The following is a 48,408-nucleotide window of genomic DNA, read 5'->3' as shown; positions in this document are numbered from 1 at the left end:
TTAGTTTGTCTAGCATCTAAAATAAAAATTGACGTTTCACGTTGTTTGTTTCGTTCAGTTTTCAAAGAACTTGTCTGTCGCTCGGAAGCGACTTTATCAATATAACATTTCGTTATATTTTCGTCAACAACTTTTTTCAATAAGTTGTTTTTCGTTTGTTTTGCTTGTTACCTTTCGTGGCAACGAATATAAATATACCAGTTTGATTATTAAAATGCAATAGTTTTTCTAATAAAATTTTTAACTTAGTAAAAAAGTATAAAAACAGCACATTTCTTCTATATAAGTATAATTTCTCGCACCACCAAACTCCACTACTCGTACTTAAATAAAAAAAGCTTTGGAGAAATCTCCAAAGCTTAGTCTTGTTTATGACGCATAGCAGGGAATAATAGTACATCACGAATAGATGGTGCATTCGTTAATAACATAACAAGACGATCAATACCAATTCCTAGTCCACCTGTTGGAGGCATACCGTACTCAAGAGCTTCGATATAATCGTCATCCATCATGTGCGCTTCGTCATTACCTTGTTCACGTTCTTTTAATTGCGCTTCAAAACGTTCTTTTTGATCGATTGGATCATTTAACTCAGTGAACGCATTTGCATGCTCACGTGCAACGATAAATAATTCGAAACGATCTGTGAATCGTGGATCTTCGTCATTCTTTTTCGCAAGTGGCGAAATTTCTACAGGATGACCGTAAATGAATGTTGGTTGGATTAATTTATCTTCTACTTTTTGTTCGAAGAATTCATTTATAATATGACCAACTTCCATTGTATCCTTAATATCTACATTATGTTCTTTCGCAAGTTCACGCGCTTCTTCTACACTCATCGGATTCCAGAAATCCGCTCCAGAATGTTCTTTAATTGCATCTACCATATGAAGACGTGTCCATTCTGGTTCTAGATTAATTTCATAATCACCATATTGGATTGTCGTTGTACCTAGTACTTGCTTCGCGATATGAGCAACCATATTTTCTGTTAGTTTCATAATATCTTTATAATCAGCATACGCTTCATATAATTCAATCATCGTAAATTCAGGGTTATGACGAGTTGATACACCCTCATTACGGAATACACGGCCGATTTCATAAACTTTTTCTAACCCACCCACGATAAGGCGTTTTAAATGAAGTTCAATCGCGATACGCATATATAATTCCATATCTAACGCATTATGATGCGTAATGAAAGGACGCGCAGAAGCTCCACCTGCAATTGCATGCATCATAGGTGTTTCCACTTCAAGATAACCGTTGTCATCTAAGTATCTTCTCATTTCACGAATGATCTTACTACGAGTAACGAATGTTTCACGGCTTTCCATACTTGTAATTAAGTCTAAGTAACGTTGACGGTAGCGCTGTTCAACATCTTTTAATCCATGATATTTATCCGGTAATGGACGAAGGGATTTCGTTAATAGCGTAAAGCCAGTTGCTTTCACTGAAAGTTCTCCAACGTTCGTTTTGAACACTTTACCTTCAATACCTACTAAGTCACCTAAATCTGCTGTTTTAAATAATTCGTACTCTTCATCTCCAACAGCATCTTTACGAACATAAATTTGAACTTGTCCATGTAAATCTTGAATATGCGCAAATCCAGCTTTTCCTTTACCACGCTTTGTCATAATACGACCAGCGATAGAAACAGAGATTTCTTTCTCTTCTAATTCTTCTTTAGAGAACTCTCCATATAAGCTTAATAAGTCATTTGTTGCATTTGTACGTTCAAATCGTTTACCGAACGGATCGATTCCTTGCTCACGTAAGTTATGTAGCTTTTCACGACGAACAAGCAATTGGTCGTTTAATTCTTCGTGGTTCATGTTATCCATGGTATTGATATCACTCCAGCTCTATTAATTTTTACAATATATACAGTATAGCATTTTCTACTCAACTAGAAAAACTGCCAGCGACTAACTGGCAGTTCTTCTTTCTTTCACGTAATTATAGGAAGTGTATAGAAGAATGTCAATCTTCCCTATCTATTATTAACCAACGTGAATTGTTTGTTGTTTCGCTTCTACTTCTTCTACAAATACACCTAATACATTCGCAAGGTCTTCACGCGTATTACAAGCATTTATACCATTACGTACATTTGCATTACCACGAATACCTTTTAAATACCAAGCTGCATGCTTTCTCATCTCTCTTACAGCGACACTTTCGTTCTTTAAATCGATTAGACGATCTAGATGCAACATACATACGTCAATTTTCTCACGTACTGTCGGTTCCGGCATTAATTCACCTGTCTCTAAATACTTTACCGTACGATAAATCATCCAAGGATCTCCAAGGGCAGAGCGACCAATCATAACGCCATCTACACCAATTTCATCAATCATGCGTTTTGCATCTTGTGGAGTTGCGACATCACCATTTCCGATAACCGGGATATTTACAGCTTGCTTTACTTGTTTAATAATATCCCAATCCGCTTTCCCCTCATACATTTGTACTCGTGTACGTCCATGAACTGCTACCGCTTGTCCGCCAGCACGCTCAACAGCTTTTGCATTCTCGATTGCGAAAATATGATCCTCATCCCAACCAATACGCATTTTAACTGTAACTGGTTTTTTTACAGCATCTACAACTGCTGCTACCATTTCATATATTTTATTTGGGTCTAGTAGCCACTTTGCTCCTGCATCACACTTAACAATTTTCGGTACCGGGCACCCCATATTTATATCAATGATGTCTGCTGTCGTATATTGATCTACATATTTCGCAGCATCTACAAGAGTTTCTTTCTCTCCACCAAAAATCTGTAAACTTAATGGCTTTTCTCTCTCATCAATATATAACATATCTAATGTTCTTTTATTATTCAGTAGTATTGCCTTATCACTTACCATTTCGGCACAAACTAGACCTGCACCAAATTCTTTTACTGTCAAACGGAATGCAGAGTTACACACTCCCGCCATCGGTGCTAATACAACTGGATTTTTCATCTCAATATTTGCGATTTTTAACACTCGATTTACTCCTTCCTTCCTGGTCACTTTGGCATTAACTCATCTATCGAGACCTTTAATGCTTTAGCAACTTCCACTACAAAATCTTGGGAAGGCGATCGATTCCCTCTCTCAACTTCACCTAAAACAGATACAGATACCCCTAATTCTTTCGCAAAACCTTCTTGCGTATAACCTTTTAGCTTTCGAAAAGCACGAATGCGTCTTCCCCATTTTTCTGCTTCCATACCGTTACTCCCTCTCGCCTTTTCATTTCTTCTACTTGTGAACGTGAAATGTTTTGTTTTATATCTTGATTAATCTCTAACAACGGAACGATAACAAAAGCTCTTTCGAACATCCGCGGATGCGGAACAATAAGATTCTCTGTTTCAATATTTTCTTGATTATATAGTAAAATGTCAAGGTCGATAGTCCTCGGACCCCACCTGATTTCCCTTTTTCTTCCTAGGTCATTTTCTACTTTTTGCGTGATTTTCAATAATTCTTGCGGTGATAAATTGGTAGAAATTTTTATAACTAGATTTAAAAAGGAATTTTGGTCAGTATAGCCAACTGGTTCCGTTTCATATACAGATGAAACATCCTCAACTTGGATATAAGGATTTTTATTTAGAAACTGAATCGCTTCAGTTAAATACGTATAACGCTCTCCAATATTTGAGCCTAGTGCAATGTACGCTATATTATTCATGGACGTTCTCTCGTAATTTCCACTGCTACAGCACGATAATGTCCCGGTATCGGCGGATCCGGTTTAATCACCTTTATTGTACATCTTGAAATACTCTCATATTGTTTCAATATATCTGCAGCAATATTTTCAGCAATGCTCTCTACAAGCTTATACGTTCTATCTTCAACAACTTTTCTACATAACTCAAAAAGCTCCCCATAATTGACAGAATGCTCTAAGTCATCACTTTCTCCTGCCTGCTTCAAATCCAATTCTACCGTTAAGTCCACTTTAAATCTCTGGCCCAATTTATTTTCCTCTGGGAATACACCATGATAACCGTAAAACTCCATATCATGAATATAAATTTTATCCAATTACTTTACCCCCTTACCAATCATCGCATCCATCATCTTAGCCATACGCGCCATTTCCTTCACATCATGAACACGAACAAACTCACAGCCCTTTTCAATACCGAGGCAAACGGTAGCTCCCGTTCCCTCAAGACGTTCCTCTACCGGTAAATCTAGTACATGCCCAATAAAGGATTTTTTTGAAGTACCTAAGAGAACAGGATAACCTAGTACGTTTAACTGTTCTAAATTACGCATCGCTTCTAAATTTTGTTCAGGCGTTTTAGCAAAACCGATACCTGGGTCTAAAATGATATTCTCATCTCGCACGCCAGCATCTTTAGCAATTTTAATACTGTCATATAAATCAGCAATCATATCAGCCATTAAATTGCGGTAATTCATGTTATCGCGATTATGCATTAAAATAATAGGTACATCGTAATGAGCTGCAACTTCAGCAATTTTCGGTTCCGCCTTAGCTCCCCAAACGTCATTAATAATATGAGCACCCGCTTCGATTGCTTGTTTTGCAACCTCAGCTTTATACGTATCGATAGAAATAGGTAATTTTACTTCTTTTGAAACAGCCTGAATCATTGGAACAACTCGTTTTATTTCTTCTTCCACTGATACTTTAGCAAAACCCGGACGAGTAGATTCACCGCCGATATCAATAATATGAGCACCTTCATCTCGCATTTCTTTCGCATGGCGCACTGCAGCCTCTACCTCGTTGTAACTCCCGCCATCAGAAAACGAATCTGGCGTTACATTTAAAATCCCCATAATTAACGTTTTTTCATTTAAGTTCAATGTATATTCGCCGCAGCGCAAATCATAATCCCACTTCAAACTACACATCTCCTCTTCGCAATTCATTTCTGCTCCACAATTTCTCTCTCTGCATTTCATAATGATTCATAAATCTTTTTGTAACCATCCCTACTTTACCCGGGAAATCTTGCTCCTCTATACGATTAAGCGGAACAATTTCTTGAATCGAGTTTGTTACGAAGACTTCATCAGCTGAAAGCAATTCATCTTTTGTAAAGAAACCTTCCTTCACTTCTATGCCTAGTTCTTCAGCAATCTTTATTATAAACGCACGAGTGATGCCATTTAAAATCCCTGTTTCGAGCGAGGGTGTATATAAAATATCATCCTTCACAAAAAAGAGATTCGAAACAATACCCTCTGCAACATAACCTGTTTCAGTAAGGAAAATACCTTCTTTATTCGCAACATTTCCAATTTCACGTTTTCCTAAAATGTTATTTAAATAATGATGAGACTTCAAGCGAGATGCACCCTCTGGTGTATTACGCACTTGTTTTAAAATAACCCCTTCTTTTTCCACTACATCTCCCGGGGCTGCTAAAGATTTTATAAAAACAATAATAGACGGCTCTTCATACATTTCTGTTTGCAATCCAATTTCATCTATACCCGCTGATACATTAAAACGGACATACGCATTCTCTAATTTATTCTTAACGAGTAAATTCTGCAAAATAAGCATTACTTCATCTTTCGTCATCACCCATTTAATTTGCAATGTATCCAGCGCATGCACTAAACGGTCATAATGATCATCCAATAAGAAAGGATGACCATTATAAATACGAAACGTCTCAAAAACTCCAAGACCATATAAATAACCATGGTCATACGGCGAAATTCTCGCTTCATTCGCTTCTACATACTGACCATTTACGTAAATTAACATGATGTCACACTTGGGCTGTATTTCCGAATGAAATTCTGCAATAACTCTTTCCCGTGAGAAGTCATAATAGATTCCGGATGGAACTGTACACCTTCAATCGGCAATGTTGTATGACGGAGCGCCATAATTTCCCCTTCTTCTGTCCAAGATGTTACCTCTAAGCATTCCGGTAACGTCTCTTTCTTAACGATAAGGGAATGATAGCGCGTCGCAGTAAATGGATTAGGAATATCCGAAAAAATTGTTTTTCCATCATGATGCATAGGCGAAGTTTTCCCATGCATTAATCGCTCGGCACGAACAACCTCTCCACCAAACACTTGCGCAATAGATTGATGCCCTAGACAAACCCCAAAAATCGGAATCTTTCCAGCAAAGTATCGAATAACTTCCATACTAATTCCCGCTTCATTCGGACTACATGGACCTGGCGAAATCATTAAAAAGTCTGGTTTCATATTCTCAATATCTGAAATAGTCACTTCATCGTTACGTTTAACAACGAGCTCTTGTCCAAGTTCTCCAAGAAACTGCACTAAATTAAATGTAAAAGAATCATAATTATCAATCATTAATATCATTTCTCTCACCTAACCGTTTCTTCGCTACGTTCTTTTGCACGCCATAAAGCAATCGCCTTTTTCAGCGACTCTTTATATTCATTTTCCGGATTTGAATCAATTACAATACCCGCTCCTGCTTGTACATGCGCTTTTCCATCTTTAGCAAGAAGTGTTCTAATTACAATATTCAATTCTGTATCTCCAGAATAACCGATCCATCCAATTGAACCTGTATAAATCCCTCGGCGAACAGGTTCTAATTCTTCAATAATTTCCATCGTACGTATTTTCGGAGCACCAGTAATTGTCCCCCCAGGGAATACAGCCTTCACTAAATCAAAAGCATCTTTATCTTCTTCTACCTCACCACGCACATTAGAAACAATATGCATAACATGTGAGTATTTCTCAATTACCATAAATTCATCTACTTCTACGGTACCATATTTACAAACGCGCCCTAAATCATTTCGTTCTAAATCTACAAGCATGACGTGCTCTGCTCTTTCTTTTTCGTTCTCAATTAATTCCCTTGCTAACGCTTCATCTTCTTGCGCATTTGAACCTCTAGATCTCGTTCCAGCAATTGGTCTTGTACTTACTTCGGTTCCTTGTTTCTTAATTAACAACTCTGGCGACCCACTAACAATTTGGAAATCCCCAAGCTCCAAGTAACCCATATATGGAGATGGATTAATTTCACGAAGACTTGTATAAATTTCTAGCGGGTGTGTTTGTAACGTTCTTTCTTGTCTCGTCGACAAGTTTACTTGGAACACATCACCAGCACCAATATATTCTTGAATACATTCAACTGCCTTCATAAAGCTTTCTTCAGTAAAAGCAACTGCTTCACTTTTATTTTCAGGGCACGCAAATGGTATAGTCACTTCCGGCGCTTCTGTCGCCCAAAGAATCTTCCACTCATTTAGTCGCTCTTGTGCCTCTTCATACTTATCTACATAATGTGTAATAATCCATAATACTTTTTCTTCTTGATCATACACAAATACATCGTCAAATAATAAAAAGAATATATCAGGTATATTAATGTCATCCTCTGCAAGAGAAGGAAGTTTTTCAATATAACGGATGCAATCATAACTAAAGTAACCAATTGCACCACCTTGAAATGGCGGGTACTCCGGATTATAGTCCGTTTTCCATCGCTCCATATATTCCTGCATTAAATCTAATGGATTTCCTTGCTTTATTGTTTCCTTACCACTTTCACTTATATGTAACGTTTCACCCTTCCCACGGATTACCGCTACTGGGTTCAACCCCACAATGTTATAACGACCGCCACGTCCACTCTCTAACAAAATATGTTGCGGTTTATCCTTAGAAAGAAACTTATATTGCTTAAAGAAATCTAACTGATATGGAATAGAAAGCGCTAAAGATTTTCTTCGTTGCATATCAACACCCCGTCTTCTTTTATCCCACCCTCTTAAAGTAGCCACTTCAAACTACACTTATTATGTATGCAGAAGGGTTATACCCGAAGGCTAGTGAAAATAAATTAATTATACTACATCTTATTTTACATGAAGTTTTCTAGTCATTCACTCTTTTCCTATTTCCAATCCAAAAAGAAAAAGCATCCTTTTTCAAGGATGCTTTTTCAATCACATATAATTAAGACTCAAATTGATAAAGTGGTGTACTTAAATAACGTTCACCGTTACTTGGGATAATAACAAGTACCTTTTTCCCTTTACCTAACTTTTTCGCAATTTCTGTTGCTGCATAAATAACTGCTCCAGAAGAGATACCGACTAAAATACCTTCTTCTTTCGCCACTCTTCTCGCGTAATCAAACGCTTGTTCTGTTTTCACTTGAACAATTTCATCGTATACTTCTACATCCAACGTCTCTGGGACGAATCCCGCTCCAATTCCTTGGATTTTATGTGGACCTGGTTTCCCACCAGATAGTACTGGTGAATCCGCAGGTTCTACTGCATAAATTTTAATATCTTTATACGCTTCCTTCAGTACTTCACCAGCACCAGTAATCGTACCACCTGTACCAATACCTGCAATAAATGCATCTAATTGATCACCCATTTGTTCAACAATTTCTGGACCTGTTGTTAAACGATGAATTTCTGGATTCGATTGGTTTTTGAATTGTTGTGGTATAAAGTAGCCATGCTCTTTTGCTAATTCAGTCGCTTGACGAATTGCTCCACCCATTCCTTCTGGTCCTGGAGTCAATACTAATTCTGCACCATAAGCACGTAATAGATTACGACGCTCAATACTCATTGTTTCTGGCATTACTAAAATCGCCTTATATCCTTTAGCAGCTGCTACCATCGCTAAACCAATTCCTGTGTTACCACTTGTTGGCTCAATGATTGTATCGCCTTCTTTTAATAATCCCTTTTTTTCAGCATCTTCAATCATAGCTAATGCAATACGATCTTTAACGCTGCTTCCTGGATTCATAAATTCTAATTTTAAGTATATATCTGCGCTGTCTGATTCTACGATGCGGTTCAACTTAACGATCGGCGTTTTCCCGATTAATTCTGAAACTGATTGTGCCACTCGCATTCCTGTCACTCCTAACACCGAGTATTTTTATTGGTTTTATCTATATTTAGATTTTGTCAGAAAATTCCCTGTTTGTCAATCCATTTAGGGGGTAAAACCTCTTAATTTCCTTATTACAAATTCTCAATTAAATTTGTAATATCTTCTTTAGAGAACTTGTATCTCTCATTACAGAAATGACAATGAACTTCCGTCTCTTCCTCTTCTTCACGAACTTGCTCTAACTCTGTTTTACCTAAACTAATCAACACACTCTCAATACGTTCACGTGAGCATGTACAATTAAATTGAACATCCATTGTTTCTAATACTTTTACTTTATCTTCTCCAAGAACTGCATACAGTAACTCTTCTGGAGAAAGCCCTTGTTCAATCAACGTTGATACAGGAGGAATCTTCTGCAAACGATCTTCAATGAACGAAATTGTTTCTTCCTGTGCACCTGGCATAATTTGAAGGATAAATCCACCTGCCGCTAATATGCTGTCGTCTCCATTTACAAGTACACCAACACCTACAGACGAAGGAGTCTGCTCAGAAACCGCAAAATAATACGTGAAGTCTTCTCCTAATTCTCCTGAAACAATTGGAGATTGACCAATAAACGGCTCGCGCATACCAATATCTTTAATTACTGTTACAAATCCTTCATTACCTACTGCTTGATATACACGCAATTTCCCTTGTTCCGTTCCTTCAAAGTCAACATGCGGATTCGTTACATAACCACGTACATCCCCATTTGCATGAGCATCTACTAAGATAGGACCAATAGGGCCATTACCTTCTACCTTAATCGTCAGCTTTTGGTCACCTTTTAACATTGCGCCCATCATTGTACCTGCAGTTAAAGAACGACCAAGTGCTGCTGAAGCTGTTCTCCATGTATCATGACGTCTTTGTGCCTCACTTACCGTGTTTGTAGTACGTACACTATATGCACGCACTTCTCCGTCAAACGCTAACGCTTTTACTAAATAATCTTTCATACTCATTTATTCACCTTTCTCATGCTGTAAATTTGCATTACGTTCGTATAACATATGCAAGCCTTTTAATGTTAAGAATGGATCTACAACATCAATTACATTCGATTCTTCTGAAATTAATTTCGCCAATCCACCTGTTGCAATAACTTTCGGTTCTTGTTTAGCTTCCTCTTTCATACGCTTAACAATACCTTCCACTTGTCCCACATAGCCGTAAAGAATACCAGATTGCATCGCACTTACCGTATTCTTTCCAACAACACTACTTGGTTTTGTAATTTCAATACGTGGAAGTTTTGCCGCTCTACTATATAAAGCCTCTGCTGAAATCATAATTCCCGGCGTAATAACGCCACCCATATAATGCTTTTCTTCGTTAATATAACAATATGTAGTAGCCGTACCGAAATCGACAATAATAAGTGGACTTCCATATAAGTGGATTCCTGCTACTGCATTTACAATTCGGTCCGCGCCTACTTCACGTGGATTTTCATATTTAATATTTAGCCCCGTTTTTATTCCAGGACCTACTACAAGCGGTTTAATTTTAAAATATTTTTCACACATGCGCTCTAAAGCAAACATAATTGGTGGTACGACTGAAGACACGATAATCCCTTTCACATCTTCAAACGAAAGACCCTCATGCTCAAGCAACTGTTTTACAAGCATTCCATACTCATCTTCTGTCTTATGACGATCTGTTTCCATGCGCCAATGTTGACGAAGTTCCCCCTCTTCAAACACGCCTAGTACAGCATTTGTGTTCCCTACATCCAATACAAAAATCATATTCTCACCACTTATCTTATTTAATCTATATTTGTGCAGTATGTATAAAACTTATAAAAACATCATATCACACATACTTATATAATCAGCTTTTCTATCCTCATCATTTTACAAAAAGATTACGCACTATTTCAATTTTTAATACCAGAATTATTTAATTTCTTTTTCTTCTTCATTTCGTTCCACAAATAAAAAAAGGAGTGACTATCGTCACTCCTTCATCTCTTACTTATCTTCTGATTCTTCATCGTCCTTCTTCATGTTAATGTTTACTTTCACATCAGCTGAAGATGTTGGACGTTCTGGCAATCTGCCGTAATCACATAAGTGATTGATTTGCTCTGCATCTAACGTTTCTACTTCAAGTAACGTTTTTGCAATAAGATCTAGTTTATCACGATTTTCAGTAAGAATGTCTTTTGCACGAGCATAACATTCTTTCATAATCGTTTGCATTTCCACATCGATTTCGTGTGCAATTGCATCACTGTAGTTTTGTTCTGAGTGGAAGTCTCTTCCTAAGAACACTTGACCACCTTGTGAACTACCAAATTGCATTGGTCCAAGCTTATCACTCATACCGAATTCCGTAACCATACGTCTTGCAATGCCAGTCGCACGTTGGAAGTCATTGTGAGCACCTGTACTCACTTCACCAAATACAATCTCCTCAGCTACTCGACCACCAAGTAAACCAGTGATTTTATCCAGTAACTCTGGTTTTGTCATGAAGTAACGATCTTCTTTCGGAAGCATTACTGCATATCCACCAGCTTGACCACGAGGGACAATTGTTACTTTATGAACGACATCAGCTTCATCAAGAACAACACCAATTACAGTGTGACCCGCTTCATGGAAAGCAACGATATTACGTTCTTTTTCAGAGATAACACGACTTTTCTTAGCCGGACCTGCAATAACACGATCCGTCGCTTCGTCAATGTCACTCATATCAATTTTCTTCTTATCTTGACGTGCAGCTACTAAAGCAGCTTCATTTAATAAGTTTTCAAGATCGGCACCAGAGAATCCTGGCGTACGAGTTGCAATTGCTCTTAAGTTGATATTCTCATCAAGCGGTTTATTACGAGCATGTACTTTCAGTACAGCTTCACGACCATTTACATCTGGACGATCTACTGTAATTTGACGGTCAAAACGACCTGGACGTAATAATGCTGGATCAAGAATATCAGGACGGTTTGTCGCAGCGATGATAATAATACCTTCGTTTGCACCGAATCCATCCATTTCAACAAGTAATTGGTTCAACGTTTGCTCACGCTCATCATGGCCACCACCAAGACCTGCGCCACGTTGACGACCTACTGCATCAATTTCATCAATGAAAATGATACAAGGAGCATTTTTCTTTGCATTTTCGAATAAATCACGTACACGTGATGCACCGACACCGACAAACATCTCTACGAAGTCAGAACCACTGATAGAGAAGAACGGAACGCCCGCCTCACCTGCAACAGCACGTGCTAATAAAGTTTTACCTGTACCTGGAGGTCCCACTAACAGAACACCCTTAGGAATACGGGCACCAACTTCAGCGAACTTGCGAGGATCTTTCAAGAATTCAACTACCTCAACAAGCTCTTGTTTCTCTTCATCCGCTCCAGCAACATCTCTGAAACGAACTTTTTTCTTTTCGTCATTATATAACTTCGCCTTACTTTTCCCGAAGTTCATAACACGGCTACCGCCGCCCTGAGCTTGGTTTAATAAGAAGAAGAATAAAATGAAGATAATGACAAACGGAATGATAGAAGTAAAGAATGTTACCCAAGCACTTGTTTCTTCTGCTGGTTGATACTTAACTTCAGCACCTTGCGCTTTTTCATTAATTTTCTTTTGTAATTCCTCAGTATTTGGTGCATAAGTAACAAATTGTTCTCCCTGGCTAGAGTTATTAAATTGTCCTTTTACTTCAAATACACCATTTTTCGGTTGAAGTTGCACATTACGCACTTCACCTTTTTCTAGTTTAGTAATGAATTTATCGTAGCTAACTGATGTCGTTTTTTGTGTCGAACCATTAAAATAGCTCACGATTCCAATTACTACTAGGAATATCAGTAAATAAAAGATGGTATTACGGAAGATACGATTCATTCCTAACCTCCTCTCACGGCATAAACACTATAGTAAATCGTAACATAGAAAAACTTTCCTATACAATTGTGACGCCTGTATTTAATTAATTTGAGTAAACGCTTGGTTTTAATACTCCTACATAAGGAAGATTACGGTACTGCTCTTTATAATCTAATCCATACCCTACAACAAATTCATGCGGTACAGTAAATCCAACATAATCCGCTTTCAAATCTACCTTACGGCCTGTTGGTTTATCTAATAACGTAACAATTTTTACAGACTTCGCTTTACGATATTTAAATAGGTCTACTAAGTAGCTTAGCGTAAGACCGCTATCAATAATATCTTCAACGATTAAAATATCGCGACCTTCTACAGAAGTATCAAGGTCTTTTAAAATTTTCACTTCGCCTGTTGAAACAGTTGAGTGACCGTAACTAGATACAGCCATAAAATCCATTTCAAGATATGTATCTGTTCTCTTTAATAAATCCGCCATGAATGGCATTGCACCCTTTAGTACACCGATCGCAAGAGGTACTGTGTTTTTATAATCCTCTGCAATAACCGCGCCTAATTCGAGCACCTTTTCTTGTATTTGTTCTTCAGAAATTAATACTTTTTCGATATCTTGATTCATCATTTCATTATCCTCCCGGAAGACTCCTTGCTTTTGTAGTGAATAATCATATATTTATCCTTCTTTGCTGTCTCTTTCGAGATAGCAAATGCAGATCGCTTCAACAAGGGTAACCAAATAATATTCCCACTTGCATCACAAACGACCGGCCATTCTTCTCTTTTTTCTCTTGGTACTTTCGCTTCGATAAAAATAGTTTTTATCTTTTTAGTGCCATTCATACCTTGTATTGACATGCGATCTCCATTTTCTCTAGAACGAATACGAAGTGGATATGATATATCATTATACTTAGCAACAAAAACTGTTTCATTCATGTTACTTGGTATATCTTCGCTCACCTCTGTTACAAGCTTATCCCCGTTCGATAGCGTAATTGTCCCGGGCACTGATAAATCTTGTAAAAAAGGAGAAACAATTTCTTGTTTAAATCCAAAGCTACACTCCTCGTATGCACGGACAATTTTTAAATCACCTGGGAAATCAAGTGAACCCGAAGGTTGTGTCCGCTTAAAAAACTCAATCACTTTGTCAATATGTATAGAGGAAAGAGAAGATGGAATCTTATATTCATAAAGATAGTTTAATATTAGTTGAATCCCTCTTCTTTGTAAAGGCATAGACATGGATTCAAAGGCAGGAATTGATAAGCTAATTTGTTTATCACTTTTTTTTGTAATTACTTTATTCATTTTCTCAAAAGCTAATTCCTGCAAATACGCCTCATCCTCTTGCATCTGCATGCTAAATTTTTGGAATTTCTCATGCACCTGTGAATTTTCTTCTTTCAAATGAGGGAGAACATATTTACGTAATCGATTCCTTGTATATACTTCCTTTTTATTACTTGGATCTATACGTGGAATTACTTTCAGCTTATGACAGTAATCAACAATTTCTTCCTTCGTTACTCCAAGTAACGGCCTAATTAAATACCCATTATGAAAAGGACGCTTCACTGCAATTCCTGCATATCCTTTCGGAGTACTCCCTCGTACAAGGCGCATTAAAATCGTCTCTACTTGATCATCACCATGATGTCCAAGGGCTACATATCTCGCATCATATTTCTTCATTATTCTTTCCAAAAATGCATATCTGCATTCTCTAGCAGCAACCTGTGCATTCATCCCGTATTGCTGTTGATATTGCGACACATTAATCCTTATTGTTTCGCAAATAACTCCCAGTCCTTTACAAAGTTCCTGCACAAACTGTAGGTCCTCATGAGATTCGTCACCTCTAAACATATGATCCACATGTGCCACTACAATTTTAAACTGTTTTGCTGCTCTTTTTTCTAACAAATAATATAAAAGAGCCAAAGAGTCAGGACCACCAGAAACCCCTACAACAATTGTTGAACATTCCTTTAATACATCATGCTGCTTTACAAAGTCATCTACCTTCTCAACAAATGTATCTTTCAACTTCGTAATCACCTTTCATTAAACAAGAACAGCAACGTTAGTTACCTTGTTTATAATGGTACAACTTTTACAAACATTGTGCAAAAAAAAGATATACAAAAATTGCATTTTTATCTTACATCATCCGTACATATTCAAAAAAATAATAACATTATCTTTTAAAACAAAAAACCTAGGCATTGACCTAGGTTTTTTGAAAGAAATATCACACTTAAAGTTTCACCTTATTGTGCCTGCATTCCTACAATTGGAATCGTAGCCCACTTCGGCATATTTTTCTTCACTTTCGCCACAACAATAGTCATATCATCATTTATATAACCATCACAAGAGCGAATCACCTCTTCCATAATGATATCAGCAATTTCTTGTGGGTCTTCAGTTTGTAACTCTTTAATTTTACGCTTCATCCATAGTTCATGATTTTCCACATGTTGCGCTCCCTCAAAAATTCCATCGCTCATCATAATAAGAATATCGCCCGTTTTTAATTGCTCACCCACTACATCAACTTCAACATCCTCAATAATTCCCATCGGTAAGTTACTTGCTTCAATTTTCAAAATATTATTTGCGCGTTTAACAAAACTCGGCGTCGATCCAATCTTTAAAAACTTCGCACTTGCATCCCTTAAATCTACCATAGCTAAATCTAACGTCGTAAACATCTCTTCTGTTGTTCTTAAAGAAAGAATAGAGTTAATAGATTTAATCGCTATTTCCTCATCAATGCCTGATTGAAGTATTTTTTGTAATAATTTCACCGTTTCTTTACTCTCCATATGAGCTCTTTGCCCATTTCCCATACCATCACTAATAGCAAGGGCATATTTACCGACACTTAAATCCATCATCGCATAAGAATCACCCGAAACAAACCCACCACCCTTTGCAGCTGTGGCTAAGCCCGTATCAAGAGAATACGTTTTCGCTGAACCAAATGATATTAAGCTATGGCCATTCGGATAAGAAGATTTTTCTTCATGTTTAACAACAATATTTTCCTTTAGAATATCAGAAAGCATCGGTGCGACTAACTTTTCACACTCTCCATGTTCATTAGATGCAACTGGAATCAACATTTCAATATCAATACTTCCTCTATCTAAACAATAAATATCAACGTGCTCTACTTCTACACCAAAATCACGAAATGCTTGCAGAATCTGTTCTTCCTGTACTTGATGATTTTCTCGTTCTCTTTGTATCTCCTTAGCAAAATCCTCCATAACTTTTGATACACCTAGCAGTTGCTCTGCTACTATTCTACGATTTTCTTTCATTTGTTTTCGTAATTTTTGTCCCTCATAAAAGTGATCTAATTCACCTGCTACTAAATCCGTCACTTTCTTCCCTCTCACACAATGCTTGTCCCATTCACGAACCAACTTCCGATTATGCTGCAAAGTCCCTTCTTCTGTTTCGCTCATTATTTGTTTCATATAATCGTACGTTTTATCGAAATTAACTACCCAGCATTGGTCCTTTTTAAAGCATGTTTGACATGTTTTTGCAGTAATTGTACTTAAGAACAAATCTGCCTCCGTCTCTTTATCTTCCTCCTCCACATATCCATATACAGAAAAGCTATTAGATAAAGCAGCAAATACATTGGCAAATTGGTTGATTTTATTCGCTGTAACATCACGCATTCTTCTTAAATACTGTTGTTGATCTTGCGAATGTTCCTGTGTGCCTGGCATAAATTTAGCAATACGATCCATAACGAGTTTCGGTGTTAATAAGAAGAAAGTAATCGCTACACCAGATTCAATTAAAGTTGTCACGATGTTTGTTTGCTTGTCTACATATAGCGTAATCAAGCTCGTCCCAATTAATAAACCTAAACTAACACCTAAACGCTTCCCTTCTTTTAGCAAACCACCAAGCAACCCAGAAAAAGCAAGTAGACTAAGTTGAGACAAACTGGAGACATTCGCTAAACTTAATATTAATCCAGTGACGACTCCCACTGTAGACCCTGTAGCAGCCCCCGCTATAAATGCAAACACGAGCACTAAATATCTAGTAAAAATATGTTGAATAGAAGCGTCATATACGAACCAATCTGTTGTACCTGTTAAAACAGATGCTAGTAATATAATTAAACAAACAATTTCTTCTGTCTCTAACGCTTGTTGTTTACCTTTTCGTTCTACTAAAAGTGGAACACTTTGTAAAAATATCATAGTTAATACGAAGCTAAGCCCTGCCTCAATCGTACTAACGAGTAAATCGTACATGGTGACAGTTTGTTGTGCAAAATATACAACAACTAAATGTGCGGTTAATGCGGAGATAAATACTTGGAATGGAACAAGTCCAACAGTTTTACGTGTAAACCGACTAAAGAAGATATTATAAATGAAGAAAGTAAAAATAGACGCAAAGGTAAAGAATAAATTATCTATCGAAACTGAAAGTGCGCCCCCCATTAAAGCCAAGAACGCGAGCGGCATTTTATCCCGCTTCATAACATAAACAGCAGCAAAAAACGGCAGTGCAAACGGTAAAATGTTTGTTAATATATATGCTCGTCCCAAAAGAAAACCAATAACAACAATAATAAATCCCCATCTAAAGAAAACTTGCTCAAACTTCATTCGCAACTTACTCGTCCACTTTACTCCTCCAAGCTGACCTTCATTCATTGCCAATGCACTTGTATTCATAGTATTCCTTCCTGCTTTAGGCATATTTTAACACCACCTGCATAGTTTAATTACTGTCATTATAAAAGATGATTATTGGGATTTTTGTCAAAACAACAGTTTTCACTTTTATAATCGTTCGACTTTTTATTCGAAATAACTCTACATATATACACAGTATGTAATTTATTTTTAATATTTTAATCGAACATTCAGAAAATATAGGGTGATTTTGTAGAAGTGTTGTATGTGTTAATTTATTTAATAAAAAAAGATCATGCAAATTTGCATGATCTTTTTAGTATGACCCGTACGGGATTCGAACCCGTGTTACCGCCGTGAAAGGGCGGTGTCTTAACCACTTGACCAACGGGCCGTTAAATTAAATATAGCGGCGGAGGGGATCGAACCCCCGACCTCACGGGTATGAACCGTACGCTCTAGCCAGCTGAGCTACACCGCCATGTCGTCTTATTTAACGGACAATTAGTATCTTACCTCAGATATAAATTAAAGTCAACACATCTTAAAAACTTTTTTAAAAATATATTTTCACATATAAAAAAGTACCCCGAGCAATCGCCCTGGGTACCTCTCTATATGCTAAGAATTAAACGTTGTTATTATCCGCGACGTGCGCCACGGCCACCACGTTTAGATTCAGTGTTACGCTTTAAAGAAGTTAAACGATCTTCGCTATCCTTTAAGAAACGAGCCATCTTTTGTTCGAATGTTTCTTTTGGAGCACGGTCGTTACCGCCACCACGGTTATCTCTGTTGAAAGAACGATTACGTTGTGGACGTCCAGAACGTTGTTGATCGCCACCGCGTTGGTATTCACCACGTGGACGATCTCCTTCTGTTTTTTCACGCTCTTTCGCTTTTTTAATAGATAGACCGATCTTGCCATCTTTTTCAACGTTAATAACTTTTACTTCTACTTGGTCGCCCACTTTTAAGTGATCGTTAATATCTTTCACATAATTATCAGCAACTTCACTAATATGAACAAGACCCGTTAAGCCTTCTGGCAGCTCCACAAAAGCCCCAAAATTTGTAATACCTGTTACTTTACCCTGTAACTTGCTGCCTACCTCGATTGACATAAAAAAAATGCTCCTCCTTAGTGGTTAAAAAGTCAAATTTTACTTTATTATATATAATCCTAAAATATAGTGTCAATAAGACATACTCTACTTAGAAACAGGAAAAATTATCTCCCCTTTTCCAGAGAAGAAATAATCCCTTCTAGCAATCTTTAATACGTACTCTTCATCATTTAACTTTTGAACTTCGTCTTTTAGACTCTTTTCTTTATTCGTTAATGAATCCAGTTCTTTTTTCATGTCCTTAACTTTTGCTTCTTTTGCTTTAATGGAACTGTTTTGTTGATAAAACGTTACACTAATACTCGCAATAATTGTAAAAGCAAAGACAAGAAAAACCGCTAAACGGCGATAAAGTCGCTTCCTGTTCTCATCCGTTTGTATTATATGCTCTTTAACAGGATTTGGACTCTGTTTTTCGATTGTTCTTTGTCTCAGTTCCCTCATTTCCGAGGTCCCCCTAACTTCTTTTTTATACGCTCCCATAATTGGAAGATATGTCCCTTCAATTTTGCTATATATTGCAGGAACCCTACATGTTTCATTATAAAAAGTTTAACACGATTAGGGAGAAGTTTCCATATGAGCGAAGCAATAAATCGAACAGGCCAGAAAAAAACTTTCCATATGAAAAGTAATATCCAAATCACCATTTTCCATAACACATGTCCAATTGAAAGCAGTATACGAAATAAGAATAATATAAATGCAATAAATAGCTGCGCTATAATAATAACAGGTTTTATCATGAGTAGCTTTATAATTTGAACAAAAAAGTGTGTTGTTTGCACAAAAATATAGATGAGAAAATTTAACAGTCTCATGTATAGTGCTTTCAATAAGCTTTGATATGCCGCAAAACCACATAATAATGATAAAAATACATATATACGTAGTTCAGCTTCATTTACAAGAAGCAATACGTAAAAGACGAATAATGCTTGGACAATCCAAAATAGTATATCATGTATAAATACAAGCCAACGTTTACGTTCCTTACGTTTTAAAAATCGTTGGTATGTATCTAAAGACGCCCCAATCCAAGCACCCATTCCGATCATTGAGAGCATCGTATACAACTGAATTGTTAAACTCATTTAAACAACTTACTAAAGAATCCTTTAGTTTTCTCCCCTTGATTCTCATCAATATACAGCATCTCATGAACTTTCCCTTTAATCGATACAATACCTTTTTCTACATCTAAATTTTTCATTTGCAAATTTTGACCACGAATTGTTAAAAAGCCCATTACGGTCTCAAGTAAAAACTCTTCGCTATCAAAACTCTCTACCTGCTTTACACCGGTAATATCAATTACACGCCTGCCACGCATAATAATATCATGCTCTACAGAAACATTTTGTTGATTAGAAGACATAGGTGAGTAGCCATTATTCACGTAAATCCCCCCATACATTTATACTAGCTAATAATAATGTATGAAGAGATAATCGATTTTAGAACAAGCCTTCTTCGGCCTTTACTTTTTCTTCGCGAACTAAGCTATACATATTTGCTGCATCTTCTTTTTTAGTTGTTTCTTTCAATTCGTTTATTTTTACAGTTACTATTTTTTGACCAAAACGAATTGTTAATTCATCAGCTACTTTCACATCAGAACTCGCTTTCGCCACTTGACCATTAATGGATATTCTTCCTTGATCAGCTACTTCTTTTGCTAATGTTCTTCTTTTAATTAAACGTGATACTTTTAAAAACTTATCTAGACGCATATTAAATCCCCCTATTAACGCTCTGTTTGTTTTGCCTCTTCCCATAAAACATCCAACTGCTCTAATGATAAATCTTGCATCTCTTTATTCATTTCAGCTACCTTTGCTTCCATGTATAAGAAACGACCGACGAATTTCTCATTCGTTGAATGTAACGCCTCTTCTGGATCTATTTTATAATGACGAGCTATATTAACAAATGCAAATAATAAATCGCCAAATTCACTTAACATCTTCGCCTCATCCATGTTTGTAACTTCTTGTTGGAATTCTTGCCATTCTTCTAAAGCTTTCTCTATCATCGGTTGTACATCAACCCAATCAAAACCAACCTTGCCAGCTTTTTTCTGGATTTCATAAGCACGTAGTAACTGTGGCAAACTTTTTGGAACTCCATCTAAAACAGATTCTTTCACGAATCCTTTTTCTTGTTTTTTAATTTCTTCCCAATTGGCAATTACTTCATCGGCATTATCTACATCTGTATTCCCAAATACATGCGGGTGGCGACGAACCATTTTCTCAGATAAAGTTCGAATAATATCGTCTATAGAGAACCAACCTTCATCTTCTCCGATTTGGGCATGCAGCATAACTTGTAATAATACATCACCCAGTTCTTCTACTAAGTGATCATCATCCTCTTCATCAATTGCTTCCAATACTTCATAAGCTTCCTCAATTAAATACTTCTTTAAAGATTGATGTGTTTGCTTTTTATCCCACGGGCAACCATTCGGTCCACGAAGGTCTGCAATAATTTCTCTAAGCACATCAAACTGTTGATACAAGGACGCACGTTCCTGAACTGGTGGTACATACACACTCGTTAAGTTATTCAATTCCGTTTCATGATCTAACATGTACAACGGTACCTTTTTAACTTGTTCAAATGAAGTTCCCGCAGCTGTTACGATATACACTTCATAATCATCTGGTAGCATCTCCATTAATGTTAATTTCACATCAGATGCAACGAATGCGTCATATACTTGGCAAAAGATTAAATGTTGACGTAATTCTAATTGTCCTCTTTCAAATGATGTGGCGTCAATTAATTGAAATCCTTCAATCGGATCAATCTTTAGACTGGCAAACATAGGATCAAGGAAACTTTGTCCACCTTCAATTCGCACCTCAATATTCGCTACTTCACCTTTTTCCAACAGTAGCTGAACCGTTCTTTCTGCTACAAGCGGATGCCCCGGAACAGCATAGATGATTTCTGTGCCTTCAGCTTTTTCTATCAATGTATTCGCAATTGTTTCATATACAATTTCAAATGTATCATGCGCTTCATATACATTGTCAAAGGCAGTATATTGTATACCTTCTTTCTCCAACTCTTCTATAACGGGATGTTCCTTCGTTCTAACAAACATGTGATCTGCTTCTTTTATTTTCCGATATACACCCATCGTTAACTGATCTAATTCACCAGCACCTAATCCTAAAATAGTAATAATTCCACTCACAACCTGCCACCTCTATCCACTCTTCTTCAATGAACCTTCTTTTTTCTCTTTTTTCATAACGGTTCCTATTTCCGCTTTTGTAAATACACGTAATTTTAAAATTAAAAACATATATGCTAATCCGCCGATAGCTACACCTAACAACGCCTCAAGTGTCGCGATCCCTCTATGTTCCGTATCAATTACTAACCCAGACATTTGCAATACACCCATAAACATTATTAATACAAATCCCATACCGATACCACTAATAACTACACCTAACATATTACGCTTATCGATAAGCGATTCGGATACAGATCGCATAAGTAATGCACTATTTAGCATAGAAATTACAATTAACGCAACTAGAGTTGCAATTGCAGCTCCCTTCACACCAAAATACGGCATTAATATATAATTTAAAGCTAACTTTAAACAACCCCCAAATATAACGAATATTGCTGGCTTTAATGTTTGTCCTAACCCTTGCAAAATAGAAGCAGTTGTAATCGACAATGAACTAAATAAAATAGATAAAGATAAAACGGATAAAACATCTGACCCATCACTATTTTCAAACAGCATAATATTCGTAGGTCGAATAATACAAGTTAATCCAATGGCTGCTGCAAATCCAATAACAAATGTTATTTTCATTGCTAACTTTACCTTTTCTTGAATAAAGGTAAGATCTCCTCTTTCCTTCGCCGCTGTAATAATTGGAATAAGCGACAACGAGAAAGAAGTTGTCACGACAGTACCTAATTGCATAAGCGGGATACTTCTGTCATACACACCTTTTAACACCTTTGCGTTCTCAGCTTGCTCTCCTGCCCCAATGAGTAAAGAATAGAAAGAAACTGAATCAGCCATTTGTATAAAAATAAGTACTAAGTTACTAACACAAATCGCCAATCCTTGCCAAAACAGAATTTTAATGATTTTCTTTTTCCCTCTAATTCTCTTTACATTTTTGAAGAATATAGAACGAAAATCATGACGCATATAAAGTACAAGTACGATAATCCCAATCAGTCCGCCTGCAATTGAACCTAACATAGCACCTGCACCAACTGTATATAAATCAAATCCGTGAGCAATTAGGAATAAGGATAAAAATACAATAATAGAAACACGAATCGTTTGTTCTATTACTTGCGAAACAGCTGTAGGCATCATATTATTGAATCCTTGAAAATATCCCCTTGCCACAGATAAAAACGGCATCAATAGGAATGAAAAGGAAATAACACGCAATAGCTTATCTAAATATATATCGCCCATAGCTGTTGCAATTGCTTCGGCACCAAAGAACAATGTAAAGAACCCTATGAAACCAATCCCTAATAAAAACCAAAAAGATACACAAATAATTTCTTCTGCTTCTTGCTTTTTCCCTCGTTCTAATCGTTCCGCAACCATTTTTGAAATTATAATGGGGAACCCATAAGTAGCTAAAATTAAACAAAATCCATAAAACGGATATATTTGTTGATAAATATAAAAACCAATGTCACCCGCTATATTTTGATATGGAATACGGTAAAAGGCGCTTAATACCTTTGTAACAAAACTTGCGATTGTTAATATAATAGCTCCACGCCAAAAGGCTTGATACTTCTTCGATTCCATACAAGAAAACTCCTTTTTCTATTCTCACCCCTCGTATTATATCATAAAGAAAAGGACAAGCTTCCTTACCTACAGGAGTAATCATACGTTCGTGCAACGCTAGAAATGTTCAACGAAAAAAGGTAGCAAAGCGCTACCTTCATTCAATATACATATATCTCCAAATAATTGATTTCTCAAGAAGAAATATCATAATTAGGAAAGATTGCTACTTCTAAAATTATAAATCCTTACTGTTCCATTTGTTTCGCTAAGAAACTTGCAGCAGTATTAACTGCTTTATGCTCAATTTCACTTATAATAGCTTCTTTCGAAAAGATAATAACAGCTCCAATTGGGTCTCCATTTGCAACAATTGGTCCAACTGTATAAGAATGAACCTTTTCTGTTACACCATCGATAATGGAAATTTCACTTTCGTCCGTCATAATAACAGACTTTCTTTCTTCCATCGTTTTTTCAATTAGATCGCCAACGCTTTTATTTAAGTATTCTTTTTTTGATACACCTGATACTGCGATAATAGAATCTCGATCGCATACAAGTACATTATGTCCCAAGCTATCATATAAAGCATCTGCATATTCTTTTGCAAAATCACCTAATTCGCTAATTGGAGAGTATTTCTTTAAAATTACTTCTCCATCGCGATCAACAAATATTTCTAGTGGGTCCCCTTCTCGAATACGTAAAGTTCTACGAATTTCCTTCGGGATTACTACCCTACCTAAATCATCAATTCGACGTACGATTCCAGTTGCTTTCATTCTAATGCTGCCTCACTTTCTGCTGATGATCAAAGTGGTGAATTTACCTGTTCATGTAAAAATCACCAACTGTTAGACATAGTATTTTACACATTAGTTCTTCTATGCACGTCGAATTGTATTTTTTTATCTAATATTAGGCATTTATGACTTCTTTTTTTACTTCTGGCAAGCCTTTTAATAAATTTTCAGCAATTGTTAACCACTTCGATGTCTCTAAGCCATTTGTTTTCATGACGATTTTCAATTGTGATCCTTCCATTCCTAGACCGATCATACGTCCAAAACTATTTCCGAGCATGAATAATTTTCCGCCATCAATATTTTGACTCGCTTGTTCTGAAAACAGAATTGTTACTTCAAATTTATTTTGCTTAATTAATTCAATTTGTTCTTTCATTGCCAATACTTTAATATTTGCAATTTGCAATAAGTAACCAACTTCTTGCGGGTAATCACCAAATCTATCTATCATCTCTTCCTGCAACTCTTCAATATCTTCAATTGCAGAAACACCTCTAAATTGTTTATACATCATAATTTTTTGTTTACTATCTGAAATATAAGCATCTGGTAAATATGCATCGACTTCTAAATCAATTTCAACATTAACGGTATTTTCAACTCCGTCTGTTCCTCTGCGTTGTTCAATTGCATCTTTTAACATTTGAGAATACAAATCAAATCCGACAGAATCAATAAATCCATGTTGTTCGGCCCCTAATAAGTTACCTGCACCACGAATTGATAAGTCTCGCATTGCAATTTTGAAACCGGATCCTAGCTCTGTGAACTCTTTAATGGCTTGCAGACGCTTCTCCGCAACTTCCGATAACACTTTATCTCGTTTGTATGCAAAGTATGCATACGCAACACGGTTAGAACGTCCAACACGTCCACGAAGCTGATACAACTGCGATAATCCCATACGATCTGCATCAAATACAATTAACGTATTTACATTCGGAATATCTACACCTGTCTCAATAATCGTTGTACTTACAAGAACATCATGCTGCCCTTCTAAAAACGATAGCATAACAGACTCTAATTCACTCTCATTCATTTTCCCATGTGCATACGTTACACGCGCATCTGGAACTAACATCGAAATTTCATCTGCTTTTCGTTCAATATCCTCTACACGATTGTATAGGAAGTAAACTTGACCACCTCTTGCGAGCTCTCGTTCTATCGCTTCTCGCATTAATGCTGGATTATACTCTACTACATACGTTTGAACTGGGAAACGATTTTCCGGCGGTGTCTCAATAACAGATAAATCACGCACACCAAGCATAGACATATGGAGCGTACGTGGGATCGGAGTTGCCGTTAATGTTAATACGTCAACATTCGCTTTTAATTGTTTAATTTTTTCTTTATGCGTTACACCAAATCTTTGTTCTTCATCAATAATAAGAAGACCTAAATCTTTATAAGTAACATCTTTAGATAAAATACGATGCGTTCCGATTACAATATCTACCGTGCCATCTTTTAAGCCCTTAATCGTTTCATTTTGCTGTTTTCTCGTACGGAATCTACTTAACAATCCTATATTGATTGGATAATCTTGAAAACGCTCTCGAATTGTTTCATAGTGTTGTTGTGCAAGGATCGTCGTCGGCACTAAAATTGCAACTTGTTTTTCATCCATAATTGCCTTAAACGCCGCACGAATAGCCACTTCCGTCTTGCCATATCCTACATCACCACAAAGAAGCCTATCCATTGGACGCCCGCGTTCCATATCCTTTTTAATCTCTTCAATAGAACGTAATTGATCCTCTGTCTCTTGATACGGGAAAGAAGACTCAAATTCTTGTTGTTCTGCCGTATCTGGCGTATATGCATAACCCTTTGAAGCTTCGCGCTCGGCATATAGTTTAATTAGGTCATCCGCAATATCTTGTACAGATTTTTCAACCTTCGTTTTGACCTTCTTCCAATCATTTCCGCCCAGTTTATAAACTTTCGGATCCTTTCCTTCAGATCCTACATATTTTTGCACTTGATCAATTTGTTCAATTGGAACGTATAACTTATCATTGCCTTGGTATTTAATATTTAAATAATCTTTATGAACACCATTAATCTCTAATGTCTCGATACCTAAAAATTTACCTATACCATGATTTACATGGACTACATAATCCCCAACTTTTAATTCCGAATAACTTTTAATACGTTCAGCATTAGATAACTTTTGCTTACGTTGTGATTTTTTAACTTTCTTATGAAAAAGCTCTTTTTCAGTAATGACAACAAGTTTTTGCATCGGCATTTCAAATCCTGCATGTAAATCACCTACAGCAATTTGTAACCTTCCAGGCAATAATATATCTGTGCCTTCTACAATATCTGCCTCAATATCATAATCACTTAAAATATGTTGTAGTTTTTTTACACGTTCATCATCTGTGCCGAGCACAACCGTCGTAAAATGCCCTTCGTTCCATCTATCAATTTCAGTTTTCAACAACTGCATCTGCCCATGGAAATCTTGCATCGTTTTACATGTTACATTCACAATATTTTGCGGATGTGTATGTGCTATATGACGTAAGAATAACGTTAAATATACAAAGCTTCTTTTTTTATGATGAAGAAATTCTTCAAACGAATGGGAGAAAGATAAATCTTGAATAATCGTTCCCTCACCAAGAAGTGATATATACCATTCCGCTTCTTCCGTTTCAAGATGTGATGCTGTTTCTTGAATACGGGAAATCTCATCTAAAATTACAACACCATCTTCTGGTAAATAATCTATCAGACTAGCAGGTTCGTTATAGAAAATAGATAAATATTTAAACATCTGTTCTATACTTTGCCCGTTTTTTAACATCTCAATTTCATGACTTACCGTTTCAAGCACTGTAGTCTTTAATTTATCATCGGAAAGTTTTTGCATCGTCTTAGTTAAGCCTTCCTCAAGATGCTTAATTCCCGATTTCAATTCTTCCTGTGAAAATAAAAACTCCGTTGCTGGACCAAATCTAACACTTTCTTTTTTATCTTGAGAGCGCTGTTCATCCACATCAAATAATCGAATAGAATCGACTTCTGTGTCGAAGAATTCAATACGAACTGGCAACTCTTCGGTTAGTGGATAAATATCTAATATCCCCCCGCGCAAACTAAATTCCCCAGGAGCTTCTACCATCGACTTACGTTCATAGCCAATATGATGTAAAGTATGCAAGAATGTATCTAAATCAATCTCTTGCCCTAGACTGATTTCGATTTGCCTTTGCTTCCACAATTCTTTCATTGGTAAAAATCTGCGTAACCCCGCAACTGGTGCTACAATAATCCCATTCTCTCCTGCAGCTAAACGATTTAATACTTCAATGCGTTGCGCCTTCAATTCTGGGCTTGCAACACCAAGCTCTGATGCTATCAATTCATTTACTGGGTATAGCCACACATCTTTTTCACCAAGTAACGCCACTAAATCTTCATGTACTTTTTGTGCTTGATATAAATTATGCGTCACAATAAGTTGTGATTTTTTTGTTTTTTTATATAAGGCCGCCATTAATAACGAACGAGAAGAGGTTGCCATACCTGATACAAGTTGTTCTTTTAAACCATCTTCTAATCCATTAATAACCGATTGGATCTCTTCATTTTTATAAAATTGCTCTAATAAACCTATCATTTTCAAAACCCCTCTCAACATAAAGAGCAAGCCACTATATTTTATGCAAATATTTCGGAAAAAGAAAACAGAAAAATGCTTTGGACATGCCAAAGCGACAACATTTTATTGCAGAAATTTTTCATATTCATAATACTCAGGATAAGATGAGAGCGTTTCTTGACACGATTCACAAATCGTTTGTATATATATATTTCCATTCTCATGAAAATGAATCATCTCTACTACTTCCTGCTCTGTTAGTTGAATTAAAACGTCGCTATACACTTTTTCTGCAGTAACGGAGCCTACATTGCTCCCGCAATGTCTGCAATAATAATACCCTTCCATACTAGCCTCCTAAAAAATCCAATTACTTCTAGTATGGGTAAAAATAAAGCAAAATATTCTCAATCATATTCTTAACTATTAAAAGTATTCATGATTTGAAGAAAAGGTTTATTTAACCATTCTTCACATGCATCCGCTGCTTTTTCAATAGAATGATTTACCTCAGGAATTTCTTCTGATGTAAAACGTCCTAATACATAATCCACTACCTTCATTCCATTTTTCGGACGATCAATTCCCATGCGGATACGTTGAAACTCTTGTGTTCCTAAATGTGAAATTGTTGATTTCACACCATTATGTCCACCAGCACTACCTTTCATACGAAGGCGTAATTTACCTACTGGGATGTCTAAATCATCGTACAGAACAACGAAGTCCTCTACATCAATTTTGTAGTAATCCATAAGCGGACGAATGCTTTCCCCAGATAAATTCATATATGTAAGTGGCTTTAATAAGATTACTTTTTCCCCATTAACAAATCCTGCACCAAATACACCTTTAAATTTTTGTTCGTTTAAAGAAATATTCCAACGCTTTGCAAGTTCATCAATTGCCATAAATCCAATATTATGCCTTGTTAATTCATATTCTCTACCCGGGTTCCCAAGTCCTACTATCAATTTCATTCTTGTACCACTACTTTCTTTTTTCGATACGAAAAGACGTAACCAATCTTGGTTACGTCTCATTCTATCCAATTAATTGAATAATACACTTACAGATTCTTCTTCGTATACACGAATGATTGCTTCTCCGATTAGTGGAGCAACTGAAAGTTCATGTACTTTGTCGATCTTCTTCTCTTCTGGTAATACGATAGAGTTCGTTACAACTAACTCTTTAATATTTGAATTTTGGATACGCTCAATTGCTGGACCAGATAATACTGGGTGTGTACAGCAAGCATATACTTCAGAAGCACCGTTCTCAACAAGAGCGTTTGCTGCTAATGTAATTGTACCAGCTGTATCAATGATGTCATCAATTAAAATTGCTGTCTTACCTTCAATATTACCGATAATGTTCATTACCTCTGATACGTTCGGACGAGGACGACGCTTATCAATAATAGCGATTGGTGCTTTTAGGCGGTCTGCCATTTTTCTAGCACGAGTTACTCCACCGTGGTCAGGTGATACGATTACGATATCTTTAAGACCTTTTGTTTCAAAGTAATCTGAAAGAATCGGTACACCCATTAGATGGTCGATTGGGATATCAAAGAACCCTTGAATTTGTGGAGCATGTAAATCTAGAGTGATTACACGAGTTGCACCTGCTGTTTCAAGCAAGTTTGCTACAAGTTTCGATGTAATTGGTTCACGAGAACGCGCTTTACGGTCTTGACGCGCATAACCATAGTAAGGAATAACAATATTAATTGTTTTTGCAGATGCACGTTTTAATGCATCGATCATAATAAGTAATTCCATGATATGTTCGTTTACTGGGAAGCTTGTAGATTGAATAATGAATACATCGCAACCACGGATACTTTCTTCAATGTTAATTTGAACTTCTCCATCACTAAAACGATCAACAGAACATTTTCCTAGTCCTACTCCAATGTGCTTTGCAATTTGCTCAGCAAGTTCCTTATTAGAGTTTAAAGAGAATACTTTCAAATTAGAATTTAGATATTGAGTCGACATCTAGATTAACCCTCCACATTATGATTTTTTCTTATTCAGCAATTGATCAACATAGTCTTCTTTGTTAACTTGACGTGCACGTGCTACAGATAATGCTTTTGATGGAACATTCTCTGTAATTGTAGAGCCTGCTGCCACATAAGCACCATCTTCAACTGTTACAGGAGCAACAAGGTTTGAATTACATCCAATAAATACCCCGTTACCAATCACAGTTTTGAATTTATTCTTACCGTCATAGTTCACCGTAATTGAACCACAACCAAGATTCACGTCTTCTCCAACTTGTGCATCCCCGATATAACTTAAGTGTGAAGCTTTACTTCTATTACCAAAAACAGTTTTTTTAATTTCCACGAAGTTTCCAACGCGTACTTCATCTCCAATAACTGAATCTGGGCGAATATGTGCAAATGGACCAACCGATACTTCTGTACCAAGTTTACTATCATGTACAGTAGATTGACGAATTGTCGTACGATCTCCAATTTCACTATCGCGAATTACTGTATGCGGCCCAATTTCACAATCAGAACCAATTACAGTGTTTCCCTCAATAATTGTTCCTGGATGAAGAACTGTATCACTACCGATAATTGCATCAGCAGAAATATACGTGTTACTTGGATCAATAATTGTAACACCATTTACCATGTTCTTTCGGTTGATACGGTTTTTCATAATAATTTCCGCTTGCGATAGAGCGACTCTGTCGTTAACACCTAACGTTTCATCGAAGTGCTCTGTTTGATAAGCCGATACAATATGACCTTCATTTTTTAAAATCTCAATAACATCTGGCAGGTAATATTCACCTTGTACGTTATCATTTGAAACTTTAGAAAGTGAAGCGAATAAAGCTTTATTATCAAAACAATACGTACCTGTATTGATTTCTTTAATAGCTAATTCTTTCTCATTTGCATCCTTATGCTCAACAATCTTTTCAACATGACCATTCTCATTACGAACGATACGACCATATCCAGCAGGTTCTTCTATGTAAGCTGTTAGCACCGTTGCCATTGCCCCTGCTTCTTTATGTTGCTGAAGCAATGCTTCCATCGTTTCAGCAGTTATTAGCGGTGTATCGCCACAAATAACTAAAGTTGTTCCTTCTTCATTTGCAAGTACACTTGCAGCTTGATCTACAGCATGTGCTGTACCAAGTTGTTCTGCTTGTAATGCAAACTCACTTACGTTTCCTAGCTGTTCTTGTACCATTTCAGCACCATGTCCTACGACTGTTACAAGTTTCTGCAATCCTAATTGAGATACTTGATCGACAACATGTTGTACCATAGGTTTTCCACATACAGGATGAAGCACTTTGTATAGCTTAGACTTCATACGCGTGCCTTTACCTGCAGCTAGAATCACTGCAAATCTGTTTGACATATAGACCCTCCATCGCAACCTATTTATCCATTAACGATATTATCCTAAATCATCATATATTTCAAGAAACACATTTTAACTATTAAATTTTACCATAATTCTTATAAGATGTTTTACTCTTTAGTATCTTTTTTAAGAAATAAGCTATACTATTTAAAATCATTTTGAAAAAATTAGAAGTTCCCCTCTTTCTTTTATTCAATTTAGAATTTTCTAAACAGAATATATGTATAAACACAAAAAAACAAACCCCTGTAAATGCTTACAGGAGTTTGTTGCAAAATTATAGGGCTTTCTCTAAAAAGCCCTTTTCATTCGAATTTTACGAAGCACCCGCTTCTTCAAACTCAACCTCTTCTAACTCGCCTAAACGATGATACTCTGTTAAAACCGCATCTTGAATTTTAGAGCGTGTACCAGAATTAATTGGATGTGCAATGTCACGGAACTCTCCATCTGGAGTACGTTTACTTGGCATTGCTACAAATAATCCATTATTACCATCAATTACACGAATATCATGAACAACAAATTCATGGTCTAGAGTAATAGAGGCAATTGCTCTCATGCGGCCTTCTGTGTTTACGCGGCGTAATCTTACGTCAGTCACTTCCATCTTGTGTTCACCACCCTTTTCTAAATAAGCGATATATTTGTATAAATTCCACAAAATTTCTATTTTCCCTTTAATTTTTTAAAAATTTTTAAGATAAAAATTTTTAATGTAATTGAATATAGAGATTTGTGGAGGTTATCGCTTACAAAGAATTACTTAACTAGGGCAATTACCTCAATTTCAACTGAAACATCTTTCGGTAATTTTGCTACTTGTACACAAGAACGAGCTGGCTTATGAGCAGAGAAATAAGAGCCATATACTTCATTAACAGCATTAAAATCATCCATATCTTTTAAGAATACTGTTGTTTTTACTACTGTATCAAATGAAGCACCCGCTTCTTCTAATACTGCTTGTAAGTTTTGAAATACTTGCTCTGTTTGTACTGTTACATCTCCTGCTACAAGCTCTCCACCCGCAGTTAACGGAATTTGTCCTGAGCTGTAAAACATATTATTTACAATAATCCCTTGTGAATATGGTCCAATTGCTTGTGGTGCATTGTTTGTTTGAACAACTTTCATATCTGTCACCCTTTTATTATTTATTTTTACTCTTTAAAAATAGTGCACGAAAAGCAGTTTGTCCATCTATTTTATAATTTATAAATAGAATAAAAAAAGATAAAGCGATTTGCTTTACCTTTTTACTCAGCCTCTACAAGCCCTTCATCAAATGGTGCCAGTGAATAATTTCCCTTTTCCACTTGAATCGCTTTTTCTTTCACATCAACTTCTGATAAACGAATTAATGATACAAAGTTATTAATTAGTCTTTCTTCAATATCTGTGGACTCTACTAATACACCAATACCAACAACATTAGCTTTAAACTCTTCTAACATACTCATCATACCTTGAATGGTTCCGCCAGCTTTCATGAAGTCATCAATAATTAAAACATTTGATCCTTCTGGAAGGCTACGCTTCGCTAACGTCATTGTTTGAATACGCTTAGAAGAACCTGATACATAGTTAATACTAACAGTTGGTCCTTCTGTTACCTTATTGTCTTTCCTTGCAATTACTACCGGTACATCTAAGTAATTCGCCACTGCATAAGCAAGTGGAATTCCCTTTGTTGCCACCGTCATAACTGCATCAATTGGTTGCCTAGCAAAAACAGAAGCAAACAAACGACCTGCGCCATTAATATGACGAGGATTACTTAAAAGATCTGTCATATATAAGTAACCACCAGGCAAAATACGATCTGGATTCTCAAATAAGCTACAAAGCTCACCAATAATTAGATCTGCCTCTTCCTCACTTATATACGGTATATATTTCACTCCTCCTGCTGCTCCTGGTATCGTTTGCAATGTGCCGACCCCTTGTTGTTCAAACGTTTGCTTAATAATAACTAAATCTTCACTAATGGAAGACTTAGCTGATTGATACCTTTCAGCAAAAAAAGTGAGAGAAACTAGCTGACGAGGGTTTTGTAACAAGTAATACGTCATATCGACTAATCTTGTACTTCGTCTAATTTTCATACTCTCACCTCAAATCACGAATATTCTAAACAAATCATAACGTATTATACGTCTTTATTCAAGCGTTTCTCGCTCTCCCAATAAACGTACTGCGTATACTTGTTCACAAAATCCTTTTAATCCGTTATATATACGATGCATTCGCGAATCATGGTGCACAAGACCAAATACAGTTGGACCACTTCCACTCATTAAAACAGCATCCGCCCCAAATCGCTTCATCTGTGCCTTAATACGTGCAACTTCAGGATGCATCGCAAATGTTACATCTTCTAAAACGTTACCAACAGTATCACAAATCCCTTTGTAATCCCCGGCATTTATGACATCAACCATTTTATCTACATCTGGATGTGTAACTCGATTTAATTTTAAATTTCCATACACATCAGCAGTAGATACGCCAATATGAGGTTTCGCTAAAATAACCCAACAAGAAGGTGGAGTTTTTATGTGCTCAATTTTCTCTCCTCTTCCAGTGGCAATTGCTGTCCCGCCATATACGCAAAACGATACATCTGATCCAATTTCTGCGCCAAGCTCTGCTAATTGGTCAATTGTAAGCCCTAAATTCCATAATTTATTAAGGCCACGTAATGTCGCTGCTGCATCACTACTTCCACCTGCTAATCCAGCTGCTACTGGAATCGTTTTTTCAATAGTAATAGATACGCCTTTTTTCACATTAAACTTCTCTTTTAATAATCTCGCTGCTTGATAAGCTAAATTTCTTTGGTCGTCTGGGACATACCGATTATGGGATAAAATTTCAATACGGTCTTCTGCTAATTCCATTAGTTCTAAACGATCCGCTAAATCAATTGTTGTCATAATCATTTTCACTTCATGATATCCGTCTTGTCTTTTTCCCAGTACATCTAACGACAGATTAATCTTTGCTGGTGCTTTCACTAGTAGCTTCAATCTATTCACCCACTCTATGTACTCAATCTTTTATCGTTTATTTTACCATAAATTTATAGTAAGACGATGACACTTCCCTAATTATAACGAAAAGCATTCAGAATGAAACTACTTATGTAAAATGATGGCACCTTTTATAGTACAAAAAGCCGAGGAATCACTCCTCGGCTACCGTAGCATAGAAAGTATCTTACAACTACTGGTTTTGTTTCATTAATTGCTGTTCTGCAATTTCTATAGCACGTTTCACCATGTTACCAGCATCTTTCGCACGAATTCCGCCCCAGCCTTCTTTCTGAACAACATCATAAAAGCCTAGCTCTTTTGCAAGCTCTTCTTTAAATTGATTTGACATGACACCTCTTCGTCTACTCAATGCAGAGTCCCCCCTTATTTTGCTACGGTATAATTAGTATGCAAAATAATATAGCTTTTCATTTGTGGGAATATATGTAACGATACATAAATTATAAAATCACTTCATTATGAGGGTCTCCATAAAATGTTAATTCTACTGTCTCTGTTAAAACATCCGCATAGCTATACGATACACGTTGCAACGCGTCTTCTTGCTGATCCAGTTGTACAACAAAAACAGAACGATACGTTTCTGCAAGTACACCTGATTGTTCTACCGTTTTTCTTCTCCCACTGTTTGCCTTTAACATCAGTCTCTGTCCAAGATGGTGATCTAATTCGCTTTTAATTTCATCTAAACGTTTTGACATATACTTCGTTACACCTCGCTGTAATTTAGATTGAACACTTAAAACACGATATATCTATCCCAATTATTAACCGCAACTCACAGACAATATCATTATAAAAGCATTATGCGTTCGAATAGATAGAAGAAATACTATATTGTAAAAGTATCATTATGTAGTTTGTGCGTTCTTGTCTCTTTTTATCCAAGCTGATTTAAATCCTTTCCACATAAAAAAGCAAGATACATATGTACCTTGCTTATTCTTCATAATGTTGAAAGGGTAATCCAGTTCGTAAAATGCCCCTCGTCTCAATCCCACCAAGTCCCTTTTCGCCAGTAATCGTATTACGTACAACGTCCCATACATTGACTCTCTCCATAAATGAAGTAAAACTAATTTTACCAACCACATATACAGGATCTAGTGCGTGAATATTAATTCTAGATGGGGAACTAGCAAAATTAGCACCAGCTCGAATTAATGCTTCAAAGTGTGATTGACATGCCCCAGCAAAAATAACGAGTTGATCTAGTGATGGATATTTTTTTCGCACTTCTCTCACAGCCTGTACAAAATGCCTTGAATGCCTATATGCCGCTAAATCTCCCTTTACTCCTTTTGCTTTTGTATATGCATCGTGCCCTGTGATTACTAAGATGTCTGGACGAAAATGGTCTATTAAATCTACTACCTTTTCATGCATCTCTGTTTCTTTACAATGAATACCTTGTACAGGAACACCAATTTTATTATATAAGTCTAGACACTTGCGCAAATATAATGGGTCTCCATCTATATGCAATACACGTCCCGGCATTTGAAAATAATTCACCTCACTTGTATACCCACCAGTTGAAGTGTGTTCATGCCTTTGTTTCATTAATACATAATCTTGTTGAAACAAACGATACGTGCGCTCCATTGTTTCTTTCTCACGCTTCGCTCTCTTTTTGTGTTCTCGTTGATCTATACTAATTAAATCTTCAAGTGGCGCATCTGCCACCAATCTAATTTCCTCTCCAAACAATATAGCTATCTCGCCTTTTATTTCTATAATACGAAAAAGGATATCCCTATTATGAGAATATCGTTCCACTAATTCTCCAACATGTAAAGCCATTCTCCTACCTCCAAACTCGTTAGGCCATCTTACCTGTTTTTAAAGTATGAATTTAGGAGGGGAAAGGTGACAAAAGGGACAGTTCAAGTTGAACTGTCCCTTTTATATTCTTATGATAATTTATGAAGAACTAATGCGTTACTTAATGTTGCAAACTCCTCGATAGATAGCGTCTCGCCTCTTCGTTTTGGATCAATTCCTACCTCTGTTAAAATTCGATCCAACAGCTCTTTATCTTTCGGGAAACCATTTAAATTATTTGATAAATTATTCATTAACGTTTTACGACGCTGTGCAAAACTTGCTCGTACTACTTCAAAGAAGAACGTCTCATCTGTTACTTCTACAACTGGTTTCGGACGCTTTAGGAGACGTATAATTGCAGAATCAACATTTGGTTGTGGTACAAACACTGTACGCGGCACAGTCATAACTGTTTCTACCTCTGTATAATACTGAATAGCGATTGATAAAGAACCATACTCTTTCGTTCCAGGTTTAGCAGCTAAACGATCCCCAACTTCTTTTTGCATCATAACAACAAATCCACGAACCGGTAATTTCTCTTCTAGCAATTTAAATAAAATTGGCGTTGTAATATAGTATGGTAAATTAGCTACTACCATTACATCTTGCCCTTCTTCAAATTGCTCGCTAAACACCTCGTGTACATCTGCCTTTAGTACATCTTTATTAATAACTGTAACATTTCCATATGGAGCTAACGTCTCATCTAAGATCGGTAATAATCTTTGATCGATTTCAAAAGCCACAACTTTTTTAGCACGCTTCGCTAATTGTTCTGTTAATGCACCGATACCTGGCCCAATTTCAATTGCACCACTTTCTGGTCCAATTTCAGCGTGATCAACAATACGATTTAATACATTCGTATCAATTAAGAAATTTTGTCCTAAACTTTTTTTGAATGAAAATCCATACTTTTCAACAATGTCTTTCGTACGATTTGGCGTTGCGATATCCTTCATTTTCTTTCCTCCTGTATGACTTGCTTATAAGCTTCTGCAAATGATTCTTTTGAAACTTGAAACATTTGTAAACGTTTATGTAACTGTTTTGCGTTTGTATAGCCAATCTTTAATAGCTTACCCATTCTTTCTCTACGACTCTTCGCCATTTCTCCGCCCACTAAACCTGCATCGACTAGATCGCTCCAACTAATTTCACTTGTGTAAGCTTCCATTTCTTCATGTATATTCTCTAAAGCACGGCGAATTGATTCATTAGAAGCATGTTCAATTCCGACACCTTTTTTCCTTTTAGCAAGTGCTTCTTCCTTCGGTAAAAAAGCATGTTTACATCCAGGCACCTTATCAGAAATAATTTTTCGAATACGCTCTCCAGGATAATCCGGATCTGTAAAAATAATAACGCCTCTTTTTTGCAGCGCTAATTTAACTTGCTCAATAACATGATCACCGATTGCTGAACCGTTCGTTTCAATTGTATCCGCATCAACAGCACGCTTAATCGCAACTGTATCATCTTTACCTTCTACAACGATAATCTCTTTAATTTTCATGCTTGCCTCCACACTCGTTTCGTCTCTACTTAGTAAAACAAAAAAATGACGACTTTTCCATTATTATTTTCCCCATTCTTACATTTTAAAAAATAGAATGTCCAAAACTTTGTTCTCTCTCCTTATTGTAACACTTCCTTATTTGCCCGTATTTTCTCTATCACTCCTGCTACTTTTTTATAAAAATAAAAAAAGAATGGGTTCTCCCACTCCTTTTTATTCAACACCAAACAAAGCCTTTGCATTTTTTGTTGTTACTTCTGCTACTTCCTCATAAGAAATTCCTTTTAAGTTCGCAATTTCTTCTGCTACGAGTTTTACATAACTTGGTTCATTTCGTTTCCCTCGAAATGGATGCGGTGTTAAATAAGGACAATCCGTCTCTATTAACAATTTCTCTAACGGAATCTCCGCAGCAACTTCTTTTGGCTTCTTAGCGTTTTTAAATGTAACTGGTCCGCCTAACGAAATCAAAAAGTTCATATCAACACATCGCTCTGCCACTTCTACGCTGCCGCTAAAGCAATGCATAATACCTCCTACTTCAGCTGCATTCTCTTCTTCTAGAATATCAACAATATCTTGAGTTGCATCGCGGTTATGTATAATAATCGGCAATTTCACCTTTTTCGCTAATGCAATTTGTTTACGGAATACTTCTTTCTGTATTTCTTTTGGGGACTTATCCCAGTGATAATCTAAGCCCATTTCTCCAAGTGCAACGACTTTAGGATGAGAAGCAAGTTCTTCTAACCATGCTAAATGTTCTTCTGTCATATCGATTGCATCAACTGGATGCCATCCAACCGCAGCGTAAATAAAATCATAGGCTTCAGCTAATTCAATCGCCTTTTTTATCGTTACTTCATCAAAACCAACAACAACTGTATAAGTAACTCCCGCTTCTTTCATTCGAGCAATAACTTCTTGTAAATCTTCTTCAAATTGCTCTGCATTCAAATGTGAATGTGTATCAAACAACATAATACATAACTCCTTTTATATTGAAATCAAGTTTATTTCACAAAAATAAGCTTTTTCATAACTTAACGATAACAATACTACAATCTTAATGCAAAAATTGAGAGTGTAAAAAGAAAAAAGACGCTTCACACATGTTACACGTGAAACATCTCCTTTCTTGTCTTAATTACTTGATTTTTGTACCATTTGGTAGATTTTGGTCAATTGACGCTAATGACAATACACCATTCTCTTCACCCGCTAAAATCATACCTTGTGATAATTCACCGCGTAATTTTACAGGTTTTAAGTTTGTTACACAAATAACCTTTTTACCTTTTAGGTCTTCTGGTGAATAGAATTTTGCAATTCCAGAAACAACTTGACGCTTTTCTGTGCCTAAGTCTAGTTGAATTTTTAACAACTTGTCTGCTTTTTTCACAGGTTCAGCAGATAGTACTTCAGCTACGCGTAATTCTACTTTAAAGAAATCATCAATTGTAATTTCTTCTGCCTTCGGTTCTTCTTCTTTTTTCTCTTCTACTTTAGGAGCAGAGCTTTTCATTTGTTCTTTAATGTACGCTACCTCTACTTCCATTTCTAAACGAGGGAAAATTGGGTTTCCTTTTTCTACTTTCGTTCCAGCTGGAATGCAGCCAATTGTAGATAGACTTTCCCAAGATGTATGTGCTTCTTCAGTAAGACCAAGCTGAGCGAACATCTTGCTTGGTGCTACTGTTAAGAATGGCATAAGCATAATACCCGTTTGACGAAGTACCTCTGCTAAATGAGCCATTACAGAAGCTAACTTTTCACGATCATTCTCATCTTTTGCTAGTACCCATGGTTGTGTTTCATCAATATATTTATTCGTACGGCTAACCAATTGCCAAATTGAGCTTAGTGCTACAGAGAATTCCATATTCTCCATTGCTTCTTCTACTTTTTTCAATGTACCTTGCGCAAACGTTACTAACGTTTCATCGAATTCCGTTACATTTGCTTTAAATGCAGGGATTTCTCCGTTAAAGTACTTATCAATCATAGCTACTGTACGATTTAATAAGTTACCTAAGTCATTTGCTAAGTCGAAATTAATACGCTCCACAAATCCTTCTGGTGTGAATACGCCATCTGATCCGAATGGAACTTCACGAAGTAAGTAATAACGTAATGCATCTAATCCGTAACGATCGATTAATGTAACTGGATCTACTACGTTTCCTTTTGACTTACTCATCTTTCCATCTTTCATTAAAATCCAACCGTGAGCAAAGACTTTTTTCGGAAGAGGTAAATCTAATGCCATTAAAATGATTGGCCAATAAATTGTATGGAAACGAACGATCTCTTTTCCAACTAAATGCACGTCTGCCGGCCAGAACTTCTTATACATCTCTTCATTTTCTGTTCCATAACCTAATGCTGTAATGTAGTTAGATAATGCGTCAACCCATACGTAAATAACGTGTTTCGGGTTACCTGGAACACGAACTCCCCAGTCAAATGAGGTACGAGAAACTGCTAAATCTTCTAAGCCTGGTTTAATGAAGTTATTAATCATTTCATTCTTACGAGATTCCGGCTGAATGAAATGTGGATTATCTTCATAGAATTTTAATAGTCTGTCGACATATTTACCCATTCTAAAGAAATAAGATTCTTCACGAACAAGTTCTACATCATGACCACTATCTGGACTTTTTCCTCCAACTACTTTGTCACCTTCCATAATTGGATCTACTAATTGATGCTCCGTATAGAATGTCTCATCTTGTACAGAATACCAACCTTCATATTCATCAAGGTAAATATCACCTTGATCTACTAGTTGTTTGAAGATTTTTTCAACAACATCTTTATGACGATCTTCCGTTGTACGAATAAAATCGTCATAAGAGATATCCATCTTCTCCCAAAGTTCTTTAATTCCTGCAACGATGTTATCCACATATGCTTGTGGTGTAACGTTTAATTCTTCTGCTTTCTTTTGGATCTTCTGTCCATGCTCATCAGTTCCTGTTAAATAATGAACATTATATCCTTGCATACGCTTATATCGTGCCATTGCATCTCCTGCTACTGTTGTATAAGCATGTCCAATGTGTAATTTTCCACTTGGATAATAAATTGGGGTAGTAATATAAAAGGATTTGTTTTCCTCTGTCATTGTTTTGGACCTCCCGGATAACCTCATATGTATTTATAAATAGTATATCAAAAACTTATATATAAAGTGAAACTTTAATCTGTGAGGGGTTTTGTTCATTCCCGCGGATTATTAGCCTGCACCAATCGGGCTTTTACGAGCAATCTGGCTCCTACTTAATCTCTTTGCTCCAGCCGAATTTTAAATTTAAAATCTTACCGCTTGTTAATGCGGGATAAAAACGAGTTAATACTTGATACCTTTATCATCTATTACTCATATTTCAAGAAAATATACAGTCCTCACTTATAATTTATAAATTTTTCTGAAAATAAAGTGAAATAATAGTAGAAATTACTCACATTCTATTATATATAAGAAGTAAGAAATCTATAAATCTTTTTAAAAAATATAGAATTAAAGAATTGACGGAAATGTAAATGATTGGTATCATATGTCCATAGGGTATTTTGTCGAAAAATGACGAATCTAGAAAATAGACTCGAAACTTATAAACTATTTCTTTAGGAGGAAAAGAATTATGAAATCTACTGGTATCGTTCGTAAAGTTGATGAATTAGGTCGTGTAGTAATTCCAATTGAATTACGCCGTACTTTAGGTATTGCAGAAAAGGATGCTCTTGAAATCTACGTTGATGACGAGAAAATCATCTTAAAAAAATATAAGCCAAACATGACTTGCCAAGTAACTGGTGAAGTATCTGATGGCAACCTATCTTTAGCTGAAGGTAAAATTATCTTAAGCAAAGAAGGCGCTGAGCAAATCTTAAACGAACTTCAAGATTATATCGAAACAGCAAAATAAGCTTCTCAATTATGAGAAGCTTATTTTTTATCTACATGATAGATTTGATATACATCGCGTTTCGACAAATCTCGATCTTTCGCGACTGTTTTTATCGCCTCTTTTGAATTCATCCCTTTTTCGTTTATATAATGTTCAATATGATCATATACTGAAATAGATTCCCACCATTGTTCTTCTGGAGCAGGTTCTTCTGTTGACCCAGCTACTAAAATACAAAACTCACCACGAACTTCATTTTGCTTCGTCCACTCAATGGCTTCTTCGACTGTTCCTCGAATAAATTCCTCGAATTTTTTCGTTAACTCCCGACATAATACAATTTCTCTATTTCCCAACACTTCTTGCATCGAGATTAAAGTATCATCCAGACGGTGAGGCGCTTCATAAAACATCATTGTAGTTTGTACATAACGAAGCTTCTCTAACTCCAATTTTCTTTCTTTTTTATTTCTTTGTAAAAATCCATAGAAATAAAACTGTTTTGTTTCAAGACCTGATGCAATTAATGCTGTAAGGGCTGCATTTGCCCCAGGAAGCGGGATTACATGATACTGTTCCGTTACGGCCTCTACAACAATATCGTAACCTGGATCGGAAATACACGGCATACCAGCATCACTAACAAGTGCTACAGTCTTCCCTTCGTCTAACTTCTCTAATATTTTCTTTCCACTTACTTCCTTATTATGCTCGTGGTAACTCATCACAGGCGTCTCAATTTCAAAATAATTACAAAGTTTTTTCGTTTGTCTCGTATCTTCAGCAGCAATTAAATCAGCTTCTTTTAAAATTCGAATTGCACGAAATGTCATATCTTCTAAATTTCCAATAGGAGTTGGTACTAAATATAAAACTCCCTTTTCATTTTGTTGAAAGCTTTTTTGTTGCCACATAGCGTTCTCCTTTTTGCATATATTCTTCTTTTTGTTTTCTATTTAATTGCTTAAAATAATACTCTGCTTGCATAGCTGTACGTTTATCTTCATGAAATTCTACGTATTTTAAAACAACAGGAAGTCTAGCACGCGTATACTTAGCCCCTTTTCCGCCATTATGGGTCTCAATCCGTTTCTCTATATGATTTGTATATCCAGCATAATAACTTCTATCAGAGCACTCTACTACATAAAAACAATGCTTATTCTTCTCCATATAAAATAGAACGAATCTCCTTTGTATATTCATTATTTTCTTCATATACAAAAAGAGGTGGCAATATTTTCAGATCGGCATTTCCGTCCTTAATTCCTTCAATTAACAATGTATTCGCTTCTTTTCCTGCCTTAGGATACACAAATCGTACACGCTTTGGTTCAATTTTGTATTTACGCATTAATGTAACAATGTCTAGTAAACGACCTGGGCGATGTACAAATGCTACTTTCCCGCCTTGCTTTACTAGCTGACTACTTGCAGATACAACATCCTCTAATGTACACATGATTTCATGACGAGCTATCGCTAAATGTTCATTCATATTTTTTTCAGAAGTTGCAGGTGTTTGGAAATAAGGCGGATTACATGTGACAACATCATATTGATGACGTCCAAGTTTCTCCGGCATATCTTTCAAATCCCCGTGTATTAAGTGAATTCTTTCTTCCAACTTATTATATTGAACACTTCTTATTCCCATATCATATAAGCGTTCTTGAATTTCCACGCCAGTAATATTCCCTTTCGTTCTTGTACTTAATAGAAGGGGCACAACTGCATTACCTGTACACAAATCAAGTAAATTACCTTTTTGAATTGGTACCCAAGCAAAATCTGCAAGTAAAACAGCATCTAACGAAAAGTTAAATACTGATGGGCTTTGTATAATCTTTAAATCTTGTGCTAATAAGTAATCTAAACGTTCATCTTCATATAAATTCATATGTTACTCCTTTTCTTACACTTAACCTACCCTATTTCATCTTCAACTAATAAAAAACATATTTCATTCTACCCTCATGTATAAAAAATTACCTTTCCAATTATTATTGGAAAGGTAATTTCACTTTTTATTTAAAAATGACAGGCAGAATAAACAATCTCCCTCTTTACGTACACTTCCATAATGCAGATTACAAATATGAAAACCTTCTTGATATAGTCTTGCTAAATTATCGTAGCCTTCACCAATATCAGCTGTCTTCGGCTTCACTTCTTTACGTTTTTGAGTTTTTTGTTTTTCTTTAATCTGCACTTCTTCAAAGCGGTGTCGCAAATTTTCATTTTCCATTTTTATATGTTGGTTCTCTTCCAACAACTCTGCAAGATGTTGTTTTAATTCGCCCAACTGTTTGTATAAATGTCCAATTTGCTCTTCCATACTAGAAACCGATGCAAAAATATCTTTTTTCTCCACAAGCACCCACCTCATTAATCTGTGGTTTGACTCGAAACGACCCCTTTATTCACTAACTCATCTAACGTATATTCTACTATCCGTTCCTTGTCTACTAGTTCCACTTGAATTAATCTTTCTAAAATATTTAATCCGATAACACGGCCAGTACCATGCGGGGTTTGTATACGTTGATCTAAATCAGGAAGTTGTTCCTTTGCTGCCTCATATTCATCGTTCTCATATTTTAAGCAACACATTAAGCGACCACATAAACCAGAGATTTTTGCAGGATTTAATGATAAATTTTGATCCTTTGCCATCTTAATGGATACAGGTTCAAAATCTCCTAAAAAAGTAGAACAACAAAGCATGCGACCACATGGACCAATACCACCAAGCATCTTCGCTTCATCACGAACACCAATTTGTCTTAGTTCAATTCTTGTTCTAAAAATTGCCGCTAAGTCCTTCACTAGTTCACGGAAATCAATCCGACCATCCGCAGTAAAGTAGAAAATAATCTTGTTGCGATCGAACGTATATTCTACATCTACAAGTTTCATATCAAGATTATGTTCTACTACCTTTTGCTGACAAACTTGATATGCTTCTTTTGCAGCATGTTTGTTCTCTTCAACAATGGTACGATCATTTTCATTTGCAATACGAATAACCTTTTTTAGCGGTAATACAACGTCGTTTTCATCAACTTGCTTTTTGGTAATAACTACTTTTCCGTATTCAATACCTCTTACCGTTTCTACAATTACAAACTCATTTTCAGAGATATCGAACTGATTTGGATCAAAGTAATACACCTTTCCGGCCTTCTTAAAGCGAACACCTACTACATCATACAAAACGGTCATCCCTCCTGCAACCGCAACACTAACTGTTCGAACACAAGCTGCGCATTTACATTAGCGTTGATTCTATTTTTTGCCTCTAATATATTAAAGAGAGCTGATACAATGCGCTTCTGAGCGTAGGAGAAAGATTCAAACATCTCTTTCTGCTCATGAAAAACAAGACGATCTTCTTCTCCAAGTTGAACATATAATAAATCCTTATAAATAAGGAGTAACATATCTAAACCTTGCTGTAATTGCTCTTTCTCTCCAAAGTGTTTTCCCCATTTTTCTTGTACAAAAAAAATAGAGGCTTTATCTTTTTCGAGCGCTTCACATAATTTTATCACTAAAGCTCGTGCTTGTGCAAACCATTCATCACTACATAAAGCTAAAGCTTCATCAAAACTATTCGTGAGTTGTGCAGCAAGTGTCGATAAAGATACTGTAATACCTTCATCCTGTAATCTTCTAATTAAAGATTCCGTTGGTAAAGGTCTAAATGTAACAACTTGACAGCGAGATAAAATCGTATTTAAAATTTGATGACTTTGTTCAGTAAGTAAAATAGCTGTTGTATCACTACTTGGTTCTTCTAAAAATTTCAAAAGTGTATTCGCTGCATTTGCCGTCATACGGTCTGCGTGCTCAATAATATATACTTTTTTATTTGCTTCTAATCCTGTTTTTGAAAACTCTTCTTGTAAATCATGAATTTGCTGCTTCTTAATAGATAATCCGTCCGGTTTTACAATATGTAAGTTCGGGTGGTTACCTGAATCAATTCGCTTACAATTTGTACATACATGACAAGGCTCTACCCCATTCCGCTGAGAACAGAGGAAACTCTTTGCCATTTGAATTGCAGTCGCAAACTTTCCTGTCCCTTTCCCTCCCTCTAACAAGTAAGCGTGGGATATACGCTCTTTTGCAATGCTATTCATCAACATTTTTACACCGATGGGTTGTATAGCAGAAAGCTGCTCCCACGTCTTCGTCATAATGCATACCTCACTTATTTCAATTCTTTCCTTCTATTATAACAATTTATCTTCTATAACCTGAATAACTTCTTCTATAAGTTTTTCCATTGGCTGATCGGCATTTACTAATACAATACGATCTGAGAAACGTTCTACAACTTGTAAATACCCTTCACGCACACGTTTATGGAAAGAGATATCTTCCATATCTAATCGATTCACTTCACGTCCTGCATCTTTTGCAATTCGAGCTAAGCCAACTTCTGGCTCAATATCTAAGTAAATTGTTAAACTAGGCATACAGTCTTCTGTTGCAAAGCGATTTATTTCAAATACTTTATCCATACCTAATCCTCTTGCATATCCTTGATACGCTAAAGAGCTATCTATAAAACGATCACATAATACAAGGTAATCCTCGTTAAGTGCCGGCATAACCTTTTCTACTAGATGCTGTCTACGTGCTGCAGCATATAACAACGCCTCTGTACGTGCTTCCATCATCGTATACTCTTGTTTATGTAAAATCGTTCTAATATCCTCAGAAATTGCAATACCACCTGGTTCTCTCGTCGCCATTACCTTTTTTTCTTTTTGTTCAAAGTATGGCAATAAACTTTGAATTAACGTTGTCTTCCCCGAACCTTCTGGACCTTCAATTGTTACAAATAATCCCTTCATCCTAAAACCTACTTTCTATATCATACACTTTCATATATTTCGTGTTGCCTTGGAAACGAGCGCCTGCTTTCTCTAAATACATAATTTGCTCTTTATGTTCTGAAGTAATTCTTTCCCCATACATAATCAACGGAATGCCAGGTGGATACGGAATTACCATTTCCGCTGCTATCATCCCAACCGCTTCTTCTACAGATACTACTTTCGTTTCATATCCTTCCAGTTGTTTATATGTATAGGGTAAAGGAGAAATTTCTCCTTTATAAGTATAACGAATAGATTCCTTCTTGTCTTTCACCTCATAAGATTGCAATGCCACTCGAATCATCTCTATAGCCTTCATATACTCCTTATTTACTTGCAAAGGCAAAATAAATAAGACATTATATGGATCTGCCATTTCTGTATATATACCGACCTTTTCAAATACAGACTGTAATTCGTGTCCTGATAACTGACAACGTGTCTGTACGGTAACCTTTAACTCGTCTTGTAATGGATATTGTAAAATAGATATTTGTGGAACAGAACTCAATTCTTCTTTAAATCCCCGTAAAAACTCGACAATCTCATCATGTCCCTTTTCTTTTATACGTGCTATTGTAAAGCGTGCAATATCAAGAGAAGTCATAATTGGATACGATGGACTACTAGATTGTAGCATACTTAAATAAGTAGAAACTTTTTCTTCTCTCACTAAGCGACTATTTATATGTAGATAGGAACCCATCGTCATCGCGGGTAATGTTTTATGCGCAGAATGAACTACAATATCTGCACCATATGCTAGCGCTGACTTTGGAAACGCCCCGCCTAAACAAAAATGAGCTCCATGTGCTTCATCTACTAACACAGGAATTTTATGTGCATGTGCATAAGCGATGCTTGCCTCTAAATCTATCCCCATACCATAATAATTAGGATGTGTTAAGATGAGTGCTTTCGCATTTGGATACTTTTCAATTGCTTTCTTAATAATTTCATCATGAATTCCCACCGGTACATTATAAAATTCATCAATCCATGGATCTAAAAAAATAGGATTTGCTCCTGCTAGTTTTAAACCATTAATAATTGATTTGTGACAGTTTCTTTGTACAAGAACAATATCATGTTCCCCGCAGCAAGACAAAATCATTGCTAAGTTCCCGACTGTTGAACCATTAATTAAAAAATAACTTTTAACCACTCCGTATACATCAGCTAATAATTGTTGTGCCTCATCTATACATTCAAATGGACTATGTAAATCATCTAACCCTGACAACTCAGTCACATCGATAGATAATATATCTTTAAACTCCTCTACTGCCTTCTGAGGGAAGTTTAAACCATTTTTATGACCTGGAACATGAAAGGACAACGGCCCTCTTTCTTTAAACTCTATTAATGCCTCATATAAAGGTATGCGATTTTGATTCATCTATATCTCTTCCTTATTATTCATTCTTTCTCTATTATACAGAACAAAAAAAATAATAGGCATATGCCTATTTAAAAATATGATACTTCTAATTTCCGAAGCTGTTTTAAATAATATATATACTTCGGATCATTTGTCTCCGTATTCACCATGTCCTTTTCACATTCATAACATATTAAATTATTATAAACATATATTCCTTCTTTTCTTTCTGTCTCACAAACAATACAAACTTCGTTTTGTGATTTCATATCCTTCCCTCCCTGTTTAAATGGACATATTTCATACTTCTATTCCTTAACAATTTACAGAAAAATATACATCAATTTCTTATATAATATGATTCATCCTTGGGCAACGTGTTTGTATTACCATTACTTCTTTTTACATACTGTTTAAAAAACACAAAAAAACACAAGTCAAAAGACTTGTGTTTTTAGTTGCTTGGCGACGTCCTACTCTCACAGGGACAAGGTCCCAACTACCATCGGCGCTAGAGAGCTTAACTTCCG

At 36.2% G+C, this 48,408-nt stretch carries 50 protein-coding genes and 2 tRNA genes; 1 reads left to right on the top strand and 51 read right to left on the bottom strand.

The annotated features are described in order from the left end of the window. Positions 1 to 359: 359 nt before the first annotated feature. The 42 genes from lysS to metG form a co-directional block, all read right to left on the bottom strand. On the bottom strand, positions 360 to 1,859 hold the full coding sequence (gene lysS / locus AC3WVA_RS28360; RefSeq protein WP_048526409.1) for a lysine--tRNA ligase: 1,500 nt from the start codon (positions 1,857 to 1,859) through the stop codon (positions 360 to 362). A 159-nt stretch (positions 1,860 to 2,018) separates the two neighbouring features. After that, positions 2,019 to 3,017: a tRNA dihydrouridine synthase DusB gene (gene dusB / locus AC3WVA_RS28355; RefSeq protein WP_341013845.1), complete on the bottom strand. Its 999-nt coding sequence runs from the start codon at positions 3,015 to 3,017 to the stop codon at positions 2,019 to 2,021. Positions 3,018 to 3,040: 23 nt separating this feature from the next. Beyond that, complete coding sequence (locus AC3WVA_RS28350; RefSeq protein WP_000387027.1) at positions 3,041 to 3,244, bottom strand: helix-turn-helix domain-containing protein; 204 nt, start codon at positions 3,242 to 3,244, stop codon at positions 3,041 to 3,043. Next, the gene (folK, locus tag AC3WVA_RS28345; protein WP_048526407.1) at positions 3,196 to 3,711 is read right to left on the bottom strand and encodes a 2-amino-4-hydroxy-6-hydroxymethyldihydropteridine diphosphokinase; all 516 of its coding nucleotides are present in this window, start codon (positions 3,709 to 3,711) and stop codon (positions 3,196 to 3,198) included. The genes AC3WVA_RS28350 and folK overlap by 49 nt, the downstream gene beginning before the upstream one ends. Further along, the gene (gene folB, locus AC3WVA_RS28340) at positions 3,708 to 4,070 is read right to left on the bottom strand and encodes a dihydroneopterin aldolase (RefSeq protein ID WP_048526406.1); all 363 of its coding nucleotides are present in this window, start codon (positions 4,068 to 4,070) and stop codon (positions 3,708 to 3,710) included. The genes folK and folB overlap by 4 nt, the downstream gene beginning before the upstream one ends. Then, a complete protein-coding gene (folP, locus tag AC3WVA_RS28335; RefSeq protein ID WP_166689501.1) occupies positions 4,071 to 4,931 on the bottom strand; it encodes a dihydropteroate synthase in 861 nt (286 codons plus the stop codon). Further along, entirely contained in the window at positions 4,906 to 5,778 is an 873-nt protein-coding gene (gene pabC, locus AC3WVA_RS28330) for an aminodeoxychorismate lyase (protein ID WP_341013846.1), read from the bottom strand. The genes folP and pabC overlap by 26 nt, the downstream gene beginning before the upstream one ends. Continuing rightward, complete coding sequence (pabA, locus tag AC3WVA_RS28325) at positions 5,772 to 6,359, bottom strand: aminodeoxychorismate/anthranilate synthase component II (RefSeq protein WP_048526403.1); 588 nt, start codon at positions 6,357 to 6,359, stop codon at positions 5,772 to 5,774. Before pabA ends, pabC begins: the two co-directional genes overlap by 7 nt. 5 nt (positions 6,360 to 6,364) lie before the next feature. Further along, positions 6,365 to 7,762 (bottom strand): aminodeoxychorismate synthase component I, encoded by a 1,398-nt coding sequence (gene pabB, locus AC3WVA_RS28320; protein WP_492322406.1) that lies wholly within the window; start codon positions 7,760 to 7,762, stop codon positions 6,365 to 6,367. A 220-nt stretch (positions 7,763 to 7,982) separates the two neighbouring features. Further along, on the bottom strand, positions 7,983 to 8,906 hold the full coding sequence (gene cysK / locus AC3WVA_RS28315; protein WP_341013847.1) for a cysteine synthase A: 924 nt from the start codon (positions 8,904 to 8,906) through the stop codon (positions 7,983 to 7,985). A gap of 113 nt (positions 8,907 to 9,019) precedes the next feature. Next, the gene (gene hslO / locus AC3WVA_RS28310) at positions 9,020 to 9,895 is read right to left on the bottom strand and encodes a redox-regulated molecular chaperone HslO (RefSeq protein ID WP_098345288.1); all 876 of its coding nucleotides are present in this window, start codon (positions 9,893 to 9,895) and stop codon (positions 9,020 to 9,022) included. Positions 9,896 to 9,901: 6 nt separating this feature from the next. Then, a complete protein-coding gene (locus AC3WVA_RS28305; protein WP_048526400.1) occupies positions 9,902 to 10,690 on the bottom strand; it encodes a type III pantothenate kinase in 789 nt (262 codons plus the stop codon). A 225-nt stretch (positions 10,691 to 10,915) separates the two neighbouring features. Beyond that, positions 10,916 to 12,817, bottom strand: a complete 1,902-nt coding sequence (ftsH, locus tag AC3WVA_RS28300; protein ID WP_071758861.1) for an ATP-dependent zinc metalloprotease FtsH — start codon at positions 12,815 to 12,817, stop codon at positions 10,916 to 10,918. 85 nt (positions 12,818 to 12,902) lie between these two features. Continuing rightward, the gene (gene hpt, locus AC3WVA_RS28295; protein WP_000981839.1) at positions 12,903 to 13,445 is read right to left on the bottom strand and encodes a hypoxanthine phosphoribosyltransferase; all 543 of its coding nucleotides are present in this window, start codon (positions 13,443 to 13,445) and stop codon (positions 12,903 to 12,905) included. Beyond that, the gene (gene tilS / locus AC3WVA_RS28290) at positions 13,442 to 14,872 is read right to left on the bottom strand and encodes a tRNA lysidine(34) synthetase TilS (RefSeq protein WP_098345280.1); all 1,431 of its coding nucleotides are present in this window, start codon (positions 14,870 to 14,872) and stop codon (positions 13,442 to 13,444) included. The genes hpt and tilS overlap by 4 nt, the downstream gene beginning before the upstream one ends. Positions 14,873 to 15,096: 224 nt before the next feature. Further along, on the bottom strand, positions 15,097 to 17,568 hold the full coding sequence (gene spoIIE, locus AC3WVA_RS28285; protein WP_195756748.1) for a stage II sporulation protein E: 2,472 nt from the start codon (positions 17,566 to 17,568) through the stop codon (positions 15,097 to 15,099). Positions 17,569 to 17,827: 259 nt separating this feature from the next. After that, a tRNA-Glu gene (locus tag AC3WVA_RS28280) sits at positions 17,828 to 17,899 on the bottom strand. 13 nt (positions 17,900 to 17,912) lie between these two features. After that, positions 17,913 to 17,986: transfer RNA gene (locus tag AC3WVA_RS28275), tRNA-Met, on the bottom strand. Between the two features lie 160 nt (positions 17,987 to 18,146). Then, the gene (locus AC3WVA_RS28270) at positions 18,147 to 18,629 is read right to left on the bottom strand and encodes a S1 domain-containing RNA-binding protein (RefSeq protein ID WP_000021452.1); all 483 of its coding nucleotides are present in this window, start codon (positions 18,627 to 18,629) and stop codon (positions 18,147 to 18,149) included. Between the two features lie 87 nt (positions 18,630 to 18,716). Next, positions 18,717 to 19,076, bottom strand: a complete 360-nt coding sequence (gene divIC, locus AC3WVA_RS28265) for a cell division protein DivIC (protein ID WP_001208736.1) — start codon at positions 19,074 to 19,076, stop codon at positions 18,717 to 18,719. Beyond that, complete coding sequence (gene yabQ, locus AC3WVA_RS28260) at positions 19,073 to 19,726, bottom strand: spore cortex biosynthesis protein YabQ (protein WP_341013848.1); 654 nt, start codon at positions 19,724 to 19,726, stop codon at positions 19,073 to 19,075. Before yabQ ends, divIC begins: the two co-directional genes overlap by 4 nt. After that, complete coding sequence (gene yabP / locus AC3WVA_RS28255) at positions 19,723 to 20,010, bottom strand: sporulation protein YabP (protein WP_003186823.1); 288 nt, start codon at positions 20,008 to 20,010, stop codon at positions 19,723 to 19,725. Before yabP ends, yabQ begins: the two co-directional genes overlap by 4 nt. Positions 20,011 to 20,089: 79 nt before the next feature. Then, a complete protein-coding gene (locus AC3WVA_RS28250; RefSeq protein WP_001234876.1) occupies positions 20,090 to 20,365 on the bottom strand; it encodes an RNA-binding S4 domain-containing protein in 276 nt (91 codons plus the stop codon). A 14-nt stretch (positions 20,366 to 20,379) separates the two neighbouring features. Further along, entirely contained in the window at positions 20,380 to 21,840 is a 1,461-nt protein-coding gene (gene yabN, locus AC3WVA_RS28245; protein WP_088315024.1) for a bifunctional methyltransferase/pyrophosphohydrolase YabN, read from the bottom strand. Between the two features lie 12 nt (positions 21,841 to 21,852). Beyond that, complete coding sequence (locus tag AC3WVA_RS28240; protein ID WP_341013850.1) at positions 21,853 to 23,454, bottom strand: putative polysaccharide biosynthesis protein; 1,602 nt, start codon at positions 23,452 to 23,454, stop codon at positions 21,853 to 21,855. A 230-nt stretch (positions 23,455 to 23,684) separates the two neighbouring features. Beyond that, positions 23,685 to 24,221, bottom strand: a complete 537-nt coding sequence (spoVT, locus tag AC3WVA_RS28235) for a stage V sporulation protein T (RefSeq protein WP_048526393.1) — start codon at positions 24,219 to 24,221, stop codon at positions 23,685 to 23,687. Between the two features lie 136 nt (positions 24,222 to 24,357). Next, positions 24,358 to 27,888 carry a transcription-repair coupling factor gene (gene mfd, locus AC3WVA_RS28230; RefSeq protein WP_341013851.1) on the bottom strand — a complete coding sequence of 1,177 codons (3,531 nt, stop codon included), beginning with the start codon at positions 27,886 to 27,888 and terminating at the stop codon, positions 24,358 to 24,360. 105 nt (positions 27,889 to 27,993) lie between these two features. Then, complete coding sequence (locus AC3WVA_RS28225; RefSeq protein WP_341013852.1) at positions 27,994 to 28,218, bottom strand: anti-sigma-F factor Fin; 225 nt, start codon at positions 28,216 to 28,218, stop codon at positions 27,994 to 27,996. A 71-nt stretch (positions 28,219 to 28,289) separates the two neighbouring features. Continuing rightward, positions 28,290 to 28,850 carry an aminoacyl-tRNA hydrolase gene (gene pth / locus AC3WVA_RS28220; RefSeq protein ID WP_083588336.1) on the bottom strand — a complete coding sequence of 187 codons (561 nt, stop codon included), beginning with the start codon at positions 28,848 to 28,850 and terminating at the stop codon, positions 28,290 to 28,292. A 72-nt stretch (positions 28,851 to 28,922) separates the two neighbouring features. After that, positions 28,923 to 29,876 carry a ribose-phosphate diphosphokinase gene (locus tag AC3WVA_RS28215; RefSeq protein ID WP_000107420.1) on the bottom strand — a complete coding sequence of 318 codons (954 nt, stop codon included), beginning with the start codon at positions 29,874 to 29,876 and terminating at the stop codon, positions 28,923 to 28,925. Between the two features lie 18 nt (positions 29,877 to 29,894). Continuing rightward, the gene (gene glmU, locus AC3WVA_RS28210; protein WP_000071036.1) at positions 29,895 to 31,274 is read right to left on the bottom strand and encodes a bifunctional UDP-N-acetylglucosamine diphosphorylase/glucosamine-1-phosphate N-acetyltransferase GlmU; all 1,380 of its coding nucleotides are present in this window, start codon (positions 31,272 to 31,274) and stop codon (positions 29,895 to 29,897) included. Between the two features lie 322 nt (positions 31,275 to 31,596). Further along, on the bottom strand, positions 31,597 to 31,890 hold the full coding sequence (gene spoVG, locus AC3WVA_RS28205; protein ID WP_000454041.1) for a septation regulator SpoVG: 294 nt from the start codon (positions 31,888 to 31,890) through the stop codon (positions 31,597 to 31,599). A 152-nt stretch (positions 31,891 to 32,042) separates the two neighbouring features. Next, positions 32,043 to 32,417 (bottom strand): RidA family protein, encoded by a 375-nt coding sequence (locus AC3WVA_RS28200; RefSeq protein ID WP_048526389.1) that lies wholly within the window; start codon positions 32,415 to 32,417, stop codon positions 32,043 to 32,045. A 122-nt stretch (positions 32,418 to 32,539) separates the two neighbouring features. Then, entirely contained in the window at positions 32,540 to 33,388 is an 849-nt protein-coding gene (purR, locus tag AC3WVA_RS28195; protein WP_000702473.1) for a pur operon repressor, read from the bottom strand. Between the two features lie 54 nt (positions 33,389 to 33,442). Next, positions 33,443 to 34,312, bottom strand: coding sequence for a 4-(cytidine 5'-diphospho)-2-C-methyl-D-erythritol kinase (gene ispE / locus AC3WVA_RS28190; RefSeq protein WP_141539708.1), 870 nt, complete (start codon positions 34,310 to 34,312; stop codon positions 33,443 to 33,445). Positions 34,313 to 34,508: 196 nt separating this feature from the next. After that, on the bottom strand, positions 34,509 to 34,688 hold the full coding sequence (gene sspF, locus AC3WVA_RS28185) for an acid-soluble spore protein SspF (protein ID WP_001985066.1): 180 nt from the start codon (positions 34,686 to 34,688) through the stop codon (positions 34,509 to 34,511). A 91-nt stretch (positions 34,689 to 34,779) separates the two neighbouring features. Beyond that, positions 34,780 to 35,040 (bottom strand): biofilm formation stimulator Veg, encoded by a 261-nt coding sequence (veg, locus tag AC3WVA_RS28180; RefSeq protein WP_000044347.1) that lies wholly within the window; start codon positions 35,038 to 35,040, stop codon positions 34,780 to 34,782. A gap of 238 nt (positions 35,041 to 35,278) precedes the next feature. Further along, positions 35,279 to 36,142, bottom strand: coding sequence for a sporulation peptidase YabG (gene yabG, locus AC3WVA_RS28175; RefSeq protein ID WP_048526387.1), 864 nt, complete (start codon positions 36,140 to 36,142; stop codon positions 35,279 to 35,281). A 110-nt stretch (positions 36,143 to 36,252) separates the two neighbouring features. Next, positions 36,253 to 37,131: a 16S rRNA (adenine(1518)-N(6)/adenine(1519)-N(6))-dimethyltransferase RsmA gene (rsmA, locus tag AC3WVA_RS28170; RefSeq protein WP_071758545.1), complete on the bottom strand. Its 879-nt coding sequence runs from the start codon at positions 37,129 to 37,131 to the stop codon at positions 36,253 to 36,255. Then, the gene (gene rnmV, locus AC3WVA_RS28165; RefSeq protein WP_000692830.1) at positions 37,128 to 37,685 is read right to left on the bottom strand and encodes a ribonuclease M5; all 558 of its coding nucleotides are present in this window, start codon (positions 37,683 to 37,685) and stop codon (positions 37,128 to 37,130) included. The genes rsmA and rnmV overlap by 4 nt, the downstream gene beginning before the upstream one ends. 216 nt (positions 37,686 to 37,901) lie before the next feature. After that, positions 37,902 to 38,669: a TatD family hydrolase gene (locus tag AC3WVA_RS28160; protein WP_098345285.1), complete on the bottom strand. Its 768-nt coding sequence runs from the start codon at positions 38,667 to 38,669 to the stop codon at positions 37,902 to 37,904. Positions 38,670 to 38,835: 166 nt separating this feature from the next. Further along, complete coding sequence (gene metG / locus AC3WVA_RS28155) at positions 38,836 to 40,818, bottom strand: methionine--tRNA ligase (RefSeq protein WP_048526384.1); 1,983 nt, start codon at positions 40,816 to 40,818, stop codon at positions 38,836 to 38,838. A 520-nt stretch (positions 40,819 to 41,338) separates the two neighbouring features. Here metG and abrB point away from each other — a divergent pair. Continuing rightward, the gene (gene abrB / locus AC3WVA_RS28150) at positions 41,339 to 41,623 is read left to right on the top strand and encodes a transition state genes transcriptional regulator AbrB (RefSeq protein ID WP_000843036.1); all 285 of its coding nucleotides are present in this window, start codon (positions 41,339 to 41,341) and stop codon (positions 41,621 to 41,623) included. 20 nt (positions 41,624 to 41,643) lie between these two features. Here abrB and rsmI read toward each other — a convergent pair whose 3' ends face one another. The 9 genes from rsmI to AC3WVA_RS28105 all read right to left on the bottom strand — a co-directional run bounded on the left by rsmI (position 41,644) and on the right by AC3WVA_RS28105 (position 48,147). Further along, positions 41,644 to 42,519 carry a 16S rRNA (cytidine(1402)-2'-O)-methyltransferase gene (gene rsmI / locus AC3WVA_RS28145; RefSeq protein WP_048526383.1) on the bottom strand — a complete coding sequence of 292 codons (876 nt, stop codon included), beginning with the start codon at positions 42,517 to 42,519 and terminating at the stop codon, positions 41,644 to 41,646. Further along, complete coding sequence (locus tag AC3WVA_RS28140; protein ID WP_098345286.1) at positions 42,488 to 42,778, bottom strand: GIY-YIG nuclease family protein; 291 nt, start codon at positions 42,776 to 42,778, stop codon at positions 42,488 to 42,490. The genes rsmI and AC3WVA_RS28140 overlap by 32 nt, the downstream gene beginning before the upstream one ends. Further along, entirely contained in the window at positions 42,765 to 43,505 is a 741-nt protein-coding gene (locus tag AC3WVA_RS28135) for a tRNA1(Val) (adenine(37)-N6)-methyltransferase (protein ID WP_001055351.1), read from the bottom strand. Before AC3WVA_RS28135 ends, AC3WVA_RS28140 begins: the two co-directional genes overlap by 14 nt. Positions 43,506 to 43,625: 120 nt before the next feature. Further along, positions 43,626 to 43,979, bottom strand: coding sequence for a DNA replication initiation control protein YabA (gene yabA / locus AC3WVA_RS28130; RefSeq protein ID WP_000412055.1), 354 nt, complete (start codon positions 43,977 to 43,979; stop codon positions 43,626 to 43,628). Positions 43,980 to 43,993: 14 nt separating this feature from the next. Next, the gene (locus AC3WVA_RS28125; protein ID WP_000272429.1) at positions 43,994 to 44,821 is read right to left on the bottom strand and encodes a PSP1 domain-containing protein; all 828 of its coding nucleotides are present in this window, start codon (positions 44,819 to 44,821) and stop codon (positions 43,994 to 43,996) included. Positions 44,822 to 44,826: 5 nt separating this feature from the next. After that, positions 44,827 to 45,810 (bottom strand): DNA polymerase III subunit delta', encoded by a 984-nt coding sequence (gene holB / locus AC3WVA_RS28120; RefSeq protein ID WP_048526381.1) that lies wholly within the window; start codon positions 45,808 to 45,810, stop codon positions 44,827 to 44,829. 36 nt (positions 45,811 to 45,846) lie between these two features. Then, positions 45,847 to 46,473 (bottom strand): dTMP kinase, encoded by a 627-nt coding sequence (gene tmk / locus AC3WVA_RS28115; protein ID WP_048526380.1) that lies wholly within the window; start codon positions 46,471 to 46,473, stop codon positions 45,847 to 45,849. 1 nt (position 46,474) lies between these two features. Then, entirely contained in the window at positions 46,475 to 47,896 is a 1,422-nt protein-coding gene (locus tag AC3WVA_RS28110; RefSeq protein ID WP_492322405.1) for an aminotransferase class I/II-fold pyridoxal phosphate-dependent enzyme, read from the bottom strand. Between the two features lie 71 nt (positions 47,897 to 47,967). Then, positions 47,968 to 48,147 (bottom strand): sigma factor G inhibitor Gin, encoded by a 180-nt coding sequence (locus tag AC3WVA_RS28105; protein ID WP_000842028.1) that lies wholly within the window; start codon positions 48,145 to 48,147, stop codon positions 47,968 to 47,970. Positions 48,148 to 48,408 lie beyond the last annotated feature (261 nt).

The sequence above is a fragment of the Bacillus sp. EB106-04-02-XG92 genome, assembly GCF_058791995.1.
This window is presented reverse-complemented; position numbering and strand designations above follow the sequence as displayed.

Excerpts from the sequence above, each read along its gene's own strand:
- lysS (WP_048526409.1), bottom strand. The coding sequence starts at position 1,859 with ATGGATAACATGAACCACGAAGAATTAAACGACCAATTGCTTGTTCGT.
- AC3WVA_RS28350 (WP_000387027.1), bottom strand. The coding sequence starts at position 3,244 with ATGGAAGCAGAAAAATGGGGAAGACGCATTCGTGCTTTTCGAAAGCTA.
- folK (WP_048526407.1), bottom strand. The coding sequence starts at position 3,711 with ATGAATAATATAGCGTACATTGCACTAGGCTCAAATATTGGAGAGCGT.
- folP (WP_166689501.1), bottom strand. The coding sequence starts at position 4,931 with ATGAATTGCGAAGAGGAGATGTGTAGTTTGAAGTGGGATTATGATTTG.
- pabC (WP_341013846.1), bottom strand. The coding sequence starts at position 5,778 with ATGTTAATTTACGTAAATGGTCAGTATGTAGAAGCGAATGAAGCGAGA.
- pabA (WP_048526403.1), bottom strand. The coding sequence starts at position 6,359 with ATGATATTAATGATTGATAATTATGATTCTTTTACATTTAATTTAGTG.
- pabB (WP_492322406.1), bottom strand. The coding sequence starts at position 7,762 with ATGCAACGAAGAAAATCTTTAGCGCTTTCTATTCCATATCAGTTAGAT.
- cysK (WP_341013847.1), bottom strand. The coding sequence starts at position 8,906 with ATGCGAGTGGCACAATCAGTTTCAGAATTAATCGGGAAAACGCCGATC.
- hslO (WP_098345288.1), bottom strand. The coding sequence starts at position 9,895 with ATGAAAGATTATTTAGTAAAAGCGTTAGCGTTTGACGGAGAAGTGCGT.
- AC3WVA_RS28305 (WP_048526400.1), bottom strand. The coding sequence starts at position 10,690 with ATGATTTTTGTATTGGATGTAGGGAACACAAATGCTGTACTAGGCGTG.
- ftsH (WP_071758861.1), bottom strand. The coding sequence starts at position 12,817 with ATGAATCGTATCTTCCGTAATACCATCTTTTATTTACTGATATTCCTA.
- hpt (WP_000981839.1), bottom strand. The coding sequence starts at position 13,445 with ATGATGAATCAAGATATCGAAAAAGTATTAATTTCTGAAGAACAAATA.
- spoIIE (WP_195756748.1), bottom strand. The coding sequence starts at position 17,568 with ATGCCTAAAGCAGGAAGGAATACTATGAATACAAGTGCATTGGCAATG.
- AC3WVA_RS28270 (WP_000021452.1), bottom strand. The coding sequence starts at position 18,629 with ATGTCAATCGAGGTAGGCAGCAAGTTACAGGGTAAAGTAACAGGTATT.
- divIC (WP_001208736.1), bottom strand. The coding sequence starts at position 19,076 with ATGAGGGAACTGAGACAAAGAACAATCGAAAAACAGAGTCCAAATCCT.
- yabQ (WP_341013848.1), bottom strand. The coding sequence starts at position 19,726 with ATGAGTTTAACAATTCAGTTGTATACGATGCTCTCAATGATCGGAATG.
- yabP (WP_003186823.1), bottom strand. The coding sequence starts at position 20,010 with ATGTCTTCTAATCAACAAAATGTTTCTGTAGAGCATGATATTATTATG.
- AC3WVA_RS28250 (WP_001234876.1), bottom strand. The coding sequence starts at position 20,365 with ATGCGTCTAGATAAGTTTTTAAAAGTATCACGTTTAATTAAAAGAAGA.
- AC3WVA_RS28240 (WP_341013850.1), bottom strand. The coding sequence starts at position 23,454 with ATGGAATCGAAGAAGTATCAAGCCTTTTGGCGTGGAGCTATTATATTA.
- spoVT (WP_048526393.1), bottom strand. The coding sequence starts at position 24,221 with ATGAAAGCAACTGGAATCGTACGTCGAATTGATGATTTAGGTAGGGTA.
- mfd (WP_341013851.1), bottom strand. The coding sequence starts at position 27,888 with ATGATAGGTTTATTAGAGCAATTTTATAAAAATGAAGAGATCCAATCG.
- AC3WVA_RS28225 (WP_341013852.1), bottom strand. The coding sequence starts at position 28,218 with ATGGAAGGGTATTATTATTGCAGACATTGCGGGAGCAATGTAGGCTCC.
- pth (WP_083588336.1), bottom strand. The coding sequence starts at position 28,850 with ATGAAATTGATAGTAGGACTTGGGAACCCGGGTAGAGAATATGAATTA.
- AC3WVA_RS28215 (WP_000107420.1), bottom strand. The coding sequence starts at position 29,876 with ATGTCGACTCAATATCTAAATTCTAATTTGAAAGTATTCTCTTTAAAC.
- glmU (WP_000071036.1), bottom strand. The coding sequence starts at position 31,274 with ATGTCAAACAGATTTGCAGTGATTCTAGCTGCAGGTAAAGGCACGCGT.
- spoVG (WP_000454041.1), bottom strand. The coding sequence starts at position 31,890 with ATGGAAGTGACTGACGTAAGATTACGCCGCGTAAACACAGAAGGCCGC.
- AC3WVA_RS28200 (WP_048526389.1), bottom strand. The coding sequence starts at position 32,417 with ATGAAAGTTGTTCAAACAAACAATGCACCACAAGCAATTGGACCATAT.
- purR (WP_000702473.1), bottom strand. The coding sequence starts at position 33,388 with ATGAAAATTAGACGAAGTACAAGATTAGTCGATATGACGTATTACTTG.
- veg (WP_000044347.1), bottom strand. The coding sequence starts at position 35,040 with ATGTCAAAACGTTTAGATGAAATTAAAAGCGAATTAGATCACCATCTT.
- yabG (WP_048526387.1), bottom strand. The coding sequence starts at position 36,142 with ATGGCTTTACATGTTGGAGAATTAGTGGAACGATATTCTCATAATAGG.
- rsmA (WP_071758545.1), bottom strand. The coding sequence starts at position 37,131 with ATGAAGGATATCGCAACGCCAAATCGTACGAAAGACATTGTTGAAAAG.
- rnmV (WP_000692830.1), bottom strand. The coding sequence starts at position 37,685 with ATGAAAATTAAAGAGATTATCGTTGTAGAAGGTAAAGATGATACAGTT.
- AC3WVA_RS28160 (WP_098345285.1), bottom strand. The coding sequence starts at position 38,669 with ATGTTGTTTGATACACATTCACATTTGAATGCAGAGCAATTTGAAGAA.
- metG (WP_048526384.1), bottom strand. The coding sequence starts at position 40,818 with ATGACAGAGGAAAACAAATCCTTTTATATTACTACCCCAATTTATTAT.
- abrB (WP_000843036.1), top strand. The coding sequence starts at position 41,339 with ATGAAATCTACTGGTATCGTTCGTAAAGTTGATGAATTAGGTCGTGTA.
- rsmI (WP_048526383.1), bottom strand. The coding sequence starts at position 42,519 with ATGTGGCAACAAAAAAGCTTTCAACAAAATGAAAAGGGAGTTTTATAT.
- AC3WVA_RS28140 (WP_098345286.1), bottom strand. The coding sequence starts at position 42,778 with ATGGAGAAGAATAAGCATTGTTTTTATGTAGTAGAGTGCTCTGATAGA.
- AC3WVA_RS28135 (WP_001055351.1), bottom strand. The coding sequence starts at position 43,505 with ATGAATTTATATGAAGATGAACGTTTAGATTACTTATTAGCACAAGAT.
- holB (WP_048526381.1), bottom strand. The coding sequence starts at position 45,810 with ATGACGAAGACGTGGGAGCAGCTTTCTGCTATACAACCCATCGGTGTA.
- tmk (WP_048526380.1), bottom strand. The coding sequence starts at position 46,473 with ATGAAGGGATTATTTGTAACAATTGAAGGTCCAGAAGGTTCGGGGAAG.
- AC3WVA_RS28110 (WP_492322405.1), bottom strand. The coding sequence starts at position 47,896 with ATGAATCAAAATCGCATACCTTTATATGAGGCATTAATAGAGTTTAAA.
- AC3WVA_RS28105 (WP_000842028.1), bottom strand. The coding sequence starts at position 48,147 with ATGAAATCACAAAACGAAGTTTGTATTGTTTGTGAGACAGAAAGAAAA.